Genomic DNA, 56,189 nt, shown 5'->3' with positions numbered 1-56,189 from the left:
CCATTGACGATAAAACGTTGGAAGTGAAGTTGAGCAAGCCAACGCCATATTTCTTGAGCATGACCAGCTTCGCACTTTTCTACCCACAGCGTCAAGACATTGTAGAAAAAAATGGTGACAAGTATGCACTTGAACCAACGAATATGGTCTACAATGGTCCGTTCGCATTGACCAAATGGAAACATAACAGCACTTTGACCCTTGAGAAAAATGATAAATATTGGGAAAAAGATGTTGTGAAATTAGATAAAATTGAATTCCAAATTGTAAAAGAGGCGTCAACCAACGTGAGCCTGTATGACACAGATAAAGTAGACATGGCTCCGATCTCCTCTGACTTCGTTGATAAGTACAAGGACAGTGACGAATTCTATCAGTTTGATGAGTTAGCTACCTTCTACTTGCAGTTCAACACGGATAACGAGTTCCTTTCTAATGTAAAAGTGCGTCAAGCGCTAAACATGGCTATTGATCGCACCTCTCTAACCGATGCGATGTTGAAGGATGGATCTCGTCCAGCAACGGCTTATGTACCACCTACCTTGGGTTCAGGAATTGAAGGAAAAGCATTCCGTGACGTATCCGGCGAAGACCTTCTTAGCTTTGATGCAGATAAAGCGAAAAAGCTTCTAGAAGAAGGATTAGATGAGTTGGGTATGGATAAAGCGCCGAAGCTTGAATTGCTTGGCTATGACAGTGAAACAGCTAAAAAAGTTCAAGAGTTTATGCAAGGACAATTGCAAGAAAACCTTGGATTAGAAACAGACATCAAATTTGTACCATTTAAAGAGAAGTTGGACCTAGAAAAGAATGGTGAATTTGAAATCTCCTATGCAGGTTGGGGACCAGACTACGATGATTCTATGACCTTCATGGATTTATTTATCACCGACGGTGGTTACAATAAAACCGGATGGTCTAATAAAGAGTTTGACAAGCTAATCAAGGAAGCAAAAGCAAACACGGATAACGAAAAACGTGCTGAGCAATTGGTGAAAGCAGAAAAACTCTTGCTTGAAGAAGCACCAATTTCCCCGCTGTTCTGGTCGACAGAAGCTTTCCTTATTAATCCATCTGTTAAGGATGCTGTCTTCCATGGTGTAGGTGCTCCGTGGGATTATAAGCACGCTTACATCGACGCTAAATAATATTCCTCTTGTCTAAGTTCACATGTAGTCTTAGTATTGGTATGGAAGGTATATATCCTGCAGGATATATACCTTCTGCATGTATAAAACCTTTTTGAAAAATTTTCTTTGATTGAAAGGAGTGTGAAAGGGCATATGCTTCGTTTTACTCTAAAAAGATTTTTATATATGATTGTTACCCTGTGGGTGATTGCAACATTTACCTTTTTTATGGTACAAGGCCTACCTGGATCTCCTCTAACAAAAGAAGATAAATTGCCACCAAAATTGAAAGAGCAAATATTGGAAGAATACGGATTGAATGATCCTCTCCCGGTCCAATATGCGAACTTCTTGGGTCGATTGTTACAAGGGGATTTGGGGAAATCTTATACGTACGATAACCGAGACATTACTGCTATGATAGCTGATGCTTTTCCAGCTTCCTTGCAAATCGGACTACAGGGCATTTTGCTTGGACTCATTATTGGAATTCCTTTAGGGGTGGTTGCTGCCATACGGAGAGGTTCGCCCGTGGATTCTTTCGCAACCATTATTGCGATATTGGGTGTTTCTGTTCCAAGCTTCGTCTTTGCAGCTCTGCTATCTTACTACGTAGGGGTTAAGTGGGGAATACTGCCGGTTGCTCGTTGGGAAGGGTTTGAGTATTCGATTCTGCCTTCCATCGCGCTTTCCGTTCTCGTAATTGCCCAGATGGCACGTTATATTCGTACGGAGATGTTAGAGGTATTAAGTCAAGATTATATGAAGACAGCGAAAGCAAAAGGACTTAGTCGTGCAAAGGTAGTTTTGGTTCATGGACTACGTAATGCATTGATCCCTGCTATTACGATTATGGGGCCACTTATTGTAGCCATTATTACGGGTTCCCTTACCGTGGAAAAAGTGTTTGCGATTCCTGGAATGGGTTGGATGTTTGTTGATTCCATCGTACAAAATGACTACACGATGATTATGGGTGTGACCATCTTTTTCAGTGCTTTATTGGTTATAAGTATATTTGTTGTAGACTTGTTATATGGCGTTGTTGATCCGCGGATCCGAATTTCAGGAGCAAAGGAGTGAGAATGAATGGATAGGCAAACAATTCCAGCTGAGATGTTTCAGCCCGTCGAACGAAGTAACACCATAGAAAAAGAGGGAATGACAAAAAAGAGCATCACATTTTGGGCGGATGTACGGAGGCGCTTCTTTGCACACAAAGGGGCGGTTATCGGAGCTATCCTCCTCATTATTATTGGCCTGATGTCTATTCTTGCTCCAGTAATGAGTGAATACAGTATTTCGCAACAGGATATTACCATCACAAACCAAGAAATAAGTGGCGAGCATTGGTTTGGGACAGACTACCTTGGTCGGGATTTATGGGTGCGTACCTGGAATGGAGCTAGTATATCTCTATTGATTGCCCTCATTGCTGCTACAATTGATCTACTCGTAGGCGTTAGTTATGGTGGGGTGTCCGCTTACTTTGGCGGTAAGGTAGATGACATTATGCAACGTATCCTTGAAGTTCTTATTGGGATTCCTAACTTAGTCATTATTATCCTGTTGTTGATTGTGTTGGAGCCGGGGATTATGGCGATATCGATCGCAATTGCTTTAACAGGCTGGATTGCGATGGCGCGTATTGTACGCGGACAAATCCTCCAAATTAAATCTCAGGAATTTGTTATGGCAGCGCGAACATTAGGAGCAAGCCACAATCGAATTATTAATAAACACATGATACCCAATGTTATGGGCCCGATTATTATTACGTTGATGTTCTCGGTTCCAAGTGCAATCTTCTTTGAGGCATTCCTTGGCTTTATTGGACTAGGTTTAAAACCGCCACTAGCTAGTTTAGGAGTATTAATTAATGACGGGTATTCTAACTTGCAAATATTCCCGATGCAACTCTTTATCCCATCAGTTATCTTGGCATTGATCATGTTGTGCTTCAACCTTGTGGGTGATGGCTTGCGTGACGCCTTAGATCCGAAATTACGGCAATAGGAGGGGAAGTAAAAGTGGATAATCTATTAGAAGTAAAAGACCTACACGTTTCCTTCGATACCTATGCCGGTGAGGTACAGGCGGTACGTGGGGTTAACTTTCGTGTGAAAAAAGGAGAAACACTTGCCATTGTAGGAGAATCTGGATCAGGGAAATCTGTGACTTCGCAAAGTATTATGCGTCTTATTCCACAACCTCCAGGCAGATTTAAAGAGGGAGAAGTTCTCTTTGAAGGCAAAGACTTAACCAAGGTGAGCGATAAAGAAATGGAAGGCATTCGTGGCTCGGAAATCGCGATGATCTTCCAAGATCCGATGACCTCTCTTAACCCGACCATGCGGGTAGGAACGCAAATTGTAGAGGGTCTCCGTAAACACCAAAAAATGAACAAAGCGGAAGCGAAGCAACGTGCGCTTGAGATGCTACGGATGGTAGGAATCCCAAGTCCGGAATCGCGTATTGAGCAATATCCGCACCAATATAGTGGGGGAATGAGACAACGGGCGATGATCGCGATTGCCTTGGCGTGTGCTCCGAAGCTATTGATTGCGGACGAACCGACGACTGCGCTTGATGTAACGATTCAAGCGCAAATATTGGATTTGATGAAAGACCTGCAAGAGCGTCTAGAAACGTCGATCATTTTGATCACGCATGATTTAGGAGTTGTTGCAGAGGTTGCTGATCGCGTAGCGGTGATGTACGCAGGCAAAGTGATTGAAACCGGAACGGTAGAGGAAATCTTTAAAAACCCCAAACATCCTTATACATGGGGCTTGATGGCGTCTATGCCACGTCTAGATCAAGACAAGAACGAAGACCTTGTTCCAATTGAAGGGGCACCTCCAAACTTACTTCATCCACCAACAGGGTGTCCATTTGCGGCACGTTGTCAACACGCTATGAAAATTTGTGAGGAAGAAATGCCCGACTATACGGAGCCAGGTGGATCGCAAAAAGTGGCTTGCTGGTTGGAACACCCTATGGCACCGAAAGTGACACCACCTGAAGTTGTCGCTGGGAAGGAGGGCCAATAATGTCGGATAAAAAAATATTAGAAGTAAGCGGTCTGCAGAAACACTTTCATATGGGTCGTGGAAAAGTGGTTAAAGCTGTAGATGGTGTATCTTTTGAAATCGAAAAAGGGGAGACCTTTGGTTTAGTGGGCGAGTCCGGTTGTGGTAAGTCTACCGTAGGCCGCACCCTCATTCGGTTATATAATCGCTCTGGTGGAGAAGTGAAGTTTAAAGGGAAAGATGTGCACAAGCTGAAAGGGAAGGAACTACGGAAGTTTAATCGCGGTATGCAAATGATCTTCCAAGATCCATATGCTTCCTTAAACCCAAGAATGACCGTTTTGGATATTATTGCAGAGGGCATTGATATCCATGGCTTGGCTAAAGGCGCGGAACGGAAGAAGAGAGTAGTTGAACTTCTGGAGACCGTTGGTCTCAATGGTGAACACGCGAATCGCTTTCCCCACGAATTTAGTGGAGGTCAACGCCAACGTATCGGTATTGCGAGAGCCTTGGCTGTAGAGCCAGAATTTATTATTGCGGACGAGCCTATTTCGGCTCTCGACGTGTCGATTCAAGCTCAAGTAGTTAACTTAATGAAGAAGTTGCAAAAAGAACAGGGACTCACGTTCCTCTTTATCGCCCATGACCTTTCCATGGTGAAATATATTAGCGATCGTATCGGGGTTATGTACTTGGGAAACCTGGTGGAGCTAGCAGATAGTGATGAGCTTTATGAGCATACGCTTCATCCTTACTCACAAGCACTGCTGTCCGCTGTTCCTACGGCTGATCCAAGCATAGAGCAGAAGAGAGAACGCATCATTCTTGAGGGAGATGTACCCAGCCCGATTGATCCACCGAGTGGCTGTCGTTTTCGCACACGTTGCCCGCATGCGATGGATATCTGTGCCAAGGAAGTGCCGGAGTGGCTCGAAGCACGTCCGAAGCATTGGGTAGCTTGTCACCTTTACCAAGAGGAATCCATGAAAAAAGAAGGAAAAGAAGTTTGGAAGGTTCCTCAGTAAAACTATATTTGTGATGTTTCCCACTGGATAAGAGAAGGATGATGAGATAAGACCCGCTTTGTACTTGATAGTAGGGTTTTATCTCATTTCCTTTTTATTCATATGATTGAATTGATGCTTTTATATTTAGGGGAGATTCGGTATAATAAAAGTGTTGAGAATATGTGAATGGAGGCTACCATTACATAATTTTAAATATTGTAAAAAAAGTAAAAAGAAAGCGCTTCAATTTCACAAAGGGGGAGATGAAGGATGCGTATATTTAGTAGACAAGCATTGCTACTCATCTTAATCATGGCCATGATCACTGCTTGTAGCAGTATGGGTGCGGGTCAGGAAAAAGGAGAAAAGACCCTGCAAGGAGAGCAAAAGCTCACCATGACAACTACGCAGGATATTACGACGTTAGATGTATCCTTAGCTACCGATGCTTCTTCATTTAATGCGTTGGATAACACCATGGAAGGACTTATGCGCATTAAGGATGGCAAAAGAGTAAACGCTTTAGCAGAGAATGTAGAAATAAGCGATGACAAGAAATCCTATACGTTTCATTTGCGAGAGGCAAATTGGAACGATGGAGAACCCATTACAGCAGAAGATTTTGAATATTCTTGGGAACGCACACTTGATCCAGAAACAGGAGGACAGTACTCTTATATCTTTGATTCCATTGTTGGAGCAAAAAAATATCGTTTAGGGGAAGGCAACAAAGAAGAGCTTGGAATAACGGCAGTAGACGAGAAAACATTGGAAGTGAAATTGACAGATCCTATCCCGTATTTTCTTGACTTGTTGGCATTTCCATCATTTTATCCGCAACGGCAAGATATTGTAGAAAAGTATGGAGAAGAGTATGGCAGTGCAGCAGACAAATTTGTTTTTAACGGTCCCTTTGTCCTATCAGAGTGGAAAAAGAATCAAAAATACGTAATGGCAAGAAGTGAAACGTACTGGGATCGTAACCAAGTGGCGTTGGAACAAGCAACGGTTAATATTGTGAAGAAAACAGTGGAGGGTGTGAAGGCATACACTTCGGACAAAACAGATATTACCACGCTGGATCAATCTTTCACAAAAGCCTTCAATCAGACCGATGAGTATACTCCTGTAACCAAAGCATCGACATCGTACCTTACTTTTAATACGAAAAATAAGTACTTAGCCAACGAGAATATTCGGCAAGCACTTAGTATGGCAATCGATCGTGAGACGATGACAGAAGATATATTGAAAAATGGTTCACAGCCAGCAGGTAGTCTGGTGCCACCTTCGGTAAAAGCGCTTGGTGAAACATTCCGTGACTATCCATTACAAACATTTGATCCGGAAGAGGCAAATAAGAGGTTGCAAGTAGGATTGAAGGAGCTAGGGATAGCAGAAATCCCTGCGAAGGATTTGGAGTTAATCGTTTCAGATGATGATACTTCTCGTAAAGAAGCACAGTTTTTACAAAGTCAATGGTCAAAGTATCTAGGAATAGAAGTAAAGACAGTGGCAACGCCGTCACAAGAACGCTATGACAGAGAAAAGGCTGGGACATTTGATATATCGAAAGCGGGTTGGATTGGGGATTATAATGATCCAATGACTTTCCTCGAACTCTTTCAAAGTGGAAATGACTTAAATCAAGGTTCTTGGCAAAATGAAAAATACGATCAGCTAGTAGAGAACGCAAAGGTTATGACCGATTATGACCAGCGAACCAAAGATCTACGTCAAGCTGAGGAAATTTTATTAGCTGAAGCGGGAATCGCTACGCTTGTCTATGATAACGATGTTTATGTCGAGAAGAGCTATGTAAAAGATGTTTATAGAAGTGCGTTTGGCTCTGATTTCTCACTGAAGTGGGCCTATATTGACCGTAGTGGTGAGAAAGAATAGAGGATGTACGTCCCGTTTTAGAATTACGACAGAGGAGAGCGGAGAGTGTTCTCCTGTATATCGCTATTAAAAAAGCCGTCTTGGATGATTCCAAGACGGCTTTTGGCTTCGTTACAATACCTGTTCCACTTCTTTTACGCCGGGTACCTCTTCCACGAGTGCTCGTTCAATCCCTGCTTTTAACGTGATGGTGGAGCTAGGGCAACTGCCACAAGCACCAAGAAGACGGACACGCACAATACCATCTTCTACTTCTACTAATTCGACGTCGCCTCCATCTTGTTGAATAAAGGGACGTAATTTATCCAAAACAACTTCCACTTGTTCTTCCATCTCGCGACACTCCTTTCTTCCTCATTATAATAGCTTGAGTTGAAAAAATCCATGAGCAGATGTGTCGCTAACTGTGTGCGAGATGGATTTCCAAGAGGTGATTGAAAGTGGTAAGATAGCAGTAGTAGGGTATTATACCGACAAAACCGATATGTTTTAATACATTAAGGTGAACAAAGGACTCCAATGGTGGTATAGTGGAGCAAAGAAGCTTTTTTTGCATGAGCATGGATTGAATTTAGGGGAAGCAGGGAAAGGAGGAAGTTGGTCCGATTGGTTGACCAACTACAATGAGCGCATGAAGCATGTATATCAGAACATCAAGGATCTTATCGGAAAGACACCCATTGTGCGTATAAACCATTTCGATCTGCCAGAAGGAGTGCAATTGTTTGCCAAGCTAGAGTACTTCAACCCTGGTGGAAGCGTAAAGGATCGTTTGGGTCTAGCGTTGATTGAAGCAGGAGAGCGTTCTGGTGAATTGAAACCAGGTGGGACAATCATCGAGCCGACGGCTGGTAATACCGGCATTGGCCTAGCGTTGGCTGCTGTTAACACGGGATACCGTGTCGTGTTTGTGGTCCCAGAGAAGTTTTCTCAAGAGAAACAAACCCTTATGCGAGCCTTGGGGGCCGAAGTGATCAACACACCGACCAAAGAGGGAATGAAAGGAGCCATTGCCAAGGCGAAAGAATTGGCAGAGGCGCAAGCAGACGCCTATCTACCTTTGCAGTTTGCTAATCCGGCTAATCCCGAAGCTCACTACCGGACAACCGGCCCGGAAATTTGGGAACAAATGGATGGTCAGGTGAATGTATTTGTGGCTGGAGCAGGGTCAGGTGGAACATTTATGGGAGTCGCTCGCTATCTGAAAGAGAAAAACCCGCAGGTGAAGACGGTGATTGTGGAACCAGAAGGTGGTTATTTGAGTGAAAACCCGGGGGCTGCTCACGATACAGAGGGAATTGGGATGGAGTTTTTACCTGGGTATATGGATGAAGGCTACTTTGATACCGTGCATATTGTTTCGGATGAAGCTGCTTTTCGCCACATGAAATCCTTATCTCAGCGAGAAGGGCTGCTGGTTGCGAGTTCGTCGGGGGCTGTTTTTGAAGCTGCATTAAAGGAAGCTGAGCAGGCGCCTCCTGGAACGAATATCGTTGTCATATTTCCGGATAGTAGTGAACGTTATTTAAGTCAAGGGGTATATGAGGAAAGGAGAGGAAAGTAAATGCGTCTAGATACAAAAATGATTCATGGTGGCGTGTTTGGTGATGAGCATACAGGGGCAGTTAGTGTCCCGATCTATCAAGTATCTACTTACAAGCAACATGGTGTAGGAGAGCTGGTTTCTGGTTATGAATACTCTCGTTCAGGCAATCCGACAAGAGCGGCCTTGGAAGCGCTTATTGCTGATTTAGAAAATGGCGAGCGCGGATTTGCCTTTGCTTCCGGCATGGCTGCCATTTCAACCATTCTTTCTTTATTGAGCAAGGGAGACCATGTTATTGTCGGGGATGATGTCTATGGCGGAACTTACCGCGTACTCCATCATGTTTTTACCCGTTTTGGCATTGAGATGAGCCTCGTCGATACCAGTAAGATAGCGGATGTGTCTCAGGCTGTTCAAAGCAATACGCGTGCGGTTTTCCTCGAAACCCCCACCAACCCGCTGTTAAAAGTGTCCGATATCGAAGCGATTGCAGGCATTTGCCAAGAGAAAGAGTTACTCTTGATTGTGGACAATACATTTATGACTCCTTATTGGCAAAATCCCCTCGACTTGGGTGCGGATATTGTGGTTCATAGTGCAACCAAATATTTAGGCGGACATAGTGATGTGGTTGCCGGATTGGTGGCTGTGAAAAACGAAGAGCTGGGAGAAAAGCTGTTCTTTGTACAAAACTCCATTGGCGGTGTGCTAGGACCACAAGACTCATGGCTGTTGATGCGTGGAATCAAAACGCTTGGTTTACGAATGAAGCAACATGAGGCAAATGCACGTAAATTGGCTGAGTGGTTGGAGTCCCGTTCTGATATTGGGAACGTCTATTATCCAGGCTTAAAGAGTCATCCAGGACATGAATTGGCGGCTAAGCAGGCGCGTGGCTTTGGCGGGATGATTTCCTTTGATGTCGGAAACGGTGAGCGTGCAGAGCAGTTATTAAAAGATGTTCGCTACTTTACTTTGGCAGAGAGCCTAGGTGCAGTGGAGAGTTTGATTTCCATCCCCAGCCGAATGACCCATGCCTCTATACCAGCTGATCGTCGGTTGGAGTTAGGAATTACAGATGGGCTTGTACGTATTTCGGTGGGAGTAGAAGATTTGGAAGATCTGCAAGAAGATCTACGCCAAGCATTGGAGAAATAAATCGAGAGAATGGTGAAGAGAAAGGGGGTAATCTCATTGAAATTAACCCAGGATGTGGAGCTATGGGTTTATGGAATGGATGAGCCATGTGCTAGCTGTATTCACTCTCCCTCTTCACGTGAAACGGCCTCTTGGCTAACCGCGGTGCTTCATCGAAAGTATGGAGAAAAAGTGCAGGTTCGTTATGTGGATCTTCATGATCCGCAAGGGGAAGAACAGAGGACTTTTGCTAAGCGGGTGGTGGAGGAAGATCTTTGGTATCCGGTAGTAGTGATTGCAGGAGAGATTGTAGGTGAAGGCAATACGAGGTTGCCCCCCATCTATAAGAAGCTGGAATCGCTCGGATTGGTGCCCGTAAGTAAATAAGAGTTGAAATCGGCTCACGCTTTTTGGTTATAATAGAGCAATCTTGGGTATGTAGATGGAGTGAAGGAACGTGCGTCCTCTTGTCGAATTTTGTGTGAACAACTTAACCCCAGCCATGTTGAAACTAAAAGACGAATTGGAGCAAGATCCAGAAATCGATGTAGTGGAATATGGTTGTTTGGGCCATTGTGGAGTGTGTGCGGAGCAGTGCTTTGCTTTTGTCGAAGGCAAGCCTGTGGAGGCGGATTCGCCTGCGGAACTCCGAGAGAAAATAATGAAGGAAATAGAAGAGGATGACGATCCCTACGATATTGATATTGACCTGGATCGTTTGCTATAGAGAGGAAGGCAAGAGGCAGGAGAGAGGAATGAGAGAAGCGATCTTATTCTGATATACCCTCTTGCCTTTTCCTCTCACTATGTTATTTTTATCTCACCCATGCGCCATTTTTTTGCACGAGCTCGCCGTCTAGATAAATCTCTCCCCCGGGGCGAAGGTCTTTTACCATGTCCCAGTGTATAGCAGATTGATTGGTTCCACCACATTCTTTATATGCGGCTCCAATGGCCAAGTGGATGGTCCCGCCAATTTTCTCGTCAAAGAGGATACTTTTACTCTGTTTGGTGATGCCGTGGTTGCAACCGATTCCCAATTCACCTAGATAGCGTGCACCTTCATCGGTGTTTAAAACTTCGCTTAGGTAATCGGCTCCTTTATCAGCATGTGCTTCAATTACTTTTCCTTCTTTGAAGGTGAGGCGTACACCAGTTACTTCACGCCCATTTAATACAACGGGCCAATCATAGGTGATGGTACCTTCAGTGCGGTTTTCGAGTGGGGCATAAAAAAACTCACCACTAGGGATGTTATTCTTGCCTGTGTCTAGCACGGCCTGACGACCTTCAATGCTAAGAGTGAGATCCGTGCCACTAGCCACAATTCGTACCTCACGAGCTTGATCAAAGCGATGGGCTGCTGTTTGCATAGTAGAAATCATCTCATTCCAATCGATATCGATCGCAGAATAGAAAAACTCTTCATACTCTGCAATGCTCATATCGGCATCTTGGGCGAGAGCGGGTGTGGGGAATGCCGTCTTTACCCATTTCGCCTGTCCATCCATATAACGTTCTGTAAGAGATTTTGCTGTTTGACGTTGTCGTTGTATTCTTTTTGGATCGATGGAGATGAGTTCGCGGCTGTTGGCGGGGGCCACCACGCCAATCATGCCATCAGCTGTCTCCCAAGCGTAGCGAAGAATGTCTGGAATTTGCTCAAGCTGCTGATCACTTGCCTCTTCAAAAAATATGCGACGCAAACTTTCTGATTCATAGAGAACAATAGGAAAGCCTCCGCGCCGTACGATCTGGCGACAGGTAGCTTGTATGAGTGGTTCCGCTAATGGAGGAGCGGGAATAAGGATTTGTTCACCTGCTTGTACATCAAGAGAGTGTTCAACGAGAACTTTAGCGATGTTTTCAATACGTGGGTCTGCGATTCGAATTCATTCCTTCCTTGAGATATAGGATTTGTGAAACTTTCTGTCTCTACTATACAGAAAGAGAGAAAAATAAAAAATGTTTCCCCGTGGATCTGTTTACTTATAATTGAATTTTATATAAAATACTGTGTATAATACATCTCATAGGGGATTTTTCATCTCTAAAAAGGGGTAAAGGATTAGAAGTTCATCTTTTCGATAGATCGTATAGAGAACCTGTTGTATTTGCGATGCGATAAGGGGGAGTTTGGGTGATTGAAAGAGAGGCATTGGAACGATTGATTGAAGAAGTTCGAAATCAAATGGAAGAAGCGAGTGAAAAATGGGGCTTTCATCACCCGGTTGTCTACCAACTAAGTTGTCGTTTGGATGAGTTGCACAATCAACTTTTACGTTTGGAACACGAACAGGGCTACCTGATTAGACGATATAATTCGAAAATTCGCGAGGGATACATGGCGATATATGGTTGAGAAGAGGTTATTCATCCGGTTGTCTCTTGCTCGGCTTCCTTGTATACTTTAATTAGACGTAGTGTCCATTGTTACTGTGTTGATATTTAGTTTGGAGGGAATCTTTATGATTACCTTGAGTAAGCAAGCTGTTTATAAGGTTAAAGAAATGTTGGAGCAAGAAAAGGAAGAGGAAGCAGTTGAGCAAACGTACTTGCGTGTCGGTGTGACAGCGGGTGGTTGCAGTGGCTTTTCCTATGGAATGGGTTTCGATGCAGAGAAGACAGAGAAAGATGAATTCCTCGAAGTAGAAGGCATTCCTATCTTAGTGGATAAGACCAGTTTGGATTTGATACGCGGTCTGGAGATCGACTACAAGGAGTCGATGATGGGGGGCGGATTTACCATTCATAATCCGAATGCGACTGTTACCTGTGGCTGTGGCTCTTCCTTCCGTACGGCTACGGCTGCTGGGAAACCTGGCGACTGCTAACGCTATTGCTTATTGCCAATGAGCGGCGGAGGAGAGCATGAGAGCATGATCCGTTAAGTATTGCTGCAACACAACTAATAAATATCTTCTTATAAATAGATCGTTAAGATCAAAAAAAAGAGCCTACACAGGCTCTTTTTTTTGATTTTGACCCTTGGAGACTGAAAAAAATGAATGAGGATTCACTCTGAGGACGAATAGGTCTCTTCGCTTAAAAGTTCATCACGAAGTTGTGTTGAATGGCTAGAGAGTGGGATCAAACTGCAAATCAGACATTCCTATAGATTAAAGGGTCGTTGTCGGATTAGTTCTGTGGGGAGGACGCGGTCAAACACTTTTGGTGTTCCTGAGAAAGTAGCTAGAACGAAACGAGCTGCCATTCTGTCCGATACACCAGGTATTTGAAAACGAAGATCTGCCGAAAAAACGGGAGGTGTCGTCTGCATGGGGAATAACTCAGCGGGAACTTGCATTTCACAAATCTCGAATTTTCCTGGTTCGATGGTCATATCTGCACGAAAAAGTCGTGTCTGTTCTCCTCCTATAAGGCTGAGCAGTCGGACTCGGGCAATGGCGGGATTCATCGTGGTGGGGCTAGTATTGAAAATTTTAAAAAAAGCAACCGGACCATCGGGAGGGACGTTAGTTAAATCAACGGCTGCCATTGGACCAGTAGAATATACAAGAGCCATTTATTCTTTCACCTCCTTATTCCTCTCTTATTATTCTATGAATCTTTCAGATTTTGGTATCGGCGAATTGGAGAAGTAAGTTCTTTTATTCTTACTGTGATGATAAACATCGTCTTTTTGCATGAATGTGGAGGAACTGGCTTGCATGGAATGAATTGATTGTTTTGTTCGTTCTTCGATAGGGAAAAATGTAAGCAAGTAAAGAAGGTGTATGAAGCTAATCTCATTTTAGGGGTGAAAATATGCGTACGCGTAAAGACAGTGAAAACCTTCAACAAAAGAAAGAACGTCCAGAAGAGCGGATGGTTGACGAAGGACTAGCTGGTGGTGAGGTTGCCTCCTTCACAGGATTAGGTACGGATGAAGCCTTCAATGAACGACAGAGACAACAACAACAAAATCAGTCCCAGTGTAGCGATCATGAATATGAGGGGCGAGATAAATATGCGTTTGATGTGGATCGCATGATGAATGAGGGTATGGGTGGAGGTATCGTCAGTTCCTACACAGGTATCGATGAATCCCATGAGTTAGAGTATGAAGAAAAGCCAGATGCAAAGCAGAAATGACTGCAAGGAATCATCGTGAACGAAAAGCTGTACATGGACAGGAGAGGCGCAGGGAATCCTTGGACCTATAGTGAAGGTTCCCTCGCCCATCCTTACACATAAAAAAAAGGTGTAGCACGGACGCGAAAGCTTTCAACTGGGGATAGTGGAACAGATGGTGGAAGGTTCCATAAATAAATACCCCCTTTTTATGAGGAATTTATAAAAAGAGGGTTTCAGTTTGTTTTATATGGGGTATATAATGGTTGGAAGTTTTAAAGGAGGAGAACAAGTGAATTATTACGATCGACTGAATGACTACTTTCCGGAACAGGAAATGAAAGACCGAGGACAAATGAGTGACCTGGTGAAGGACAAAGACACCTACTTTAAGGAAGAGACAGAGGATTATGTTCTGATGTACGGAGAATATCCCTCGTTTGTTTTTGTCGATTATATCCTGGTGGACCCAAGTGCACGCGGTAAAGGAGTCGGGTCGAAAGTCATTGAAAAACTGAAAAATAAAGGAAAAACAATCATCCTTGAAGTGGAACCGATTGACAAGCAGGATGATGATACAAAGAAACGCATCCAGTTTTATGAGCGAAATGGCTTTGTAAAAGCGGATCGTATTAAATATCAACGCGAAGATGATAACGGGAAACCGTTTGATATGATTATTTACTATTGGACTCCAGTCGAGCTGACCCAGGAAGAAGTAATGGAGAAAATGGCAAAGGCATGCGACGAGATCCATAATTTCCGTACAAAAAAATACTATGGTCGTGTGTTAGCAGACCCAGAAGAAGTGCTAGAAATGAAAGAGCCAGCAGTTCAGCCATAAAAGGAATTTTCTGATGAACACATCCTAGGGGAATCCTGGGATGTGTTTTTATTTATGAAGAATCTGTGATTGCATTCCCCTTTGTGATCTTATAGAATGAGTCGAAAGTCATTTTCTTTGTATGAAGGATGGGTTGTTCTAATGGATTTCTTACTAATCCCACTGTTTATCTTTGTAATTAATATTGCTTATGTGACCGTTTCTACCGTTCGTCTCATCTTAATGATGAAAGGCAATCGAAGAATTGCGTCTGCAGTAAGTTTTGCTGAGGTGCTTATTTATATATCTGGGTTGTCCGTGGTGTTGGAGCAGATGGACAGTTTTATTAATGTGGCTATCTACGGACTGGGTTTCGCCATTGGTGTGTATACCGGCTCCTTAGTGGAGGAAAAAATGGCGATGGGCTATGTGACTGTTCAAGTGATTACCAGGCAAGAAACATCTGATATGTCCAGTCAACTTCGTGATGCGGGTTTTGGTGTGACCTCTTGGTTAGGAGAAGGGCTGACGGGACAACGATTGGTGTTATCCGTTTTGACTAAACGAAACCGGCAACAGGAATTGGTTAACCAGATCCACTCCATCGATCCACACGCATTTATTGTATCGTATGAGCCGAAAACGTTTGTCGGCGGATTCTGGGTAAGGAGAACGCAATAGCTACAACTTAGTCAAGGCGAGAAAAGAAGGATGAAGCAGGTAAAAAAAGAGCGTTCCTGAAAAGGAATGCTCTTTTTTAGCGAAGAGAAGAATTTCTGCCCCTCAGCACTCATGGACCATCCATACATCTGAATAATGGCATTGGCGACAGAAGGTTGTATGGGGGCAAAGGTGGTTTTGTTGATCTGCTAGCCCGTCTGACAACTTGGAAGCCTCGATCGGTTCGTACGGGCTATAGTCGCCAAAAAGATCTATATAGCGACCGAGATCTTCTAGTGGCATGGCACATTGTGGACAAAAGGCATCCAGTGTCTCATAGCCATTACAGATCGGGCACTGCCATTCCATTTTATTCGTCTCGCCTTCCTAAGATATTGGGGATGATGAGATAAGCGATCAGGATGACAAATGCCAAAATCCCTGCCACCCAGCCGGAACCTACTTCCCCGCCGCGGGTATAAACACTACCGATGATGGCGAACGGGATAAAGAGGGAGATTGCCACCAGTCCAATGTAATAGATGCTTGCGAGCACACGTCGTCTGTACACTTTTTTAACCCGTGCTACACGTCAATCTCGTCTGCGTAGCCGTGGCTTCACCTCGCTTTTATGAGCGGAAGATATAGCCTTAGGTTTGCACAGACAAGCTCAGGTATACATTAAAATTTCATGTGGGAACTATGTCCCGGTTGTAAGCGAGCAGATGGATTGATGTATTGCATGGCATTGTTGACAGCGGTGGGTGCTTCACCGAAACCGACAGCAATCAGTTTTACTTTCCCTGGATAGGTAGTGATATCGCCGGCGGCATAGATACCGGGAATATTGGTTTCCATACGTGAATTGACGATAATGTTACCTTTTTCGATGTCCATTCCCCATTCCTTAATGGGTCCGAGAGTGGAAACAAAGCCAAAGCTGACAATGACGGCGTCCACCGATAAGGTTTCCAATTCTCCTGATTTCTTGTCGGAGATCGTGACCCGTTCGATGCGTTCGTTTCCGTCAATGGCTTCAATTTCACGTGGGGTGACGACACGTACTTTGGAAGTATGCATTTGTTCCACACTGTGTTCATGAGCACGGAATTTTGAACGACGATGGATGACAGTTACGCTTTTGGCGATGGGCTCAAGCATTAAAGCCCAATCGACCGCTGAGTCCCCGCCACCTGCGATGAGAACATCTTGACCTGCAAATTTGTTTAAGTCATTGACGAAGTAGTGAAGGTTGGTTTCTTCATACTTCTCTGCTCCCTCTAGCTGAAGCTTGCGCGGTTCGAATGCTCCGACTCCGGCGGTGATGATGACGGCTTTCCCATGATGCGTTGCCAGATTGGTGGTAACAGCAAAGGTTCCATCGGGCTTTTTCTCAACTTGGTGCACTTTTTCATCCACACAGATGGCTGGCTCAAACGTGCTAGCCTGTTCCATGAGATTATCTACCAATTCTTGCGCACGAACCTTGGGAAAACCGGCAACATCATAAATGTATTTCTCTGGGTATAAGGCGGAAAGTTGACCACCTAGTTGAGGCATACTTTCAATTACTTTGACGGATGCCTTACGCATTCCTGCATAAAAAGTAGCAAAAAGTCCAGTAGGCCCTCCGCCAATGACGATAATATCGTGTATTTCATGTTGTTCCATTGGTGCACCTCCAAATAGGTTTGATAGTCCTTATCATACGATGATGATCTGCTTCTATATAAGCGAATGTTCCCCTTTCCATTATACTGGTCTGGTCAAAGGATGAGAAGGGGCGCACACCAACGTGCCCCGTGAGGAGAATAGGAGGAGGGGAGGTGGGGACAATATGGATACCCTGACCCCTTGTCAAACGTTCGTGAAAAACTTATCATAGTGTGAGTGGGGTTTGTACGGGATATAGGATGGGTACGTCCTTATCAATGAATAGTTTATATTAACGATAGTATTATCGATGGAATGGGTGAGAAGTATGAATAAGCCAAAAATATTAATTCTAGGTGCTGGTTATGGGGGATTGATGACAGCCAAGGGGCTACAGAAGTCACTTTCCTATAATGAAGCAGAGGTGACACTGGTTAACCAAAACCCGTATCACTATGTAACGACCAAGTTGCATGAGCCCGCTGCGGGCACGTTGCATCATGATCATACGCGTGTGTCAATCACCAGTGTCTTGGATGAACGCAAAGTAAACTTTGTTCAGGATCGTGTGGAGTCAATCGATCGTGAAAAGAAAGAGGTACATCTAAAAGAGGCAAGCAAGCCTTTATCGTATGATTATCTCGTGATTGGCTTAGGCAGTGCGCCAGAGACGTTTGGAATCGAAGGATTGCTGGAAAATGCTTTCTTTATCCGCAACATTAATAGCGTACGTATGATCCGCGAACATATTGAGTATCAGTTTTCACAGTATCACATGCAAGATGAACGCGAGGATCTTATCACGATCGTTGTGGGTGGAGCAGGTTTTACGGGAATCGAGTTCGTTGGCGAATTGGTTGACCGTCTGCCAGAGCTTTGCTGTGACTATGACGTTCCGAAGGAAAAAGTGCGCCTAGTCAACGTTGAAGCTGCACCAACAGCACTACCTGGCTTTGATAAGGAACTGGTGGAGTATGCTACCAATTACTTAGAAGGCCGTGGGGTGGAATTTAAGATCGGGATTCCGATTGAATCTTGTTCAGCCGAGGGCGTTGTCCTCAAAGGTGGGGAAGAAATCAAATCTGCTACCGTGGTGTGGACCGGTGGTGTACGTGGGAACAAGGTTATTGAAGAGGCGGGAATCGAAACCATGCGTGGCCGCGTAAAAGTAGATGAATTCTTGCGCGCTCCCGAGCATGAAGATGTCTTTATCGTGGGTGATAGCTCGCTCATCATCAATGAAGAAATTGATCGTCCTTATCCGCCAACGGCTCAGATGGCAACGCAGCAAGGTGAATGGTTAGGGAAGAACTTGCCCCTTCTTCTACGTGGACAGGAACTTAGCACCCCTTATAAGTTTGATCTAAAGGGAACCCTGGCTTCGTTAGGAAGGAATGAAGCCATCGGGATGGTAGGAGACAAGAAGATGTGTGGCTCTACCCCGGCATTATTTAAACGGATGAATGACCTGCGATGGTTCTATAAACTGGGAGGCATCTCCTTGGTATTGAAAAAAGGGAAGCTGTAAAGGGCGACTGATGGGCACTCCTTTTTTCGGTTAGTCATTATTTATATATTTTTCGAGTCCGAGATCGTTCTGTGTATGGATCACATGCAGAACGATCTTTTTTTCATGCGCGTAAGTGGTTTATCACTACAATACGTTTTCGACACAAAATGTTAATAAAAAAATGATGGATTGAATAATCCTAAAAGATCAACAATGAAAGCGCTTTCTGAAAATAGAGGTGTTTTCTTTTCCACCAATCCCCTCTTTTCAAATGATTAAAACTAATGTAGTATAAACAGAAAATTAAAATCAATTCGAGGGAGCTGACTATGGTGGGTATTACGACAACGGAGAGAAGAATAGAGATTTGTTCCTTATGTGAAGGAGATGGGTATGTACAGTTACTGCTGGGCGGCTCAGAAACCTGTCATGCTTGTGGAGGAACAGGCATCCGTCAGCAACCTACCGACGAAAATGAATAAAGAAAGGAGCCCTCTGCTTCAGGGAGAGGGCTCCTTTGCCATTTTACAAGGTATTTAAAGCATCCATTACCTCTTTGTGATTGACGCAGGTAAACATGGGTGTATCGACAAGAGTGTAACGACTTGCTTCGGTTTCGCGTAATTCTTGTACGAGATGAAGGAAGTCCGTGATTTCATCTGTTTCAAAGGCGACGACAAACTCTTGGTCATCAATGCCAAAGGAGTAGGTCGTGTTTAATTTTACAGAAGGGTATTTGCCTCCTACTTGAATATGCTCGTCCATCATTCCTTGGCGAGCAGGGAAGGATAGTTGATACCAATCCCGTGTTTTGATGAATGGATAGACAAAGAGGTATTTTCCTTGTCCAGGAACAATGTAGGTACGTGGATTCTGATGAGAAGGATCGAGCTTATCTACGTACATACTTCGCTTACTAATGGATAGGTAGGAGTAGCTAAGCTCCAGGTATTTGCCCAGACCGGTGTGTAGCAAACGATGGGTCATCTCTTGAAAAGATTCCACGTTTTTAGCGATCCGCCAGAGGACAAGATCCACATCTGCTCGAATACCAATAGTGGAGTAGCTTAATACCATCATGTCATTGCGGGCATGAAATTCTTTCACTACCTCTGCAAATTCTTCTTTTCCTTTTTGTTGTTCCTCTTCGCTCAAGCGACGGAAAGCCGGATCCAACTTAAAGAATGAGAAGTTGATGTATTGAGTAGGTAATTTAGGTTTTTCTGCTGTAGATGTCTCTGGTTGTACACCAGGACGAGTTGATCGTGGTCGCATGAATGATTCCTCCTTTATTGCTTACACTTACGATTGTACCGAATTTAGAGGATTAGACGCAAATGGGGACGAGCAATTTTCGGGAAGCTGACACAGATGGTGGATGAGGCACGTTGACCCGGATACTGTTTTTTTGTAGACTAAACAGGAACTAAGGAAAGCATGCCCGTTGTAAAAAAGGAGGCATTGGTAAAATGATGAGTTGGCCTCAACTAATCATCTCGGTTCTGCTTTTTATGGCACTTGCCTTTGGAATCGGGTTTATCTTTAATATGATCTTAAAAACCACCTGGCTACCGATTATTATTTATGTTGCGTTAGTAGGATGGTTATTGTACGATCTCATGGCAAATGGCCGTGAAGCCCTCGGCGGAGATATTATTGTGCTGGTGAGTGGATTGATAGGGGCAATACTAAGTGGCTGGGTGATTAAAACGTTAAGAGATAAAGGGTTTCAGATGTTCTAGGTGTCCTCTTCCCGTAAGGGAGAGGACATTTTTTCTAGGAAAGCAGTGATGGTATTTTGAAATTAAGTTTTACCACGTGGAGACTTTCATAGTGACATTCGCTCGTATGGGTGATGGATAGGAGTCGATTCTACCTAGTTGGATTTAGGTCCAGTTGGTGTAATGGGAGAGCTTAATGGGTTGTCAGGGTCAGGCGCAAGGATGTTCTCTGGGTAGAGGAGATGAGCTAAGTATTGAATGCCTGTTAATAAACGGGGAGAAGGACGACAATACCAGCCCTCTTCTAATATATGGATACATTCAGGGTTTGCGAGAGGAGTGGATTGCCATGCCGGACGAGCTTGGATCCTCTCCTTTTTTATGCGCTTTATGGGAACCCCTGTCCACACGATTAAGACCTGATCGGGGTTCCGACGGGCTACTTCTTCCCAGTCGGTTTGGAAACTTTCTCCGGGAGAGTCTGCAAAAACATTGACCCCACCCACTAACTCACTTACTTCATTAAGCCAGTTCTTCGCCCCTGGTGTGAAAACGGGCTTTGGCCACCATTCCCAATACAAGCGAGGGATAGAAGTGAGAACGGGGATTTGTTGCTTGATTTTTGTCAATTGCTGTTCAAACTGTGAGGCAATTTGTCGTGCCCGCTGTTCATGATGAAGTAGCTTGCCTACATGAAGAATATCGGAGGGAATATCGTTGATTTTCTTCGGGTTAAGTATAACGTAATTGATTTTTTCTTTTTCTAACTTTTCGATATTTCTTTCCATCCCCGGCACGCTGAGTGAAGCAAGAACGAGATCGGGGTTTAGACTTTTCACTTTCTCTATATCAATATTTAGATCGGGTCCACAGTGTGGAAGGTGAGCGATAGAGTCAGGCCAGTCAGAATAATCATCAATACCGACAAGATAATGGGTTAGTCCGAGAGCGACGACAACTTCTGTATTACTGGGACAGATGGATAGGAGACGCATCCGTATTGCTCCTTTCTCAATCGAACTTACCAAAATGTATAAGTAATCAACGCAATAGCAAAGCCAAACCAAGCACCGGTAAAAACTTCAATTGGCTGATGACCCAATATTTCTTTTAAATTAATGCGGGTTTCATCAGGACTTTTGTCCTTCATATGGCGTAATTCTTCCATAAGGCTAGTGAAATCCTTGCGTAGCTGGTTTAACACTTGAGCATGCATACCTGCTTGGCGCCTAACACCGGTGGCATCATACATGACAATGACTGCAAACACGGAGGAAAGGGCAAAGAGAGGTGAGCCTAATCCTTCTTGCAGTCCGATTGCTGTAACCAGAGAAGTGACAGCAGAGGTATGCGCACTCGGCATTCCACCCGGGTTTACGAGCCAATTCCAATCCCATTCTCGATATATAACATAATGCCATGGGAGTTTAATGATTTGTGCTAACGCAATGGCAATGGCGGCTGTCCATAATGGATAGTTACTAAATAGCTCCCCAAACATGAGTTCATCCTTTCAAGCGGTTTGTAATCTATAATGGGCACTTACTCCCTTGATTTTAACACAATGATGTTACGAACTCGCTCTATTTTTCTCCACAGCGTAGGGTCTTCCTTTAGACTAGGATCGCGCAAAACTTCGATGGATAGTTGATTACAGTAGCTCTTGGCTTGTGCGACTTCGTTTTGTAATAGGCTGGTCATCATTAGTCCTGCTAATGCAGCGGAACGGGTACCTGTCGCTTGCACATTAATTTGCTGATAAAGCTGGAAAGCAGTAAAGAGACGTTGTGTCGCTTTATAGGCATGTAACTGACGATAGGGATCGTAGAGAATAATATCCGTCAGAAATTGTGGAGGACCATTCAATATCTGCCATCCTTCGGCGGATTCAAAGTCGGAGTTAATCAGGTTTAGCCCTTTTCCGTGAACCTGGTCCAGTCCAATGGATAACCAAGAAGAACGAGTAGGTAGGCGCTGAGTAGAATGCAAAGAGAAGGTGAGAACACCTTCTTTTTTCTTTTGTTTAGAATCGAGATCGATCTTCACTTTTTGCCATTTATCCTCGATCTGAGAAACGTCTTTTTTCCACACACATTGTTGATCGATCCATACACAGAAGATGGCTCTATTTCTTGGATAGGGATGAGCTTGTGATTGTGCTCGAAGGTAGAAGGAAAGTCCATACTCGTCGGATTCCTCTACGTGAAAGATCTGTTGTAGTCCTCCACTAGAATGGATAGGTGGCATTCGCATACTAGGGGTAAGTTGGATGCTTCCGTATCCTCTTCCTTGATACGCTCGATTGCTACTTCTCTCGAAAGAAAGGTTTTTCTTAAGGGCATAAGTTGCTATACCATTTAGTTTCCCTGCTTTTACATACTTCAATCCTATACGAAGTGCATGGTCAACGTAAGTTGGACTGGGAGCGGCCGGCGTAAGTGATAATTGACTGGTATAGACCATCATGATACAAGGGAGCGTGTATTTCGAAGTGATTTGGTGAACTTCTTCTAGCTGTTGTTCTAGTTGATGCAAGCGTTGCGTATTGCGATAAGGATCGTCACGAAACGCGAAGATGATTCCATCTAGGTAGGGATGGTATCTCTCTAAGAGTGAAGATGTGATGATACTGAAGTAAACTTGTGGCATAAAGAGTAAACGCGGGTTTTCACTTGTTAGTGCTTCTTTTAATTTCTTTATGTATCGCGGATGAAAGATGGCGAGATTGTGTTCGAAATCATCAATGATCAATCCGCGAAGTTGAGAGTAAGAAGTGGACAATTGACTGATGGCACGTGCCCACGCAAGATAATCGGTGCCATAGGGCTCGCTCTTACGCTTCTTGGCTTCTGTAGGAGGGACCAAATAAACCCAAACGGAAATTCCCGCCTCCTGTGCAGCAGGCAAAAATTCATTCTTAAGGTCTTCCCAATCCGTCGACTGATGCCAAATCAAGTAGTAGTAAGTATTAACGTGAAGCCGTTGCAGATGGGAGATGGTTGCCTCAGTATCAATATGATGAATGCCGTCGGCACGGGGCTCTTCCTCACGCAGGGCTTCAGCATAGTCAGCAATTACAGGCTTCATTATGGTTTGTTGTTCTCCGATGGCCCATGCCTTCTCTGGGGTGATATGGTGAAAGAAGATGAATACAACCAAGCAGAAGAGCACCACTCGTTTCATCGCTGATCCTCCTAGTTATAGAAAAAGTGGGTACGCATACTCTGTCCTTAGTGTGAAATAATGAAAGCGATTTATGTGTAGAAAGTGTAGAATGATTTTTTTGATATTCATTGACGGTAAGCCCAGTCGTTCGCTATAATAAGAGGTGAAGGGGAGTAGCTGGACATCAAAGTCGTCATTACGGGAATTTTTCCCCGGCTTTGATGGCAACGAAAGTTTGTTGTTAGCGAGACCTTTACCGAGATAGGTAGAGGTCTTTTGATGGATATACATGAGACCTTTACCGTTATCAGGTAAAGGTCTTTTTCCGTTTTATCGTATTTCTCATTAAAGGAGTCGATTTCGGTTGATTGAGTTGAGTAGCGATTTTTTTCAAGCCTTATTGACGATTATTATTATTGACTTAATGTTAGCAGGAGACAATGCGATCGTTATCGGATTGGCGGCACGTCGGTTACCGAAAAATCAACAAAAAAAAGCGATTGTATGGGGAACCGTAGGAGCGATTTTGATTCGTGTATTGGCCACGCTAGCGGTCGTATGGTTGCTGAATATCCCTGGACTATTGTTAGTAGGGGGACTCTTATTAATTTGGATTTCCTATAAATTGCTTATCGATGATGGTGGGCATGAGATTGAAGCTGGCGATAATTTATTCTCTGCTATTCGAACCATCGTGATTGCAGATGCCGTGATGGGTTTAGATAATGTACTCGCCATTGCTGGAGCAGCCCATGGAGACTATTTGCTTGTTGTTATCGGGCTCTTGATTAGTGTACCCATCATGATTTGGGGCAGTACAATGATCTTACGTTTAATTGAACGCTACCCCTCCATTATTTACTTCGGTGCGGCTGTATTAGCGTACACGGCTGCTGGCATGATTGTGGATGAGTCCTTTCTTGAGCACTACTTTGTTGAAAATACTTTGTTGAAATGGTTAGTGATTGTGGTTATTGTGGGAGGCGTGTTACTCGCCGGACGATGGAACAATAAGAAAAAAGCAAAGCAGAAGGAAGAAGAAGGAGGAGAAGAGGAGAAGGTGGCTTCACAGTGACGTGATGAAAATCGGAGACGAGAAACTTAAAATGAGACTGGAAAGTATCTGCTTCCCAGTCTCATTTTGAAATAAACAATGGACTGAACGATAGATTACAAATAAGTTGGGGGAAGAGAGATGGATATGCACGTCTCGACCATGCTATTTCAAATGTTGCTATTTGCACCTTTTCTGGGGGGAGGGATATTTATCATTATGGTTGCTTGGCGTTGGATAAAAGCACAGGAATCGATGGCACAATCATTAGAGCGAATTGCCCGTCACTTAGAGTCGCAGGGACAGAAGGGATTAGAGGGAGACAATAAAAGAGAGTAAAATGAACTCCTGATTAATTCGAAAAATGAGGGAGAAAACCTTAGGGAATAGTAGTTTCTACACAGAAATGGTTGGTTTCATCGGTACTCATTCACGGATTCATCAACCCGTCTGTTTCTAGATCTGTGATGATCTCAGAGACGGGGACAATTTGGATGCCTTCTTTTTGCAGTTCAGGGAGTGCTTCTCGGATAGCACGTGCCGTTGTTTTCCCTTGCTTTCCCACATGTCCGATCCCAATCGCCCACCCTTGTTCATTTGCTTTTTCTTTTAGTGTTTGGAGTTGTTTTTCAATATGGGCTAGGTTATTTTCGTTGTCCAGAAAGACGGTGCGCCGGATGTAGGGGACTGACAATTCTTTGGATATTTCCGGAATTTTGGTTTTCATCGTGGTACGACTATCGACCACGAACAGCCCTTCTTCTTTTGCGACTTCGAGAACACTTTTAACCACTCGGGGATCAGATGTGGCACGTGAGCCCATGTGATTATTTAACCCAACCACATAGGGAATATCTGTGAGGTTTTTATGTACTTGGGTTTTGATCTTTTCGTCATTCATTTGCGTAGTGATGGCACCGGGTCCCAGCAGATGTGGGTCGTGGGTCGCCTCCATAGGAAGGTGTAATATCACCTCAAATCCGTGGTGATGGGCACGAAGTGCTTCTTTCTTGCTATTAGGTAAAAAAGGGAGAATGGCAACAGTTAAGGGTGCCTCAATGGCAAAGATGTCGTCGGTGCCACGCATCCCGTTGCCCAGATCATCGATAATGAGGGCGACTTTGGGAGGGTTTCCTGTGGCTGATAGAGCAGTAAAAGAGGAAAGTGTGGGGGGATGGAAGAAAAAAAAGATGAGAGAGGGGAGGATAAAGAGGATGGAAAGGGAGCGCATACGCATAGCCATGGGCGAACCTCCTGTATGAAGAATCAACACTAATATGCGTGATGAAAAGAAATATTATACATTCTAGAGGGGAGAAGGGAGAGAGAACGGATTTGATGGCGACCTTTCGTTTTTTAGGGATGATGGCTCAATTTGTCATCCCATCCACTACGATCGATCATGGTATCCTCCGTACTGCGATGATCTATGCCTCTATAATGATTCCCCTGTCCGCTTTTTTGCAAAGCTAACACTGATTTATTAACCGTGAACGAAAAGAAAGCAATCGTGCACACGCTCTAATAAACCGTGTGCACGATTGCTTTTTTTACTATGCGTGCTTAATCCAATCGTTCAATAATGGAAGCGGTGGACATCCCGTGTCCGATGCAGATCGTGAGAAGACCGTAGCGCCCTTGTATGCGTTCCAATTCGTGGAGAAGGGTGGTCATCAGTTTTGCGCCGGTTGCGCCAAGTGGGTGGCCCAAGGCAATAGCTCCACCATTGACATTTACTTTGGATAAATCGGCATCAAGTGCTTTTTGCCAAGCGAGCACCACCGGTGCAAAAGCCTCGTTAATCTCAATTCGATCCATGTCAGCTAGGGTAAGGCCTGCCTTTTGCAAAACCTTCTTTGTCGAAGGAATCACCCCATCCAACATCATGGTTGGATCGGAGCCGACGACTGCCTGACTGATCACACGAGCGCGGGGACGGACCCCCAGTTCTACCGCTTTATCGCGACTCATAAACAGGACGGCTGCGGAGCCATCGCTGATTTGACTGGCGTTACCAGCAGTAATGATCCCGTCCTCTTTGAAAACAGTGCGTAGTGTCGCCAGTTTCTCTATGGAGGTGTCTGGGCGGGGTCCTTCATCTGCTGTTAGCCTCTGTTCTTCACCGTCACGATCATGCCCCATGAGGGGAGCGAGCTCCTTATCAAACCGTCCGGCTTGCTGTGCTGCTAGCGCGCGTTGGTGACTTTCGTAGGCATAAGCATCCACTTCTTGCCGGGTAATTCCCCATTTCTGTGCGATCATTTCGGCGGAGACGCCTTGGTGAACAAATTTGTACTGTTCGTGGAGAGAGGTCGGAATGGTACGCTCATTGCCATCTGAGCCGATAGGAACACGGGTCATGCTTTCTACACCTGCACCGATGGTTACGTCCATGTCTCCAGCCGCGATAGCCTGTACGGCAAAATGCGTCGCTTGTTGACCCGAGCCACACATTCGATTAATCGTGACAGCAGGTACATGGGTGGGGAAGCCCGCTGCTAGTGTGGCTAGGCGTCCAATATTTAATCCTTGTTCATCTAAGGGAGAGACACAACCCATAACAATGTCTTCAATATGAGTGGGATCCAAAGATAGGCGCTCAGTAAGGGTACGTAAGGAGTGAGCAGCTAGTTCGACAGGGTGAATGTTACGCAGTGCACCCTCCTTTTTCCCTACCGGTGTTCGTACTGCGCCGGCAATAATGACTTCGTTGTTCATGGCATTTCGCCTCGCTTTCTTGTAGTTTCAATATGAGGGGAGGGTCCTTCCTTGGACTAGACCCTTTTTATAGTGTGTTGAGTTCAACTCTTTTTTCTATGAAGAGCGTTTTAACGAAAGAGAGGAACCATGAAGAAGGGTTCCTCTCTATTTTACCTTATTTAGACGTCATAGAAGAGGGAGACAGTTTGCGACGTGTATCTTCTTCTGAAGGCACTTTCTTCTCATACGAATAATATAGATGAGCTTAACTTCCCAGATGCCTTCTCTTAATCGCGCGAGCCTGCTTTTTTACTTTTTATCGTATGTGTAAAACCCTTTGCCTGTTTTCTTCCCATAATGTCCGGCTTCCACTAACTTTTTAAGGGTTTGGCTGGGACGAAAGCGGTCGCCATATGCCTCTACTAGACCCTCAGTGGCATATAATAGAGTATCCAGTCCGATCAGATCCGCTAGTTCGAATGGGCCCATTGGGTGATTGAGTCCAAGGCGAATGGCCTTATCGATGTCTTCACAAGAAGCTATTCCCTCTTCATAGATACGAAAACTTTCTGCTAAGAGAGCGGAAAGAGCGCGTGAGGTGACAAAACCTTGCCCATCTTTGACGATAACCGTTTCCTTGCCAATTTGCTGTGAAAAGGCTTCAATCGTTTTTAAGGTGGCTTCATCCGTATCGACTGCGCGTACAATCTCAATTAAACGCATGACGGGAGCGGGATTAAACCAATGCATTCCTACGACTTGCTGTGGGCGCGAGGTTGCAGAAGCAATCGCAGTCACACTTAATTCCGATGTATTGGTGGCGAGGATACTGCGACGTGGGGTTAAGCGATCCAGTTCTGCGAATAGCTCCTTCTTTAATTGCAAGTTTTCCGGGATGGCTTCAATGGCTAATTCAACATCACGGCAGGCATTGGCGAGGTCCATGGTGAAGGAGAGGCGCTTTAATGCCTTACCAGCGTCTTCTTGGGTGAGGTGGCCCGCTTTTGCAAAACGGTAGAGGCTCTTTTCAATACCTACTTGAGCTCGCTCGATCGCTTCTTCCGAAATGTCATAGAGGATAACTTGTCCTCCACCTTGTACAATCGCTTGCGCGATCCCAGCTCCCATCAGTCCTCCACCGAGGACGGCAATCTGTTCGATTTTCACCCTATAAGCCTCCTTTTAGAGTCCGAGGTTTTTTGCGACGATCGTCTTCATGATTTCATTCGTGCCTGCATAGATGGCGGCGACAGGGATGTCACGGTAACGACGGGCGATGGGGTACTCTTCCATATAGCCGTAGCCACCATGAAGTTGTACACATTGTGTGGCTACGCGCTTTGCCATATCGGTTACCCATGATTTGGCCATGGAAACCTGCGTGACCACATCGTGACCCGCCATGTGTTTGACAATCAAGTCATCAAGATAGGTGCGGCCAAGGGAAACTTCAGTTGCAAGGTCAGCGATAGTAAATTGGATATGCTGCAGTTTACTAAGTGGCTTGCCAAACGCCTCCCGCGACTTCACATACTCGATGGTCATACGTAGCATTTCTTCTGCTGAGACTTGGGCAAGTAAGGCGGCGAGAAGTCGTTCTGGTTGAAGTTTATGCATAAGATAACGAAAACCTGCGCCTTCCTCCCCTAATAAGTTGGCTTTAGGTACGCGGCATTCTTCAAAAATGAGTTCTGCCGTGTCTTGGCTATGAAGCCCCACTTTATCCAGCTTACGCCCACGGGAGAAGCCTGGAGTATCTGCTTCGACGACCAACAAGCTAATTCCTTTATGTGCAGGAGTAGCATGAGGATCGGTTTTGCAGACGACGACGATCAGGTCACCGTGGATACCATTGGAGATAAATGTTTTTTGCCCATTAACGATGTAATGGTCTCCATCGTCCATAGCGGTTGTGCGAATGTTGGCTAGATCCGACCCTGTGCCTGGTTCCGTCATTGCGATAGCAGTAATAAGTTCGCCGGAGAGACAGCCGGGGAGCCAGCGTTGTTTTTGTTCTTCTGATCCATAAGAAGCGATGTAAGGAACGACTACATCGCTATGTAGGCTAAATCCCATCAGTCCGGTACCGATTTTCTCTAGTTCTTCTGCGATGATAACGGAATAGGCGAAGTCGGCTTCTAGACCGCCGTAGACTTCATCTAGCCATGGAGAGAGGTAGCCTTGCTCCCCCATCTTCCGCCAAAAAGACCGAGGAACGAGGCGGTCTTTCTCCCACTGTTCGAAGTAAGGACGAGCCTCTTTGTCTAAAAATTTGCGTAAGGATTCGCGTAATATCTGGTGCTCTTCTTTTATATAGGGAGGTTGCATGATCCCTTCTCCTTTCGATGATCCAGTTTGTACCTTTGAGGCAACACATCATCTATTTTATCAATTTTATGATTAGAGCGATAGGAGCCCTTCCAGTAGATCTACTGAAAGGGCTCCTACTCTAGCAGTGGTGGATTTAGAAAGGGTGTATGCTTTCTGATGCATTGTCCGTATTCATAAGAATATTTTGAGCGAAGGAAATCGGAGAGTTCCTTACTATTTTAGTAGAAGAGAAGCCCACTTTATAAAGGACGAAGTGGGATATGAGGGCTAAAGCTAAAGAATATGGACGCCGTTCGGGTCTGTACTTGATAAAGAATTTGTTTGTGAGATGGAGTCTCCTGAAAGATGGACTTCTTGAATGGTGACGGGATGGCCTGAGACTGAAAGGATAGAGTCTGCTGGTTGTCCAAGCAATGAGGAAAGTGCTTCTTCGACACCTTCTTTTTCGGACTGCAATATGAGCCTCTCAATCTTGATGCTCTGATCCGACGGATCATCGATGAGGCCCGGGTCGGTTTGAAGTTCTACGCGGAATCCATAGGGAGGGGTAATGAAAGTGCGCCGTTCTCCACGTTGGATAGGCCATCCTTTGATTTGTGCACGATTACAAATTTGTGCTTCTTCCTCGGCCGTAAGAAGGAAGCCGATGTGATCAAAGCGGACATGCTTCCCCTGACCAAACGTAATGTTTACCTTTCCTTTTCGCATCTCAATGATACGAAAGAGAATCTTTTGCTGGCGGAAATCTGACCAGGTGAGAGGAGGATCAAAGTTTTGAAATTCCCCCTCGTATTTCCCGATTCTCTGATGAACATGGAAACCAAGCTCCACATAATATCTCTCCGTCTCTTCAACATACGGTGTCCAAAAATGATAATGAAAGAGCATAGTGGAATCCTCCTAGAAAAATGATGATAGTAGTCATATATTCTCATAGTAGGTTTCTGTCTGAAAGGAGCTATAGAAGGAGGAGTGTCTCGGACCATGGTCTGACATGAATCTGAGGTTGCCTTTATCAGTCCAATTCTCCAGGATAGGACTGGTAATATTGGCTTTGACCTGTACAGATTACGGGGAAGTCATTTTAGAAAGAGGATTGGATTTTATATCTATTTAGTGAAACCAGAGAAGATGGAGCTGGATTCAATCCATGTTCTCTGGTTTTTTTTATTTTATGGAAGAGAGTAAGGATTAATATATTTATAAATAATATTCAGAAAAAATACTTTACTTATTTCTTTAAATCATATTAAGATAGATAGTGAGAGGAGGATTTGAAAGAATGAGAAGAAAACTAAGAGAAATGGAAGAGATTCGAACCACTTTTATCGGTACTTTCGTCCGTACAGGAATAAAGCGAGGGCTTAGGGGGGATCTTAAGACGATTCTTCTCAAAGATATTACTTGTAAAGAGGGAGGAAAGGTCGTAACCGATCACCTATGGTTCAACTATACTAAGGGGTTTCAAGCGCTAGGGGAACTGTTCGAAGGCGATGTAGTTCAATTTGATGCTCGTTGCAAGAAGTATGTAAAGGGATACAAAGGGAGTCGTTTCGACGTATACAAACCACTCACCATCGATTACAAACTATCTCATCCTTCGAAAATCTGTCGAGTCGAAGAAGTTGAGAAGGAGCGTTGATATCTACATGAAGCAAGTAATAAGAACGATCTGTATCTACAAAAAAGCAGTCAGAGTGTTAAAATAAAGAAATTTCAATCAAAAATAACCACCTCTAATCTCAATCTCTCTTTCACTATATTGCTCTTTCATTGTGAAACAAATGCTTTTTAAGCTCTCCCGGGGTATACTTTGGAGGGAGGTGCATGAGAGTGAAAGAAGGCGTTTCTGACGAAAGGTGGAAGGCGATTATCAATAACGATGTCACCTTCGATGGCTTGTTTTATTATGCAGTCCGAACCACGGGCATTTTTTGTCGGCCTTCTTGTAAATCAAGGCCGCCGAAGAAAGAAAATGTTCGCATCTTTCAAGATCCAAAACAAGCGATCTCCGCCCATTTTCGCCCGTGTAAACGATGCAATCCTGTGAGCGATCACCTTCCCGAACAGGAGTGGGTGGATCAGATCACTCATTATATTGATTGTCATTACGACGAGAGAATTACCCTTGACACATTAGCGCAGGCAACACACAGAAGTCCCTATCATTTGCAACGCACGTTCAAACGACTAAAAGGGATGACTCCTGTCGATTATATTCAGCAGAAAAGAATCTCCAAAGCGATCGAACTGTTGCTTCATACAGATAAAACAATGATTGAGATTGCACTTAGTGTGGGCTTTCCGAATGTCTCCTATTTCGCCACCTTGTTTAGAAAGAAGACGGGATACACGCCCAAAAATTATCGTCAACTCTCCCCTTGATTCCCCGATATTTCAGCTGAGAACGGAAACGCGTATCGGTGTTATAGCTGTGGAATATAAATATGTTAAGGTTTCGAAATGACATTTGGGTGTTATATTTCTCCGAGGATTTACATAGAGAATACTTTTACACATGTAAAACGAATAGAGGGTAGCAGAAATGGATTCGTTCAATTCTGCTACCCTCTATTCATGCCTATATCGCTTCCTTTGACTCTCTACTCTATTGCCTCCGCCCTGGAACGAAAATGATCTAAATCAGAGGAACCCCTTCAGGTTGTTCTTTTCTGCCCACACCTTCATTGGGTGATGGAATAGAATGACGATGAGGAAATCCAATGGACCGGAATTCAAAGGAGGAAGTGTGAAATGAATAAACACGTCCCCAGTTCGCTTGTGTTTGTCTCTAGAGAGGCAAAAGCGAATGTGTATCGCTATATTGCAGAGGGAAGGGGTTGTCAATTTTACTTTTCCCACGATCGTGTGGAATTTAACTTTGTAGCAGGTACAGGGAATATCCATTTGACTCTGCGATTTGTTGACGCGAACCCAGACATAGAGATGCAGTTGGACCAAGATCATCAGATTACTTATAAAGAGGTCTGGAACGGGATTGACCTTATATTCTCAGGAAATGAGGAGCAATTAAAGTATGACATCGTTGTTTATCCTGGAGCGTGCATGGAGGATATTTGCTTGCGATATGAAGGTGGAGACACAGTAAGCATCGATGAAAATGGCGACTTATTTGTCCATACGTCACAAGGAATTCTTCGTGAAGGAAAACCGATTAGCTTTCAATGGACAGAGGAAGGAAAACAAACCGTCCCGACCCAGTTCCACATCCAAGAGGATCAATCCATCGGATTTGCAGTGGATAGGGCAACTTATGATTCAGCAAAAGTGCTGGTTATTGATCCCATCGTCTTCTACTCCACTTACTTAGGGGGAAGTAGTCGCGATATAGGAAACGGAATAGCGGTGGACTCTGCGCGGAATGTCTATGTAACGGGGCAGACACAATCTACTAATTTTCCCATTACAACGGGTGCGTTTCAGACGATGTATTTGGAGAATCGAGATGTATTTATCAGTAAGTTGAATGAGACGGGTAGCTCCCTTGTCTATTCCACGTATCTTGGTGGGAGTAGACTAGATGTTGGATTTGGAATTACTGTGGACTCCTCGCACAGTGCTTACGTAACAGGGCAGACACAATCTGCTAACTTCCCTGTCACATCTGGAGCGTTTCAATCGATGCGGCGTGGATCTCTAAATGCTTTCGTAACTAAACTGAATGCGACAGGGTCCTCGCTGATATATTCGACGTATCTTGGCGGACCGGGAGGCGACAGTTGTGGATTCAGTATTGCACTAGACGGAAGTTTGAACGCGTATGTAACTGGACAGACAAATTCAAGAAACTTTCCGATAACATCTGGTGCCTTCCAAACCATATCTAGGGGAGATAATGATGTCTTTGTAACAAAGTTTAACACCCTAGGTACCTCGTTGGTTTATTCGACCTTCTTGAGCGGGAATTCCGAAGATGAAGGAGAGGGCATCGTGGTGGATGGCTCGGGGAGTGCCTATGTGACAGGGAACACTCTTTCTACTAATTTTCCTGTTACTTCGGGAGCCTTTCAAACCGTACTTGCCGGCAGTGATACATTTATTACGAAAATGAATGTTTCCGGGTCATCGCTCGTGTATTCGACCTTGTTGGGGGGGAGTGGGAGTGATCAGGGAACAGGCATTGATCTCGATGGAGCGAATAACGCCTATGTCGTAGGGAGAACCAATTCTACGGATTTCCCAGTAACCAATAATGCCTTTCAGACAGTGTTTCAAGGATCTTTGGATGCTTTCGTTACCAAACTAAATGCAGGAGGAAGCGCTCTGATTTACTCCACTTTTTTAGGTGGTAGTGGAGTGAGTAGTGGAAATGGTGTTGCAGTCGATGCCTTCGGAGCGGCTTGGGTGACGGGGCGAACGTTTGCAACGAATTTTCCTATTACTTCTGATGCGTTTCAAGATAGCTTGGCTGGTAGTAATGATGCCTTCGTCACACAGGTGAGCTATTCCGGTCAGGGGTTGTCGTTTTCTTCTTATCTGGGAGGGAGGGATAGTGATGCTGGAAATGATATCGTTGTTGACTCCTTCGGATCGACTTACTTTACGGGCTTTACCTCATCCACCAACTTCCCTGTTACTTTCAATGCTTTCCAATCAATATTCGGAGGTTTTTCAGATGCCTTTGTCACGAAAGTAGGACAACTCACTGCTGTTGGCGCAACAGGTCCAACAGGTGCAACGGGTCCAGCTGGATCTACCGGAGCGCAAGGTCCACGAGGGCCAAGAGGAAGGCGTGGTCCGAGGGGACCGAGAGGACCTCGTGGCGCAGGTGGAGGAGAATTTGGCGTCGTGTAGTTTTGTAGGCAAGCTGTAGAAGAATGGGCATAGGCATCGCGAGGCAAATCCGTAAACTTTACCTGGAAGCATATGAACCCCTTAACTTTTCGTCTCCATTTGAAGAACAGCGTTTGGGTGACGTCTCTTACGCGCTGTCAGGAAATGAGCATATCCTTAACCGAAGCGCGTTACTACAACACTTGCCTACACCTCCTTTCAGTGGAAGGAATATCGTGATTATGAGGTAATCCAATGGACCGGAAATCTAAGGAGGAAGTACGAAATGAATAAAAATGTTTCCCGTTCGCTTGTGTTTGTGTCCAGAGACGAGTGTGACGAAGAGTATACTTTTTTTGCAGACGGGGAGGGATGTAGCTTTCACTTTTTTCGTGATCGAGTGGAGTTTGGATTTACAGTGGGTGAAGGGAAGGCGAATCTTGCTCTCCGGTTTATAAATGCTCATCCGGATGTAGAGATGCAGTTGGACCAAGATCATCAGATTACTTATAAAGAGGTCTGGAATGGGGTTGACCTTATTTTCTCAGGAAACGAGGAGCAATTAAAGTATGATGTTATGGTTTATCCTGGAGCGTGTATGGAGGACATTCGCTTGCGATATGAAGGAGGAGACACAGTAAACATCGATGAAAATGGCGACTTATTTGTCCATACGTTACAAGGTGTTCTCCGCGAAGGCAATCCGGTTAGCTATCAGGAAACATCGCAAGGAAAACAAACCGTCCCGACCCAGTTCCACATTCAAGAGGATCAATCCATCGGATTTGCAGTAGATAGGGAAAGCTATGATCCGACAAAAGTGCTGGTCATTGATCCCATTGTCTTCTACTCCACCTATTTAGGGGGATCGAATATTGACCTAGGGGCAGGAATTGCAGTGGATTCTGCGCGGAATGCCTATATATCTGGGCTTACATTTTCTACGGATTTTCCAATAACCACGGGTGCCTTCCAGACGATCTTGTTAGGTGTCGATGTGTTTGTCAGCAAGTTGAATCAAACGGGAGGTTCTCTCCTATATTCAACATTTATAGGAGGAAATGAAGGTGATTTTGGGAGTCGAATGGCGGTAGATACCGCGAATCAGGCTTATGTCACGGGAGATACCTCCTCCACAAATTATCCCGTGACATCGGGCGCCTTCCAGACGATGTTACAGGTAGGGGGCCAAGATGCCTTTGTAACAAAGTTAAATGCCACAGGGAGCTCGCTTGTTTATTCGACCTACTTGGGTGGCACTGGTGGTGGTACCCAAGGGTTTGGCATAGCCATAGATAGTAGTTTCAATGCGTATGTAACAGGATTTACAACTGCAACCAACTTTCCAACAACAGCAGATGCCTTTCAAACCACCTTTAGCGGAGGACTCCAAGACGCCTTCGTGACCAAGTTCAATGCGTTGGGGACGACACTGGTGTACTCCACTTTTTTAGGTGGAAGGAGGGTTGAACTAGGAACTGATATTGTGGTGGATAGCCTGGGGAGTGCGTATGTAACAGGACGTACAGAATCTAGTGATTTTCCTGTTACTTCTGGAGCCTTTCAAACCCTATTTGCTGGTGTAACAGATGCCTTTATTACAAAACTGAATGCCCCAGGGTCTGCGCTCCTCTACTCCACCTATTTGGGTGGGAGAAGTGGAGACATGGGTAGTGCCATTGACCTAGATGGGGCGAATAATGCCTATGTTGCAGGGGGGACGAGTTCGACTGATTTCCCCACAACGAATCATGCTTTTCAAACCCTGTTTGCTGGTGTAACAGATGCCTTTGTAACCAAACTCAATGCATCGGGGAGCGCACCGATTTATTCCACCTATTTAGGTGGGAGGGATGTGGATGGTGGGATTGGCATTGCCGTTGATGCTTTTGGTGTGGCATGGGTGACGGGGTTTACTATTTCGACGAATTTTCCCATTACCTCGGATGCTTTTCAAGACAGTCTAGCTTCTACCGATGGGGATGCTTTCATTACGGAGGTTAGTTTTTCCGGTCAAGGGCTGTCTTTCTCTTCCTATTTGGGTGGGAGCCGTTTTGATATTGGAGGTGGTGTGGCAGTCGATTCTTTAGGAAGTGCTTATTTTACAGGAATTACTAGATCGAGTGATTTTCCTGTAACTTTTGCAGCATTTCAGTCACTATTTGGAGGAAATCAGGATGCCTTCATTACCAAAGTAGGGCAACTCACTGCTGTTGGCGCAACCGGTCCAACGGGTGCAACAGGCCCAGCTGGAGCTACTGGAGCGCAAGGTCCACGAGGACCGAGAGGACGGCGTGGACCAAGGGGACCGAGAGGTCCACGTGGTACGGGCGGAGGAGAACTTGGCGGTTAGCATCGTATCTACCTTCGTCAGGAAAAAATAATTTCCGCAACCCACTTGTACTTTACTCCCACAAACGGCTATACGTTATAGAAGGAGTTTTTCAGTGCTACATGGAGTTGTACACGGGGTTTCTGATTCGTGAAGACAAGGAGTATATGACATGAGATGACGCAAGGAAGGCACTCGATGTCAGGATGTAGATCTCTAAACGAGGCAAAGGGGCCTCGTTTTTTGTTACACTAAAGAATGACGATCCGAAGACCAATGGTTTAACTATACATATAAATCTTTCAAAAGATAAAGGAGACGATATAGATGACTGCGAACCGCTTACAAAATGAAAAATCCCCTTACCTCCTACAACATGCGACCAACCCCGTCGATTGGTACCCATGGAGCGAAGAAGCTTTCGCTACAGCAAAGCGAGAAGAGAAACCGATCTTCCTCTCCATCGGCTACTCTACTTGTCACTGGTGTCACGTGATGGAACGTGAATCGTTTGAGGATGACGATGTAGCTGAGCAACTGAATCGGGATTATATTGCGATCAAAGTGGACCGCGAGGAGCGTCCTGACATTGACCAGATCTATATGACGGTCTGCCAGGCCCTTACGGGTCACGGAGGATGGCCCCTAACGGTGGTGATGACACCGGACAAAAAGCCGTTCTTCGCCGGTACGTACTTCCCAAAGAAGAGCCAGCAGGGGATGCCGGGCCTGATGGATCTTCTGACACGTATTAGCGATGTGTGGAACAACGAGCGGGAGAAGGCACTGGAATCGGGTGAGAAAGTTACAGCCGCCATTCGTGCGCATGCCAAAGAGGAGCAAACGGGGGAACTCTCACTTGACTTGGCGCACTCCGCCTACGAACAATTGGCGCAGCAGTACGACTCCGCTTACGGTGGATTTGGACAGGAACCGAAATTCCCTCGCCCCCATGATTTTCTCTTCCTCCTCCGTTATTGGAAGCAACATGGGGCGGCGGATGCGCTGGCCATGGTGGAAAAAACATTGACGGCCATGCATCAAGGTGGAATATATGACCACCTTGGCTATGGCTTTGCTCGCTATTCGGTGGATCGTGAGTGGCTGGTTCCGCATTTTGAAAAGATGCTTTATGACAATGCGCTTCTCGCTATTGCTTACTTGGAAGCTTACCAAGCGACAGGGAAGTCAAACTATGCTCAGGTGGCTGAGGAGATTTTCACCTATGTGCTAAGGGATATGACCTCGGAGGAAGGTGGTTTCTACTCGGCGGAGGATGCAGACTCTGAAGGGGTGGAAGGGAAATTTTACGTGTGGACGCCTGATGAGGTCCATTCTATCCTGGGAGAAAGAGATGGCGACCTTTTCTGCGAGATTTATGATGTTACGCCCGATGGGAATTTTGAAGATGGCACCAGTATCCTCAATCGTATTCAAGACCCACTACACGCGATTGCCGCTCGTGAAGGGATTAGCGAAGAGGAAGTAGAGGAACGCCTCAAGCAAGCACGGGAGAAGCTCTTTCAAGCAAGAGAAGAACGGATCCATCCGCACAAGGACGATAAAATTCTTACCTCTTGGAACGGGCTGATGATTGCCGCACTAGCGAAAGGGGCACAAGTGTTAGGAGAGGAACGCTACGCAAAAGCGGCCAAGCGTGCGGTTCATTTTATCGAGGGGCATCTCCGCCGAGAAGATGGACGACTGTTGGCGCGGTATCGAGATGGTGAAGCGGCTTTTCCAGCCTACCTCGATGATTATGCCTTCTATACTTGGGGTTTATTAGAGCTATATGGTGCAACCGGAGAAGTGAAGCACTTCGAACACGCGCTTACCGAAACAAGGCACATGTTGAACCTCTTTGGGGATGAAGAGCAAGGAGGATTGTTCTTCTACGGTCATGATGCGGAGGCACTATTGACGCGACCCAAAGAAATTTATGATGGTGCTGTTCCTTCCGGAAACTCGATTGCTGGTCTTAACCTGGTACGCTTGGCTCGTATGAGTGGCGATGCTACACTCATGCAGGAAGCAGAGAAGCAATTAACTGCTTTTGCCACGGGTGTCGACCAGAGTCCGATGGCGTATACAGCCTATCTACTTGGATTGCAATTGCATATGGGCAATACGCAAGAGATCGTCTTAGCGGGCCAATGGGGGGAGACCGGGATGGAGGAGATGAAACGCGTGATACAGTCTCGTTATCTTCCTCATGCGGTTACGCTGTTTCGGACCGACGAAACGGAAGAGTGTCTTGCCCAGATCGCCCCTTTCACCAAAGAACAGCAGGCAATAGAAGGGCAAGCGACGGCGTATATCTGTGAAAACTATACGTGTCAAGCGCCTGTGACAACGTTAGAGGAACTAAAGGAGAAACTAAGCTAGTCAAGGACCTCATGCCTAAGGAGAGAAAGGAAAATGGAAGACTATCAGGTCATTGCAACCAAATTCCGTGAAATCAAGAGCACGCTTACCTCGTACTTTGTGCGTGTGCTTCCCGACTATCAACTGACACCTGTGATGATGTATACATTGGAGTTGATCCAACGTGATCCTCATGTGCGTGCAGTCGATATTGCTCAGGAGTTTGGCATATCACGCGCGGCTGTTACGCAACTACTGGATAAATTAGAGGAGAAAAAGCTAGTAGTAAGAAAACCTCATCCTACCAGCAGGCGCAGCTTACAAATTGAAATGACAGAGACAGGCTTGGAATTGGTCGAAAAGATATTTGCAGCTTATCAACAGGAAGTGGAGAAATTGTTTGTTGATTATAGCAAAGAGGAACTGGAACAACTGCGAGTATTGTTGGATAAACTCCCTTTTCAACCGAGAGTAGAGGGAGATTGAAGGTTAAAATCCCCCAAAAAGAGAAGAATAATCGATAGCAGATGCTAATAAAAGGAGGGCGACGCTCTCCTTTTTTTGTGATGAAAAGAGGAGGAAGAACCTTGACACTTAGATTCATATATTGTACTGTTTAAATTATAAACAATAAAATATATGAACATGTTCTCGGTCAAGCTGAACCCTTAATCGATTGGCTAGTCAAAGAGGGAGGATTCTCCACTCAAACACGATCGTGGCTATCCACTAGAAGGAAGTTGACTGGGATGGCAGGATATTTACAAAAATCATGAACAGAGGAGAGAATCAACGATGTCTAAAGTAGCCATTATTACTGGAGCGAGTAGTGGAATTGGGCAAGCTACTGCCCTTGAATTAGCAAAATCAGGTACTTCCCTTATGCTAGCGGCTAGACGAGAGGAACGGTTGCAAGAATTGCAACAAGAGGTTGAGGCCCAAGGAGGCAAGGCTTCTTATCAAGTGACGGATGTCACCTCGTCGGAGGCCATGGAGTCCTTAGCCAAAAAAACAATGGATACGTTTGGTCGTATCGACATCTTGGTCAATAATGCAGGAATTATGCCCCTTTCCCTCTTAAGCACGCGGAAAGTGAGTGAATGGGAGCAAATGATTGATGTAAACATCAAAGGTGTTCTCTATGGCATCGCTGCCGTTCTTCCTTATATGGAAAAGCAAAAATCTGGGCACATTATTAATGTTTCCTCCATCGCGGGACATAAAGTAGGCCCAGGAAGTGCGGTGTATAGTGGAACCAAGTATGCCGTGCGTGCGATATCGGAGGGATTACGTCAAGAAATGAAATTTGGGCAAAACATTCGTACGACCATTATCTCCCCAGGAGCAGTTGCGACGGAATTGCTTAGTACAGTAACAGATGAAACCATATTGAACATGATGAAAGACCGATACAGCGATGTAAAAACATTGGAAGCACAAGACATTGGTAGAGCGATTGCCTATGCCGTCTCGCAACCGGAACATGTGGATGTAAATGAGATCCTTGTTCGTCCCACGGATCAGCAGACGTAATAATACGCGTATGTTTTGTAACGAAGAGCGGGTTGGCTGAAACCAGTTGAACCCGTACACCCCAGCTTTGAAGGAGAAGTTAATAAATGGATAATCAAGTCGCGCTGATCACGGGATCTGGTAGAGGGATTGGGCGTGAAGTTGCTTGCATGATGGCAGAAAGCGGGGCAAAAGTTGTCGTTTCTGATGTGGATGTCGATCCAGCGAATGAAGTGGTGAGTAGCATCAAAGAGAAAGGGGGGCAAGCGGTTGCCATTAGTGGAGATATTACGTCTCCTGACTTTGTAAAAGAACTGATCTCTAAAACGATCGAAGCGTTTGGGAAGTTAGATATATTAGTAAATAATGCTGGTTATCGGTGGGGGAATTCGATTGATGAGATGAGCGATGAACAATTTCAGGCTATGTTAGACGTTCATCTCGTTGCCCCTTTTCGTTTGATTCGCGAAGCAGCCCCTTATCTTCGAGACATTCAAGATGAGCAGAAGGGAGTCGGACTCTACCGCAAAATAGTGAATGTCAGTTCGATTACGGCCATGATGGGTAACCCGGGGCATGTTAATTATGCTTCGGCAAAAGCAGGTTTACATGGTTTAACGAAAACAGTAGGACGTGAATGGGCACCATATCGTGTCAACTGCAATGCGGTAGCAATGGGAATGATTGAAACTAGACTAACGCAATCCCTCGAAAAGGGTGAGGTGTCTCAGGGGGTTCCTGTTGGGATCCCCGAGGAAGAAATAAAAAGAGCTGCCGTTGTGATTCCCCAAAAAAGGGGAGGAACTACGCTGGAAGCAGCTCAGGCTGTTTATTATTTAGCTTCTCAACAGTCCAATTATATAAATGGACATGTGTTAAATGTAAGTGGAGGATTTTATGTGTAAAAAGGAAGAAAAACAGAAGCAGTGAACAGTAACAAAAGAGGTGTTTTTATGGGTCAAGTGATGTGCATTACGGGTGCGTCTTCGGGAATTGGCTTGGAGACAGCGTTGTTGTTTGCCAAGAGAGGTTGGAGTGTATACGCGGGGACAAGAAATTTGGAACGCGATCAAGCGCAATACAGTGAACAGGAAAATCTTCATTTTGTCTACATGGATGTGACGGAAACCGCATCCCTGCAAGCGGTGGTGGACTCCATTCAGAAGGAACATGGAAGGCTGGATGTCCTCTTCTGTAATGCAGGTTTTGGTGGCATTCGTACATTGGGTCAAATTCCAATGGACGAAGTTCAGCGCATGTTTGACACCAATGTTTATGGAGTGATGCGCAGTATCCAAACGGCGCTCCCGTTATTGAAAGAAGCAGAGGCTGGCCATGTCATTGCCACTTCCAGTGTAGGTGGATTAGTGGGGCAACCGCTAAACGAGATTTACTGCTCGACTAAGTTTGCGGTTGAAGGGCTATTGGAAAGCTTAGCTACTTATTACAAGCCTCACTTCAATATTGATGTTACGCTATTGGAGCCGGGTGCCGTAGCCTCTAGTTTTGGGGATACCGTTCTCGGTGATGTGGAGAAAACGGGTGGCATCCTTGAAGACGAATACAAACCGGTAGTGGATCGGTTTTTGCAGTTTTTCAGAGAGCGAAATGCAGAACCTCAAACATCGGAAGAGGTAGCAGAAGTGATGTGGGAGTTGGTGCAACAAGAGAAGAAGCCTGTCCGCATTCGTACTTCTGAAGCAGCAGATCAGTTTGTGCAACATAAAGTGGCAGCAGATCCTGATGGCACCCAAGGAGTATCGGCAACGAGAAAGTTTCAATTGGGATGGTAAGAGAGGAAGTTGAGTGAACCCACCTCAAGAATGATTGGAAGATGGGTGAGCGGTTTCTCCTTGAGAGAAAACTCTCCGAATCCACCGGCTATTAGAGAAGTTTACTTTTAAGGAAGTGGGATGTAATCCCGTTCAATAGATAAACAGGGTCCTACGCTTACCTACTCGGGGAAGCGTGAGGACCCTGTTTTTTTATTCGTCGCCCGACTTTTCTTTTTGCAGGGCAAATTCTCTCTTATACTTATGAGCATTGAAGCGAACCAAATAACCAGATGAGTGGAAGATACGATACGCTTTTTCTAAATAGCCTTGTTCATCCAGCCACTTTAGCCCTTTCGCGATGGCTTCGTCATCGGTTGTTGCTTCAAGTGGTTCGTCGTGTAGCGTGCTTGCATCTTGATCGTATACCGTTATGTGATACATCGTGATTTCCCTCCTCCTTTTCTATTATAGCAAATGATGAGGGAAATCTTCCCGAAATCTTCTCCTCGTGGGCCAAAGGAATTATGTCTGACTTACCACCTTTGTTTCTGCCGCTTCGACCTCGTTGTACTTAACGGTCTGGTAGGAGAGAGGAAAATCCATTTGGATATCGTTTAGCGCTTCTTTGCAACGCTTCCGCAGCTCACGTTCGACGGACCATTGGCACATGTTTTTTGTTCGACAGATGATGCGGATGATGGACTCGTTGGCATTTAGTCCTTGTAATCCCAAGACATCGGGTCCTTCTAGAATTTCAGGGATTTCCTGTTTCGCTTCGTTACACGTTTCTTGTAGGGTAAACATCGCTTTATCAATGTTGGCGTAGCGAGGGATGGAGAGATCGATCAACGCCCGCATGTTGCCACGGGAATGGTTGGTTAGTGATTCAATCTGACGATAGGGGACATAATGAATATCACCACTGAAACCACGAATCTTTAATACTCTTCGTTTCTTCGCTTCGACTATACCGGAATGGGAACCAATGGTTACGTACTCACCTGTTTGAACCTGATCCTCATAAGAAACAAAAAATCCTGTTATGACATCGGCTATTAAGCTACGTGACCCTAAACCGATAGCAAGGGCAAAGGTGATTCCTATTATGGTAACAACGGTAAGGAGAGCAGAGGTTTCTACGCCGAATGCAGAGAGGAGGGCAACAACGATGACAAATAAAAATGCATAGCGTACGAGGCGTCTAGTGAATGTGAGGAGAGAGGCCAATTGTGTAGATGCAGCTTTTTGCTGGTCGAAATTACGTTTGATCAGACGTTTGGCGATGGATTGGGTGAGAGAATACAGGAGCACCACTCCGAGGACATAAAGAGCTGGAATAATAAATGGTACTACATCTGCCCACCAAGAAGGTTGTAGAGATTCTAGAAAATCCATACATTGTCATCTCCTTTCGTAGAGGAGGGTAAAGGAACCTTGTTACCCATTATACGCACGTGTCTTGAAATGTTCCTTATTAAAAAGGAGTCACATAAAAATATTGATGGATTGATTTTTGGTCAAAAAGCGTTTAATATATGGAATGGGTTTATTATTGTTCGTTATTGAATGATTTAGGAGGGGTATAATGGCCGGTTTATTTGGTTTGAAGGATAAAAAGACGAACATTAGCACCGAATTGCTTGCAGGAATGACTACCTTTTTAACGATGGTTTATATCGTGGTGGTCAATCCAGCCATATTACAAGAGGCTGGAATGGATTTTGGAGCCGTCTTTGTAGCAACGGTTCTGGCATCCGTCATTGCTACATTGATTATGGGCCTGTTTGCAAATTATCCGATCGCGATCGCTCCAGGGATGGGGCTGAATGCTTACTTTGCCTACAGTGTTGTGGGACAGAGTGGGATTAGCTGGGAGGTAGCACTGGGAGCGGTATTGGTAGCGGGCTTGTTGTTTGTGCTCCTTAGTTTGACGTCCTTTCGTGAGCAGTTAATTAAAGCGATACCAGACAGCTTGAAATATGGAATTACAGCGGGCATTGGCCTATTTATCGCATTTATCGGGTTGAAATCTGCCGGGATCATTGTAGGGGATGAAGTGAATTTGGTTGGTTTAGGCGATTTTCATGATCCGATGACGGTATTAAGTTTGCTGGGTTTATTCTGTACGCTTGTTCTCTTTACGTTTCGGGTACCGGGTGCTCTGTTTATTGGGATGGTGATCACGGCGATAGTGGGTGGCTTTATGGGCTTATTTGTTGCTCCGGAGCAATGGGTCTCTGCACCACCTAGTTTGGCACCAACATGGGGAGCGGCTATCACCTCACTTCCGGAGGTGTTTTCACAAGGATTGTATGCCGTTGTGTTTGCCTTTCTTTTGGTTACTTTATTCGATACGACCGGCACGATGATCGGAGTGGCAGAACAGGCAGGCTTAATACGAAAGGATGGATCATTCCCTCGAATGCGTTCAGCACTCTTAGCTGATTCGGTTGGGATGACCGCAGGAGCTGTGTTGGGGACAAGTCCAACCAGCGCGTATATTGAATCGTCGACAGGAGTTGCAACGGGAGGCAGGACGGGACTAACAAGTGTAGTAGTAAGTGGGTTGCTTTTAGCGACACTCTTCTTTGCCCCAGTTGTAGGAGCCGTCGCCAGTGTTCCAGCGATTACGGCGCCTGCCTTGATTATCGTGGGTTGTTTTATGATGAACGGATTAGCCAAAGTGAATTGGGGTCAGTTTGATGAAGCTTTTCCTTCTTTTATTGTCATGTTGAGTATGCCATTAACATTTAGTATTGCAACGGGCATTGCCTTTGGATTTATCACGTACCCACTTTTAAAAGTGGTGCAGGGACGCTATCGAGAAGTGCATCCGCTACTGTATCTCTTCATGGTCCTGTTTCTCTTGCAATTGATTTTTTTGCCGGAGTAGAAGAGATGGCGGGTTAAAAATATATTTAGTGGTTCCATTAATGAAAAGGGAAAAGAAAATAAAATACTTACCCATGAAAGCGACCGAAGAGGGTGTTGGGTAAGTATTGAGGTAACTTTGTGAATGTTTACTGAAGGGATGATGAAAAAGATCTTCCCTTCTTTTTTGTATACGTATGGTGAGAATGAAGTGCTCGAGCTAGATACTTTCTTTCTCTATGAATGGAAGCAGTATCAGGAAGGTTTTTTATGATGGATCATAATGACCAGTTATTTTACTGTGATACAAAGGCATCGGAGAGTGGTATAATCGATGACGGAAAATGATTTGAGAGTAGGATAGAAGAGAGAAGGTTGATGGTAGATGGTGAATCAATGGTCCCAGCGCCGCTTTATTATTTTGATCCTGATAGTGGCAGCGTCAGGATATACGGAAGGACTTTTGCTCCCATTGCAGGCAACAATATTAGAAAAGCAAGGGGTGAGCTCCAGTCTTAATGGGCTGAACACCATGTCTTTATACTTGGGGATTCTAGCGGTGATTCCCTTTTGTAGTTGGGGTGTACGGCGGTTTGGTTATCGTAGATTAATTGTTGCTGGGGCAGGGATAATGACCATCAGCACCCTCTTGTTTCCTCTATGGACGAATATTGGGGCATGGGTGTTTCTTCGTTTTCTTGTGGGTGTAGGGGATAGTTTGTTGCACTTTGCCACTCAGTTATGGGTTTCCTTGTCTAGTCCAGCGGAGAAAAGAGGAAAAGTCATTGCGCAATACGGTCTAGCGTTTGGCGTTGGATTTGGTCTGGGTCCGATTGGAATGAATCTCATTGTTTGGGGTGAATGGGTTCCGTTTGTTGTAACTGCTGTTCTTCTCTTAGGGGTTCTCATGCTTTCCATGACGCTGGATGAACCTGTTTCAGCCAAGCGTGAGGAGACGAAGACGGAAGAAGATCAACAGAAGCAGGGCAACAAAAACTTTGTATGGATTTATCGTCTAGGATTCATTGGTTTGACTTCTACATTGATCTACGGCTTTTTAGAAGCGTCCATCGCGGGAATATATCCGATATATGGATTGAGAATGGGGCTTTCGCAAGCGGGTATATCCATCATGATCGCAGCCTTTATTTTTGGTAGTTTCCTTTTTCAATTACCGCTAGGTCTTTTGTCTGATCGATATGGTCGTAGACACATCCTATTGATTGTATCGGTGGTCGGCATGTTGGGGATGTCTTTGATCCCTGTCGCCCATGACTTTCCGTTGGTGTTGTTCTTTCTCTTTCTAGGAATTGGCGGCTTCGTGGGTTCGCTGTACTCCCTAGGACTATCGTACCTAGCAGATACGATACCACCAGCTCAGTTACCAGAAGCCAATGCAATTGCTTCAGCGCAATTTGGTATTGGAAGCATGATTGGTCCTCTTATAGGAGGACTTTTGATTCAATACATGGGTGGGGGAAGCTTGTTTTATTTTCTTTCCATCGTATTTGGCTTGTTCTTCCTTCTCATACTTGCTTTTCGACCGCAGTCTTCTGCTTCCTGGGAAGAAGATTTATCCGTTCCGGCTACCCAAAGGGCTGATTGAGGAAGGTGAATATGGCGCTAGATGATCAACAAGGCTCTCTTTCATCGGTTATTCTTTGAACCAATGAAGGAGAGCCTTGTTCGTGTATCATGGAAAGGGGAGATTGGATGTTTTTATAAGCTGGAAAAGCGGGCACACTTTTTTCCCACATGATGTTTTTCATCGATCGATGGATACTATACTCTTGAGAAAAAACCTATGGACAGCTTGAAGCAGATAAAGAACTCTCCTACTTAAAGTGGTTCTCTGCTTGCTCTAGAATATCTTTCCCTAAGCGCTCACTGCGACCGTTGGAGTTTTCTATCTCTTTGATGACGTCGACGGGGAAGATTTTTTCGAGATCTTTTCCATAATTGGCGCCATCTTGTGGAAGGTAGTGTTGGGCGACTTGATAGGTTCCATCGCTTAATTTCTCAATAACAAGAGCGAGCGGGACACTGGCACCAGATCCTTCCATGAGTTTGCCTTCCACCTCTGTATATTCCATGGTTTGTACCCATAGGTAGACAGATAGTTGCTTTTCTTTTATTTCTGATCCAAGCACATCGTACGCGGTAAAGACGGTACCCCCTTCACTCTGGATACCAATATGATGAACGATATAGTCGTTAAGGTCGACGTGCTTCAGGATCTCTTCAGGTTTTTCTGTGGTGATAGGTTCCTTAGAAGGAGCATTGCCTGCTGGGGAGGATGGTTCTGTTGCTTCTTGACTAGCACCACAGCCGGTGAGAATGATCAGTATAAGTGCAGTTATGACGAAGTATGAGATGGATCGATTCATCAAATGAGTAAACCTCCTTCTATGCTATCTTTATTTTACCGAATGCTGCGACGAAGTAACAGGGGAAAAGCAAAATAGTTGCATAAACCTGCAAAAAACACCGAAATTCCTGGTTGTTCATAAGATAATTAATGAGTATAGCAATGGAAACTCTTTTTTGAAGTATTTGTTGGATTGAAAGTCGGATGGTCATTCAGTAAACTGAGAAGTAAATCGTGGGAAAGAGATAATAAGAGGGGAATTAATAGCGAATGAGTGAGCATAAATGGGTCATGAGGAATTATAATCCTCATGTAGATGAAGAAACAATCGCTGATTTTCATATCGCGTTATTAATGGAACATCATCAGCTGTGGGCACAGATTATGGGAGAACCCTATGCGCAGAACGATTGGAAAAAGAAGATGGAAGAGAATCGAGAAAGGGAAAAATGGGCTCAAGAGCTACGGATGAAAGGGTGGGATTCGCATTGTCGTATGTGGGTCTTCACTCACCCTGAAACAGAAGAGATCATCGGTTTTCTCTTTGTTGAGATACGAAAAGACCATCTTACTTTTGAGCAGAGTGGCGTAATCAACGAGATTCATGTCCACCCCGACTATCGGGGGCAGGGGCTTTCGCGTGAGATATTACAATGTGGAGAAAATTGGTTTCGTGAGAATGGAGTTACCCATAGCCAAGTGTTTGTAACGAGCAATAATTTGGCGGCAGTAAAGTTGTATCGCTCATTTGGTTATGAGGTGGCTGATTACCGCATGATGAAGAAGGAGAAGGGACCGACAAAGTAGCCGTATTTAGTCGGATGAGGGTTATACCTTATTAAGATGGTTTCGCTCATCTCCTTCAATTGATTTCCCTGGAAGATGGATCAAATCTGCTTGATCTCCCGAGGGATAAGCCAATGTAAAGATGAAAAATCCCAGTCAGTTTCATGACTGGGATTTTTGTTAGATCGATTCGCTCACTATCAAGTGAAGATCACGATCTTGTGTATCTTTCTTCCATTAACCTCTCTTGCCACCTTGCTTTGCGACACGTTTCCGTTCGTTTTTCGCCAAGATCCGTTTGCGAATACGGAAAGACTCAGGAGTTACTTCCAAGAGTTCATCTTCGGCGAGATACTCCAACGCGTCGTCCAAAGATAAGTCTTTGGGAGGCTCAAGACGGAGCGAGTCATCCGAACCAGAAGCACGGAAGTTGGTCAGCTGTTTCTTCTTACAAACATTGACTTCCAGATCCGATTCTCGAATATGTTGGCCGACGACCATGCCTTCATACACTTCGGTACCAGAAGGAATAAAGAGCGTCCCTCTTTCTTGGGCGGCATGGAGACCATAGGAGTTGGCTTCACCGGGTTCCCAAGCGACAAGTGACCCGTGGCTACGGGTTTGAATGTCACCGGTGTAAGGGATGTAACCGGCGAATAAGGTGTTAACCAATCCTTCCCCGCGGGTAGCTGTCAGGAATTGTTGCCGGAAGCCAATCAGACCACGGGTGGGTACGTGGAAGGTGTAATGGATGAGTCCATTATCCCGTAGCTGCATATCTTGCATTTGCCCTTTTCGTTGTCCTAAGAGCTCGACAACAGCACCTTGATAAGCTTCACTTACTTCTACTTCAACCGATTCGTACGGCTCATGCCATTTGTCTTCGATTTTTTTCAAAATGACTTCGGGCTTGCTCACCTCGAATTCAAAGCCTTCTCGGCGCATGTTTTCGATGAGAATTCCCAGATGAAGCTCTCCTCGACCAGAGACATGGAAGCTATCTGGGGAGTCAGTGTCTTCTACTTTTAAGGCAACATCGCGCTCTGATTCGATATAAAGGCGCTCCCGTAACTTACGTGAAGTAACAAACTTGCCTTCGCGTCCAGCGAAGGGGCTGGTGTTAACGCCAAAGGTAACCCGCAAGGTTGGCTCTTCAACTTTGATGCGTGGCAAGGGACGTGGATCTTCCGCATCGGCGATGGTGTCACCGATTCCCACATTACCTAAACCGGTGAGGGCGATGATGTCTCCACTAGTCGCTACGTCCACTTCTACCCGTTGCAACCCTTCATGGGTGAAGACTTGAGCGGCTTTGACGGGCAAATGGCTTCCATCCTCTGTGATATGAATGAGGGATTGATTTTTGGTAATTTGTCCACTGTTTAAGCGACCAATCACGATTTTTCCTTTGTAATCATCGAATCCCATTAGAGTGGCCTGTAATTGTGTCGGCTCGTCGGGGGCTACTTCAGGGTGGGGCAAATAGCTAACGATTTCCTTGAAGAGCGGTTCCAGACTTTCCGTGAGTTCATCGGGCTCTAGGCCAGCTGTTCCGGCAATCGCACTGGTATAGATGACCGGGAATTCAGCTTGTTCTTCGGTTGCACCAAGATCAACAAATAAGTCGAAGGTGGTATTGATGACATAGTCGGGACGTGCATTGGCACGGTCAATTTTATTAACGACGACGATCACTTTATGTCCGCGGGATAACGCTTGACGGAGCACAAATTTGGTTTGTGGCATGGGTCCTTCGACGGAGTCGACGAGTAGCAAGACGCCATCTACCATGTTCATGACACGCTCTACTTCTCCACCGAAATCTGCGTGACCCGGTGTGTCAATAATGTTGATTTTCTTCCCTTGATAAGTAATGGCGGTATTCTTCGATAAAATCGTGATCCCGCGTTCCCGCTCCAGGTCATTGGAATCCATGACACGTTCGTCTACTTGCTGGTTATCGCGGAAAATACGACTTTGTTTCAGCATAGCGTCGACGAGGGTCGTTTTTCCATGGTCGACGTGTGCGATGATAGCAATGTTGCGAATATCTGTTGGTTTGATCATATACATGTAGGCACGCCGGTTTACGCGCGCCCACCTCCCTTGTATTAAAATCGCTCAGCACAAGGCTGAGAGGTTGATTGCCGTCCGAAAATCTTGATACATATCCAAGAGAAAATTATATCATAGCAATGGGTTCCTGGCTAGGCTGGGCCTGGGCGAGCCATGGAAGAAAAAAAGAATGAACCTTCTGTTCGAGAGGATTTCCATCCCTTACAATAGAATAGAAGAGAAATCTCTTTTTGAAATATGTTTTTCTTCATTTTTTGAAAGAAATAAGGATGTGAGTCTGTGCTGAAAAAACGAAAATGGTGGGTCATTAGTGGATTGGTGTTTTTCGTGCTGGGTATCAGTATCTTTTCCTATGCGTGGGTTCTTGTATCCACTTATGAGGATCAAGCCATGCCGAAGGAAAAAAAAGAAGTGGCCATCGTGCTCGGTGCGGCCCTGTGGGAGGGAAAGCCTAGCCCTGCTTTACAAGAGCGGTTACTGATGGCGGCTGAGCTTTACCAAGGGGGGCAAGCCGATCGGTTACTTCTCTCAGGTGGACTAGGAGATGATGGGATTTCTGAGGCGGAAGGGATGAAAAACTACCTTGTGGATATAGGGGTGGACGAAGCGGATCTGATCCTAGAGGAAGAAGCCACAAGTACCGAAGAAAATTTAAAGAATGCGAAAAGGCTGATGGAGAAGGAGCAACTACAGTCTGCCTACTTGGTTACACATGATTATCATATGTACCGCGCGCTAAAATACGCGGACAACGCTCAGATTGATGCAAAAGCGGCTTCGGTTCATTCTCAGGTTTTGTGGATGGCTTATCACAAAACGAGGGAATCACTTGCCCTCATCAAAGGGGCGATCTTTGACTGGTAGAGAGGTTCCTTTGGTTAGACAAGGAGACAACATTGCATTAGGATGTCGAAGCTTTAATCACCCATAAGAAAAAGTGAATGAGACGAGTGAGAGGTACATAAAATGGGAAGGATTCGATATCTCATGGTAAGGGGGCACCCGTCAAGATGAGTCCGGTCCTGTCAGAACAAGAAGAGCGCACTTGGGGCATGCTATGCCATCTAAGTGCGCTCATCGGTTATTTGATCCTCCCGCTGGGTAATATCCTCGGTCCGCTGATTGTATGGTTGGTGAAGAAAGATCAATCCCCGTTTGTTGACAATCAAGGGAAAGAGTCGCTTAATTTTCAACTATCGATTACTATTTATCTCATTGTGGCCTCGGTGCTGATGCTGATCTTAATTGGGTTTATTCTCGTGCCGGTTGTCTATTTATTTGGCTTGATCTACCTAATTATCGCTTCGATTCAAACGATCGATGGGAAAAACTATCGCTATCCCTTAACGATTCGCTTCTTTTAGTTAACTTAAGGAGAATGACGGTCTAAGAACCAAGAGTGAGGTGGGGGAGGTTGCCCCTCCTCTTTTTTATATAGACTTTTATAAAAGTGACGACCTGTGGAATCGCAGTGGACTACTCTTTCTTTATCGTGAGCGGTCCAACCTCCATGGAAGTAAAAACAAGCGCTTCTTCAAAAGGGGATTTCTGATCGACGAAGCGATACTGAGGAGTGATTTCACCACTTTTCATATCGATGGGGGCTACAATCAAGGAATCACCATAATGATCAATCACCACATGTGGAGTAGGTTCTAGAGTGACGAGGTACTCCTGTTGACTTTGTGCGATAATCAGCCCACTGGAATAAGAAATAGCAACGACAATGAAGGAAAACAAAGCGAGTGCTGCTTTCACGCGATACGTATAAACAAGATGAAATAAGAGCCACGCTGTAAAGACATAAAAGAGATAAAGGCCGAGAAAAAAAGGAAGGCTCGACCACGATAGCGTAAAGTTCATCTTGGTCGCCAAGAGGAGTGCGATAGATGTAATCAAGAAGACCGGGAAGAGGTGTCTTCCGTATTTTTGCATGAAGGGGCTGTTGACAGCAAAAAAGAGAATAAGGAGACAGACCACCAAGATGGAAATCGATAAAATGATGGTGTTGATCCCAATATCAATATAAAGAGAGGGAATGCCGAAATAACCTTTGTAAGCGAGGTCGCTCAGGTAGGCGGAAAAATAGCCAAGTCCAGTAAGACCCGCTAATACAAGCCCATCCGAAAGCAGTTTGGTCAGGTTGTGAAGAAAAGGGGGAGCAGGTGGAGAGGGATGGGTTGTCGAGTGTGAGTGGCTTTTAGATCCGAGTAGCTTTGTTGTAAACATCGGTGATCCTCCAATTTCTTGCCTGATTGGTTCAGGAAAGATATTCATTCATTTCCATTCTACTAAAAAGAAGAGCACATCCCCAAGGGAGAGATTGTGCTTCTGGTTGTATTGACAATACAGAGGAATGAGTATATTCTAAAAACAAGCAAGCGCTTGTTTTTTTCGGAGGAAGCGGAGACACAAGATGACTATGAAAAGAAAGAGCCGACGCGATCAGATTATTGAGGTGGCAGGCCGTCTGTTTCACAGGCAAGGGTATGCTGGAACCACGATACGGGATATCGCAGAGGAAGCAGGAGTGTTGTCGGGAAGTTTGTATGCACATATTCGTTCGAAAGAAGACCTATTATTTGAAATTACGGATCGAGGGGCAGACGCATTTTTGATGGCACTAACACCTATCGTTTACGGAAGTGGCTCGGCTGAAGAAAAGTTGCGTCAGTCATTGGTGGCTCATGCTCACGTGATTGCGGATCACTTGGAGGCAGCCACTGTTTATTTTCATGAATGGAAAGCGCTTTCATTAAAACGGCGCGAACAAATTCAACGGAAACGAGATGAATATGAATCGCTCTGGTCTCGTATGATCGTGGAAGGGATGGAGAGCGGGGAGTTTCGTCAGTTAGATGAGAAGTATGTCCGTCTCTTGTTGTTGTCTATTGCAAACTGGCTCTATGCATGGTATCGACCCGATGGTGATTCTCCTCCAGAGGAGATTGCGGATCGATACGTGGAGATTTTGCTACAAGGACTTTCCCCAACCAAAGGGAGGTGAGTGGGAGAATGACGATCAGGGAGGAAGAAATAAGTGAACAGGAGCTAGCCGAGCGCACGGCTCGATTTCGCAAGCGGATTGATGAGGGAGATCTTATTGAAGCAGGGGATTGGATGCCGGATGAGTATCGGAAGCTACTGCTCAAATTGATTCATATGCATGGCGTTAGTGAGATTATGGGGGTGTATCCAGAGAAGGAGTGGGTACCGAAAGCACCCACATTACGGCGGAAGTTGGCACTGATGGCGAAGGTGCAAGATGAGATGGGTCATGGTCAGTTGTTATTACGAGTGGCAGAAGATTTGGCGGCCCCACTCGGGAAAACGAGAGAGCAGATGGTAGCAGATATCTACCTCGGGAAAGTAAAATTTCATAATGTCTTTCACATGAAGACGTACACCTGGGCGGATGCAGGGGTGATTGGCTGGCTAGTGGATGGAGCTGCTATTATCAATCAAGTCTCTCTGTTGGAAACCTCTTATGCTCCCTATGCGCGTATCCTTAAACGGATCTGTGCAGAAGAGAGTTTTCACATGCAACATGGAGAAAGTGTTATTCTGGCGCTTGCTGGGGGAAGCCAAGCACAGCGTAGCATGTTACAGGAAGCAGTCGATAGATGGTGGGAACCGCTCTTGTTCTTCTTTGGTCCACGGGAAGTAACGAAAGCAGCGCAACGCATGCTGGATTATCGCATTCGGCTACAAACAAATGAGGAATTACGGCAACAGTTTTTGGATAAGTATATTCCGAGAATGCGTTCTCTCGGATTAACCGTACCTGATCCCACCTTACGCTATGATGAGGAGAGCAAGCAGTGGATTTATCAGGACCCTGATTGGCAATATCATCAAGAGATGGTGGTGAAGAATCAAGGTCCGATGTCACAAGAGCGTATTGCCTTACGAAAAGAAGCACACGCCGGTCAGCAGTGGGTACGCGAGGCACTGCTTCGTTCAGAAAGTAAACGGACGTTGGTGTGAGGGGAGAGAGACGAATGGATGCTACATCACAGGATTCCTACCCAATTTATGAGGTTTTTATTCAGAAAACACACAAAGATGCGCATTTTCATGTTGGGAGTGTGAAAGCCCCTTCAACGGATTTGGCAGTGCAAGTAGCGAGGGAGAATTTTCTTAGGCGAGAGGAAGCCATCGATTTGTGGGTTGTGCCGCGAACAGCCATCGCGTATCGGCCTCCTGAGAAGGATTTTCTGACACGGACATTTGATCGTAGCTACCGTGAAGTACGCGGGTATGCAGAGAATGGACGGTTGTGGCGGAAATACCGTGAGCATCCCCTGCCTGTTATCGAAAAGGAGGAACGAGAGGAGCAACGGAAAGGGAGAGAGGGGGGAGCGATGTGAGAATGGAAAGAGCAATAGAAGCACGGAAAAACCCTTCTTATTGCCAAGCAGTAACCACGCTGTTGTTTCAATTGGCCGACGATAAGTTATGCCTCGGACATCGCGACTCCGAATGGCTAGGGCTGGCGCCGGATATTGAAGGGGATGTGGCGTTTGCTTCCATCTCACAAGATGAGGTGGGGCATGCTACCTGTTACTATGAGTTGTTGCATGAATTGGGGGAGCCTTTGCCCGATGAATTGGTCTTTAAGCGGAAACCCTCTAACTGGCGCAATGCCGTCTTGTTGGAAAGAGTGAATGGAGACTGGGCACATACGGTGGTTCGTCACCTCTTTTTCAGCATATTTGATGATATTTGTTTGGACGTATTGCAAGCCAGTAGTTATCGTCCGTTGGCACAAGCGACGCAAAAAATGAAGCGTGAAGAATATTATCATCTCCTTCATTTCACTCTATTGTTTACGCGGCTCGCCCAGGCGGGAGGAGAAGCGAAGAAACGGCTGACGGAAGCCATTACGGTTTTGTGGCCGGAAGTGACGGGAATGCTTTCACTCGGAACAAAGGATCAGGAGATGATCCAATGGGGGATTATCCCGATTGATTCAGAAGAGATAGAGCTTAAGTGGATAGAGCGACTTCAACCCTTGTTTGAAGAAGCCGAACTAGCATGGCCCGGTCCTCTCCCTAAGGGTGGTTGTAAAGGCCGAGAAGGCGAACATACAGAAGAATTAACCTCCCTCATCGCTACGATGACCGAGGTGTATCAGCAAGATCCCGTCGCCGAGTGGTAAGGAGGTGAGGAGAGAAGAAAAGGAGGGATCGCCATCTCAGAAGCAGAAGCTTTTATGTGGAAGGCACTGGAGGATGTGAAAGATCCAGAAATTCCGACGGTGAGTGTGGTGGAGTTGGGCATAGTGGAGCGTGTAGAAGTAGATGGTCCACTTGTTCATGTTTATCTGATTCCAACTTTTGTGGGATGTCCAGCGTTGGAGATGATCCGTGCACAGGTGAAAGAGCGGCTATTGATGGAGCAGCAGGTAGAGGAAGTGAATGTGACGTTTTTGCGGGAACCTGTGTGGACGACGGAGCGTCTGACAGCTACAGGAAAAGAAAAATTGAAAGATTTCGGTATTTCTTCGCCCCAAACGAAACTGGAAACAGGCGTCGTTCCACCCCCACCTCCCTGTCCTTATTGTGGAGAGGAGAAGGGAGAGGTGGAAAACTTGTTTGGTCCTACAGCGTGTCGCTCCCTTTATTATTGTACGCACTGTAAGCAACCATTCGAGGCGATGAAGCCAGTCTAGGATGAGAGGCAGGATAAAGAAGTAGGGATAAAGGGGATTTTCATCTTTTCACTTTATAATACAAAGGAGAATGAATTATGCATAAATTGGTAGCGATCTACAAACAACCGGAGGATGTCTCGTCGTTTGATCAACACTATTTTGAAAAGCATGCTCCTCTGGCGAAGGAGATGCCAGGCTTAAAGAAGA

61 protein-coding genes (2 of these 61 cut by a window edge) are annotated in these 56,189 nt (G+C 45.2%); 41 read left to right on the top strand and 20 right to left on the bottom strand.

The genetic code is table 11. From position 1 onward, the window contains the following. From AC6RGY_RS14460 to AC6RGY_RS14435, 6 genes are all read left to right on the top strand, one after another. Window positions 1–1,148, top strand: the 3' portion of a protein-coding gene (locus tag AC6RGY_RS14460) for a peptide ABC transporter substrate-binding protein (protein ID WP_499864120.1). 469 nt of this gene lie to the left of the window's left edge; 1,148 of the gene's 1,617 nt are visible here — the last part of the coding sequence; its start codon lies beyond the left edge, outside the window; it ends in the stop codon at window positions 1,146–1,148. Window positions 1,149–1,283: 135 nt separating this feature from the next. Further along, window positions 1,284–2,213 (top strand): ABC transporter permease, encoded by a 930-nt coding sequence (locus AC6RGY_RS14455; RefSeq protein WP_499864118.1) that lies wholly within the window; start codon window positions 1,284–1,286, stop codon window positions 2,211–2,213. Window positions 2,214–2,219: 6 nt separating this feature from the next. Next, the gene (locus AC6RGY_RS14450) at window positions 2,220–3,146 is read left to right on the top strand and encodes an ABC transporter permease (RefSeq protein WP_499864116.1); all 927 of its coding nucleotides are present in this window, start codon (window positions 2,220–2,222) and stop codon (window positions 3,144–3,146) included. Between the two features lie 14 nt (window positions 3,147–3,160). Continuing rightward, window positions 3,161–4,183 carry an ABC transporter ATP-binding protein gene (locus tag AC6RGY_RS14445; RefSeq protein WP_499864113.1) on the top strand — a complete coding sequence of 341 codons (1,023 nt, stop codon included), beginning with the start codon at window positions 3,161–3,163 and terminating at the stop codon, window positions 4,181–4,183. Then, window positions 4,183–5,190 (top strand): ABC transporter ATP-binding protein, encoded by a 1,008-nt coding sequence (locus tag AC6RGY_RS14440; RefSeq protein ID WP_499864111.1) that lies wholly within the window; start codon window positions 4,183–4,185, stop codon window positions 5,188–5,190. The genes AC6RGY_RS14445 and AC6RGY_RS14440 overlap by 1 nt, the downstream gene beginning before the upstream one ends. 252 nt (window positions 5,191–5,442) lie before the next feature. Beyond that, window positions 5,443–7,074, top strand: a complete 1,632-nt coding sequence (locus AC6RGY_RS14435) for a peptide ABC transporter substrate-binding protein (RefSeq protein WP_499864109.1) — start codon at window positions 5,443–5,445, stop codon at window positions 7,072–7,074. Between the two features lie 111 nt (window positions 7,075–7,185). Here AC6RGY_RS14435 and AC6RGY_RS14430 read toward each other — a convergent pair whose 3' ends face one another. Further along, on the bottom strand, window positions 7,186–7,407 hold the full coding sequence (locus AC6RGY_RS14430; protein ID WP_499864107.1) for a NifU family protein: 222 nt from the start codon (window positions 7,405–7,407) through the stop codon (window positions 7,186–7,188). A gap of 298 nt (window positions 7,408–7,705) precedes the next feature. On the opposite strand from AC6RGY_RS14430, the gene AC6RGY_RS14425 reads away from it, so the two are divergent. The 4 genes from AC6RGY_RS14425 to AC6RGY_RS14410 all read left to right on the top strand — a co-directional run bounded on the left by AC6RGY_RS14425 (window position 7,706) and on the right by AC6RGY_RS14410 (window position 10,484). Further along, complete coding sequence (locus AC6RGY_RS14425) at window positions 7,706–8,638, top strand: PLP-dependent cysteine synthase family protein (protein WP_499864323.1); 933 nt, start codon at window positions 7,706–7,708, stop codon at window positions 8,636–8,638. Next, entirely contained in the window at window positions 8,639–9,778 is a 1,140-nt protein-coding gene (locus tag AC6RGY_RS14420; protein ID WP_499864106.1) for a bifunctional cystathionine gamma-lyase/homocysteine desulfhydrase, read from the top strand. A gap of 36 nt (window positions 9,779–9,814) precedes the next feature. Then, a complete protein-coding gene (locus AC6RGY_RS14415) occupies window positions 9,815–10,144 on the top strand; it encodes a DUF1462 family protein (protein WP_499864104.1) in 330 nt (109 codons plus the stop codon). Between the two features lie 70 nt (window positions 10,145–10,214). Next, window positions 10,215–10,484 carry a DUF1450 domain-containing protein gene (locus tag AC6RGY_RS14410; RefSeq protein WP_499864102.1) on the top strand — a complete coding sequence of 90 codons (270 nt, stop codon included), beginning with the start codon at window positions 10,215–10,217 and terminating at the stop codon, window positions 10,482–10,484. A gap of 88 nt (window positions 10,485–10,572) precedes the next feature. On the opposite strand, the gene AC6RGY_RS14405 is transcribed toward AC6RGY_RS14410, so the two are convergent. Further along, a complete protein-coding gene (locus AC6RGY_RS14405; RefSeq protein ID WP_499864321.1) occupies window positions 10,573–11,628 on the bottom strand; it encodes an aminopeptidase in 1,056 nt (351 codons plus the stop codon). Between the two features lie 269 nt (window positions 11,629–11,897). On the opposite strand from AC6RGY_RS14405, the gene AC6RGY_RS14400 reads away from it, so the two are divergent. Continuing rightward, complete coding sequence (locus AC6RGY_RS14400) at window positions 11,898–12,119, top strand: Spo0E family sporulation regulatory protein-aspartic acid phosphatase (RefSeq protein ID WP_499864101.1); 222 nt, start codon at window positions 11,898–11,900, stop codon at window positions 12,117–12,119. 106 nt (window positions 12,120–12,225) lie between these two features. Beyond that, on the top strand, window positions 12,226–12,591 hold the full coding sequence (locus AC6RGY_RS14395) for a HesB/IscA family protein (RefSeq protein WP_499864098.1): 366 nt from the start codon (window positions 12,226–12,228) through the stop codon (window positions 12,589–12,591). A 278-nt stretch (window positions 12,592–12,869) separates the two neighbouring features. Here AC6RGY_RS14395 and AC6RGY_RS14390 read toward each other — a convergent pair whose 3' ends face one another. Continuing rightward, a complete protein-coding gene (locus tag AC6RGY_RS14390) occupies window positions 12,870–13,283 on the bottom strand; it encodes a hypothetical protein (protein ID WP_499864096.1) in 414 nt (137 codons plus the stop codon). A 242-nt stretch (window positions 13,284–13,525) separates the two neighbouring features. Here AC6RGY_RS14390 and AC6RGY_RS14385 point away from each other — a divergent pair, with 242 nt between their 5' ends. The 3 genes from AC6RGY_RS14385 (at window position 13,526) to AC6RGY_RS14375 (ending at window position 15,335) form a co-directional block, all read left to right on the top strand. After that, complete coding sequence (locus AC6RGY_RS14385) at window positions 13,526–13,852, top strand: hypothetical protein (RefSeq protein ID WP_499864095.1); 327 nt, start codon at window positions 13,526–13,528, stop codon at window positions 13,850–13,852. A gap of 271 nt (window positions 13,853–14,123) precedes the next feature. After that, window positions 14,124–14,675 carry a GNAT family N-acetyltransferase gene (locus AC6RGY_RS14380; protein ID WP_499864093.1) on the top strand — a complete coding sequence of 184 codons (552 nt, stop codon included), beginning with the start codon at window positions 14,124–14,126 and terminating at the stop codon, window positions 14,673–14,675. Window positions 14,676–14,816: 141 nt separating this feature from the next. Further along, window positions 14,817–15,335, top strand: a complete 519-nt coding sequence (locus AC6RGY_RS14375; protein ID WP_499864092.1) for a DUF2179 domain-containing protein — start codon at window positions 14,817–14,819, stop codon at window positions 15,333–15,335. 102 nt (window positions 15,336–15,437) lie between these two features. On the opposite strand, the gene AC6RGY_RS14370 is transcribed toward AC6RGY_RS14375, so the two are convergent. The 3 genes from AC6RGY_RS14370 to AC6RGY_RS14360 all read right to left on the bottom strand — a co-directional run bounded on the left by AC6RGY_RS14370 (window position 15,438) and on the right by AC6RGY_RS14360 (window position 16,985). Further along, complete coding sequence (locus AC6RGY_RS14370; protein WP_499864090.1) at window positions 15,438–15,683, bottom strand: hypothetical protein; 246 nt, start codon at window positions 15,681–15,683, stop codon at window positions 15,438–15,440. A 1-nt stretch (window position 15,684) separates the two neighbouring features. Then, complete coding sequence (locus AC6RGY_RS14365) at window positions 15,685–15,885, bottom strand: hypothetical protein (protein WP_499864088.1); 201 nt, start codon at window positions 15,883–15,885, stop codon at window positions 15,685–15,687. A gap of 110 nt (window positions 15,886–15,995) precedes the next feature. Further along, window positions 15,996–16,985: an NAD(P)/FAD-dependent oxidoreductase gene (locus AC6RGY_RS14360; protein WP_499864085.1), complete on the bottom strand. Its 990-nt coding sequence runs from the start codon at window positions 16,983–16,985 to the stop codon at window positions 15,996–15,998. Between the two features lie 310 nt (window positions 16,986–17,295). Between AC6RGY_RS14360 and AC6RGY_RS14355 the strand changes: the two genes are divergently transcribed. Further along, on the top strand, window positions 17,296–18,495 hold the full coding sequence (locus AC6RGY_RS14355; protein WP_499864083.1) for an NAD(P)/FAD-dependent oxidoreductase: 1,200 nt from the start codon (window positions 17,296–17,298) through the stop codon (window positions 18,493–18,495). Between the two features lie 311 nt (window positions 18,496–18,806). Continuing rightward, entirely contained in the window at window positions 18,807–18,959 is a 153-nt protein-coding gene (locus AC6RGY_RS14350; RefSeq protein WP_499864081.1) for a YuiA family protein, read from the top strand. Between the two features lie 43 nt (window positions 18,960–19,002). Here the strand turns inward: AC6RGY_RS14350 and AC6RGY_RS14345 are convergent, their stop codons facing one another. Further along, window positions 19,003–19,752, bottom strand: coding sequence for a chlorite dismutase family protein (locus AC6RGY_RS14345; RefSeq protein ID WP_499864078.1), 750 nt, complete (start codon window positions 19,750–19,752; stop codon window positions 19,003–19,005). 194 nt (window positions 19,753–19,946) lie between these two features. On the opposite strand from AC6RGY_RS14345, the gene AC6RGY_RS14340 reads away from it, so the two are divergent. Further along, window positions 19,947–20,219, top strand: a complete 273-nt coding sequence (locus AC6RGY_RS14340; RefSeq protein WP_499864076.1) for a YuiB family protein — start codon at window positions 19,947–19,949, stop codon at window positions 20,217–20,219. Between the two features lie 134 nt (window positions 20,220–20,353). Here the strand turns inward: AC6RGY_RS14340 and AC6RGY_RS14335 are convergent, their stop codons facing one another. From AC6RGY_RS14335 to AC6RGY_RS14325, 3 genes are read right to left on the bottom strand one after another with little or no spacing between them, the layout of a single operon-like run. Beyond that, a complete protein-coding gene (locus AC6RGY_RS14335; protein ID WP_499864073.1) occupies window positions 20,354–21,193 on the bottom strand; it encodes an ABC transporter substrate-binding protein in 840 nt (279 codons plus the stop codon). A gap of 26 nt (window positions 21,194–21,219) precedes the next feature. After that, window positions 21,220–21,699, bottom strand: a complete 480-nt coding sequence (locus AC6RGY_RS14330) for a divergent PAP2 family protein (protein ID WP_499864068.1) — start codon at window positions 21,697–21,699, stop codon at window positions 21,220–21,222. Between the two features lie 41 nt (window positions 21,700–21,740). Beyond that, a complete protein-coding gene (locus tag AC6RGY_RS14325) occupies window positions 21,741–23,381 on the bottom strand; it encodes a hypothetical protein (protein ID WP_499864066.1) in 1,641 nt (546 codons plus the stop codon). A 349-nt stretch (window positions 23,382–23,730) separates the two neighbouring features. On the opposite strand from AC6RGY_RS14325, the gene AC6RGY_RS14320 reads away from it, so the two are divergent. Continuing rightward, on the top strand, window positions 23,731–24,438 hold the full coding sequence (locus AC6RGY_RS14320; protein ID WP_499864319.1) for a TerC family protein: 708 nt from the start codon (window positions 23,731–23,733) through the stop codon (window positions 24,436–24,438). 120 nt (window positions 24,439–24,558) lie between these two features. Next, window positions 24,559–24,756, top strand: coding sequence for a DUF8066 domain-containing protein (locus AC6RGY_RS14315; protein WP_499864063.1), 198 nt, complete (start codon window positions 24,559–24,561; stop codon window positions 24,754–24,756). Between the two features lie 91 nt (window positions 24,757–24,847). Here AC6RGY_RS14315 and AC6RGY_RS14310 read toward each other — a convergent pair whose 3' ends face one another. Continuing rightward, window positions 24,848–25,660: a divergent polysaccharide deacetylase family protein gene (locus tag AC6RGY_RS14310; RefSeq protein WP_499864061.1), complete on the bottom strand. Its 813-nt coding sequence runs from the start codon at window positions 25,658–25,660 to the stop codon at window positions 24,848–24,850. Window positions 25,661–25,755: 95 nt separating this feature from the next. Here AC6RGY_RS14310 and AC6RGY_RS14305 point away from each other — a divergent pair, with 95 nt between their 5' ends. Then, window positions 25,756–25,890 (top strand): hypothetical protein, encoded by a 135-nt coding sequence (locus AC6RGY_RS14305; RefSeq protein ID WP_499864059.1) that lies wholly within the window; start codon window positions 25,756–25,758, stop codon window positions 25,888–25,890. 90 nt (window positions 25,891–25,980) lie between these two features. Here the strand turns inward: AC6RGY_RS14305 and AC6RGY_RS14300 are convergent, their stop codons facing one another. The 4 genes from AC6RGY_RS14300 to AC6RGY_RS14285 form a co-directional block, all read right to left on the bottom strand. Next, window positions 25,981–27,135 (bottom strand): thiolase family protein, encoded by a 1,155-nt coding sequence (locus AC6RGY_RS14300; protein WP_499864057.1) that lies wholly within the window; start codon window positions 27,133–27,135, stop codon window positions 25,981–25,983. A gap of 291 nt (window positions 27,136–27,426) precedes the next feature. Then, window positions 27,427–28,278, bottom strand: a complete 852-nt coding sequence (locus tag AC6RGY_RS14295; RefSeq protein WP_499864317.1) for a 3-hydroxyacyl-CoA dehydrogenase family protein — start codon at window positions 28,276–28,278, stop codon at window positions 27,427–27,429. A gap of 21 nt (window positions 28,279–28,299) precedes the next feature. Further along, window positions 28,300–29,445, bottom strand: a complete 1,146-nt coding sequence (locus AC6RGY_RS14290) for an acyl-CoA dehydrogenase family protein (RefSeq protein WP_499864055.1) — start codon at window positions 29,443–29,445, stop codon at window positions 28,300–28,302. Window positions 29,446–29,721: 276 nt separating this feature from the next. After that, the gene (locus AC6RGY_RS14285) at window positions 29,722–30,336 is read right to left on the bottom strand and encodes a VOC family protein (RefSeq protein WP_499864052.1); all 615 of its coding nucleotides are present in this window, start codon (window positions 30,334–30,336) and stop codon (window positions 29,722–29,724) included. Between the two features lie 394 nt (window positions 30,337–30,730). Between AC6RGY_RS14285 and AC6RGY_RS14280 the strand changes: the two genes are divergently transcribed. From AC6RGY_RS14280 to AC6RGY_RS14240, 9 genes are all read left to right on the top strand, one after another. After that, window positions 30,731–31,090 (top strand): hypothetical protein, encoded by a 360-nt coding sequence (locus tag AC6RGY_RS14280; RefSeq protein ID WP_499864050.1) that lies wholly within the window; start codon window positions 30,731–30,733, stop codon window positions 31,088–31,090. A 185-nt stretch (window positions 31,091–31,275) separates the two neighbouring features. After that, complete coding sequence (locus AC6RGY_RS14275; protein WP_499864047.1) at window positions 31,276–31,833, top strand: bifunctional transcriptional activator/DNA repair enzyme AdaA; 558 nt, start codon at window positions 31,276–31,278, stop codon at window positions 31,831–31,833. 369 nt (window positions 31,834–32,202) lie between these two features. Beyond that, window positions 32,203–34,263, top strand: coding sequence for an SBBP repeat-containing protein (locus AC6RGY_RS14270; RefSeq protein ID WP_499864045.1), 2,061 nt, complete (start codon window positions 32,203–32,205; stop codon window positions 34,261–34,263). 265 nt (window positions 34,264–34,528) lie between these two features. Further along, entirely contained in the window at window positions 34,529–36,595 is a 2,067-nt protein-coding gene (locus tag AC6RGY_RS14265) for an SBBP repeat-containing protein (protein WP_499864043.1), read from the top strand. 306 nt (window positions 36,596–36,901) lie between these two features. Beyond that, window positions 36,902–38,959, top strand: coding sequence for a thioredoxin domain-containing protein (locus AC6RGY_RS14260; RefSeq protein ID WP_499864041.1), 2,058 nt, complete (start codon window positions 36,902–36,904; stop codon window positions 38,957–38,959). A 33-nt stretch (window positions 38,960–38,992) separates the two neighbouring features. Next, a complete protein-coding gene (locus AC6RGY_RS14255; protein ID WP_499864039.1) occupies window positions 38,993–39,424 on the top strand; it encodes a MarR family winged helix-turn-helix transcriptional regulator in 432 nt (143 codons plus the stop codon). Window positions 39,425–39,733: 309 nt separating this feature from the next. Beyond that, window positions 39,734–40,471 carry an SDR family oxidoreductase gene (locus AC6RGY_RS14250; protein WP_499864037.1) on the top strand — a complete coding sequence of 246 codons (738 nt, stop codon included), beginning with the start codon at window positions 39,734–39,736 and terminating at the stop codon, window positions 40,469–40,471. Window positions 40,472–40,557: 86 nt separating this feature from the next. Further along, the gene (locus AC6RGY_RS14245; RefSeq protein ID WP_499864036.1) at window positions 40,558–41,355 is read left to right on the top strand and encodes an SDR family NAD(P)-dependent oxidoreductase; all 798 of its coding nucleotides are present in this window, start codon (window positions 40,558–40,560) and stop codon (window positions 41,353–41,355) included. Between the two features lie 48 nt (window positions 41,356–41,403). Further along, the gene (locus tag AC6RGY_RS14240; RefSeq protein ID WP_499864035.1) at window positions 41,404–42,243 is read left to right on the top strand and encodes an SDR family oxidoreductase; all 840 of its coding nucleotides are present in this window, start codon (window positions 41,404–41,406) and stop codon (window positions 42,241–42,243) included. 192 nt (window positions 42,244–42,435) lie between these two features. On the opposite strand, the gene AC6RGY_RS14235 is transcribed toward AC6RGY_RS14240, so the two are convergent. Together AC6RGY_RS14235 and AC6RGY_RS14230 are read right to left on the bottom strand one after the other, a co-directional pair. After that, window positions 42,436–42,666, bottom strand: coding sequence for a YhzD family protein (locus tag AC6RGY_RS14235; RefSeq protein ID WP_499864033.1), 231 nt, complete (start codon window positions 42,664–42,666; stop codon window positions 42,436–42,438). A gap of 81 nt (window positions 42,667–42,747) precedes the next feature. After that, window positions 42,748–43,620 (bottom strand): mechanosensitive ion channel family protein, encoded by an 873-nt coding sequence (locus tag AC6RGY_RS14230; protein ID WP_499864031.1) that lies wholly within the window; start codon window positions 43,618–43,620, stop codon window positions 42,748–42,750. A 190-nt stretch (window positions 43,621–43,810) separates the two neighbouring features. On the opposite strand from AC6RGY_RS14230, the gene AC6RGY_RS14225 reads away from it, so the two are divergent. Both AC6RGY_RS14225 and AC6RGY_RS14220 read left to right on the top strand, forming a co-directional pair. Next, the gene (locus tag AC6RGY_RS14225) at window positions 43,811–45,118 is read left to right on the top strand and encodes an NCS2 family permease (protein ID WP_499864029.1); all 1,308 of its coding nucleotides are present in this window, start codon (window positions 43,811–43,813) and stop codon (window positions 45,116–45,118) included. 363 nt (window positions 45,119–45,481) lie between these two features. Then, window positions 45,482–46,702 (top strand): MFS transporter, encoded by a 1,221-nt coding sequence (locus tag AC6RGY_RS14220; RefSeq protein ID WP_499864027.1) that lies wholly within the window; start codon window positions 45,482–45,484, stop codon window positions 46,700–46,702. A 229-nt stretch (window positions 46,703–46,931) separates the two neighbouring features. Here AC6RGY_RS14220 and AC6RGY_RS14215 read toward each other — a convergent pair whose 3' ends face one another. Then, complete coding sequence (locus AC6RGY_RS14215; RefSeq protein ID WP_499864025.1) at window positions 46,932–47,483, bottom strand: hypothetical protein; 552 nt, start codon at window positions 47,481–47,483, stop codon at window positions 46,932–46,934. 251 nt (window positions 47,484–47,734) lie between these two features. Here AC6RGY_RS14215 and AC6RGY_RS14210 point away from each other — a divergent pair, with 251 nt between their 5' ends. Next, window positions 47,735–48,271: a GNAT family N-acetyltransferase gene (locus tag AC6RGY_RS14210; RefSeq protein ID WP_499864023.1), complete on the top strand. Its 537-nt coding sequence runs from the start codon at window positions 47,735–47,737 to the stop codon at window positions 48,269–48,271. Between the two features lie 216 nt (window positions 48,272–48,487). Here AC6RGY_RS14210 and typA read toward each other — a convergent pair whose 3' ends face one another. Beyond that, on the bottom strand, window positions 48,488–50,323 hold the full coding sequence (gene typA, locus AC6RGY_RS14205; protein WP_499864021.1) for a translational GTPase TypA: 1,836 nt from the start codon (window positions 50,321–50,323) through the stop codon (window positions 48,488–48,490). 282 nt (window positions 50,324–50,605) lie between these two features. On the opposite strand from typA, the gene AC6RGY_RS14200 reads away from it, so the two are divergent. Next, complete coding sequence (locus tag AC6RGY_RS14200) at window positions 50,606–51,190, top strand: YdcF family protein (RefSeq protein ID WP_499864019.1); 585 nt, start codon at window positions 50,606–50,608, stop codon at window positions 51,188–51,190. A gap of 146 nt (window positions 51,191–51,336) precedes the next feature. Further along, complete coding sequence (locus AC6RGY_RS14195) at window positions 51,337–51,690, top strand: DUF4870 domain-containing protein (protein WP_499864016.1); 354 nt, start codon at window positions 51,337–51,339, stop codon at window positions 51,688–51,690. Between the two features lie 112 nt (window positions 51,691–51,802). Here the strand turns inward: AC6RGY_RS14195 and AC6RGY_RS14190 are convergent, their stop codons facing one another. After that, window positions 51,803–52,555 carry a hypothetical protein gene (locus AC6RGY_RS14190; RefSeq protein WP_499864014.1) on the bottom strand — a complete coding sequence of 251 codons (753 nt, stop codon included), beginning with the start codon at window positions 52,553–52,555 and terminating at the stop codon, window positions 51,803–51,805. A gap of 187 nt (window positions 52,556–52,742) precedes the next feature. On the opposite strand from AC6RGY_RS14190, the gene AC6RGY_RS14185 reads away from it, so the two are divergent. From AC6RGY_RS14185 to AC6RGY_RS14160, 6 genes are all read left to right on the top strand, one after another. Beyond that, complete coding sequence (locus AC6RGY_RS14185) at window positions 52,743–53,333, top strand: TetR-type transcription factor C-terminal domain-containing protein (protein ID WP_499864011.1); 591 nt, start codon at window positions 52,743–52,745, stop codon at window positions 53,331–53,333. An 8-nt stretch (window positions 53,334–53,341) separates the two neighbouring features. Beyond that, window positions 53,342–54,313, top strand: coding sequence for a 1,2-phenylacetyl-CoA epoxidase subunit PaaA (gene paaA, locus AC6RGY_RS14180; protein ID WP_499864009.1), 972 nt, complete (start codon window positions 53,342–53,344; stop codon window positions 54,311–54,313). A 14-nt stretch (window positions 54,314–54,327) separates the two neighbouring features. Further along, the gene (locus AC6RGY_RS14175; protein ID WP_499864006.1) at window positions 54,328–54,696 is read left to right on the top strand and encodes a phenylacetic acid degradation protein; all 369 of its coding nucleotides are present in this window, start codon (window positions 54,328–54,330) and stop codon (window positions 54,694–54,696) included. 2 nt (window positions 54,697–54,698) lie between these two features. Further along, window positions 54,699–55,487, top strand: a complete 789-nt coding sequence (gene paaC, locus AC6RGY_RS14170) for a 1,2-phenylacetyl-CoA epoxidase subunit PaaC (protein ID WP_499864315.1) — start codon at window positions 54,699–54,701, stop codon at window positions 55,485–55,487. A gap of 54 nt (window positions 55,488–55,541) precedes the next feature. Beyond that, window positions 55,542–56,000, top strand: coding sequence for a 1,2-phenylacetyl-CoA epoxidase subunit PaaD (paaD, locus tag AC6RGY_RS14165; protein ID WP_499864003.1), 459 nt, complete (start codon window positions 55,542–55,544; stop codon window positions 55,998–56,000). 77 nt (window positions 56,001–56,077) lie between these two features. Then, window positions 56,078–56,189, top strand: the start of a protein-coding gene (locus AC6RGY_RS14160; RefSeq protein ID WP_499864002.1) for an EthD family reductase. The gene runs 209 nt beyond the window's last position; the window shows 112 of its 321 coding nt (coding positions 1–112); it begins with the start codon at window positions 56,078–56,080; the stop codon falls past the right edge of the window.

The sequence above is a fragment of the Mechercharimyces mesophilus genome, assembly GCF_059818345.1.
This window is presented reverse-complemented; position numbering and strand designations above follow the sequence as displayed.

Excerpts from the sequence above, each read along its gene's own strand:
- AC6RGY_RS14455 (WP_499864118.1), top strand. The coding sequence starts at position 1,284 with ATGCTTCGTTTTACTCTAAAAAGATTTTTATATATGATTGTTACCCTG.
- AC6RGY_RS14450 (WP_499864116.1), top strand. The coding sequence starts at position 2,220 with ATGGATAGGCAAACAATTCCAGCTGAGATGTTTCAGCCCGTCGAACGA.
- AC6RGY_RS14440 (WP_499864111.1), top strand. The coding sequence starts at position 4,183 with ATGTCGGATAAAAAAATATTAGAAGTAAGCGGTCTGCAGAAACACTTT.
- AC6RGY_RS14435 (WP_499864109.1), top strand. The coding sequence starts at position 5,443 with ATGCGTATATTTAGTAGACAAGCATTGCTACTCATCTTAATCATGGCC.
- AC6RGY_RS14430 (WP_499864107.1), bottom strand. The coding sequence starts at position 7,407 with ATGGAAGAACAAGTGGAAGTTGTTTTGGATAAATTACGTCCCTTTATT.
- AC6RGY_RS14425 (WP_499864323.1), top strand. The coding sequence starts at position 7,706 with ATGAAGCATGTATATCAGAACATCAAGGATCTTATCGGAAAGACACCC.
- AC6RGY_RS14420 (WP_499864106.1), top strand. The coding sequence starts at position 8,639 with ATGCGTCTAGATACAAAAATGATTCATGGTGGCGTGTTTGGTGATGAG.
- AC6RGY_RS14395 (WP_499864098.1), top strand. The coding sequence starts at position 12,226 with ATGATTACCTTGAGTAAGCAAGCTGTTTATAAGGTTAAAGAAATGTTG.
- AC6RGY_RS14390 (WP_499864096.1), bottom strand. The coding sequence starts at position 13,283 with ATGGCTCTTGTATATTCTACTGGTCCAATGGCAGCCGTTGATTTAACT.
- AC6RGY_RS14385 (WP_499864095.1), top strand. The coding sequence starts at position 13,526 with ATGCGTACGCGTAAAGACAGTGAAAACCTTCAACAAAAGAAAGAACGT.
- AC6RGY_RS14375 (WP_499864092.1), top strand. The coding sequence starts at position 14,817 with ATGGATTTCTTACTAATCCCACTGTTTATCTTTGTAATTAATATTGCT.
- AC6RGY_RS14370 (WP_499864090.1), bottom strand. The coding sequence starts at position 15,683 with ATGGAATGGCAGTGCCCGATCTGTAATGGCTATGAGACACTGGATGCC.
- AC6RGY_RS14360 (WP_499864085.1), bottom strand. The coding sequence starts at position 16,985 with ATGGAACAACATGAAATACACGATATTATCGTCATTGGCGGAGGGCCT.
- AC6RGY_RS14355 (WP_499864083.1), top strand. The coding sequence starts at position 17,296 with ATGAATAAGCCAAAAATATTAATTCTAGGTGCTGGTTATGGGGGATTG.
- AC6RGY_RS14350 (WP_499864081.1), top strand. The coding sequence starts at position 18,807 with ATGGTGGGTATTACGACAACGGAGAGAAGAATAGAGATTTGTTCCTTA.
- AC6RGY_RS14345 (WP_499864078.1), bottom strand. The coding sequence starts at position 19,752 with ATGCGACCACGATCAACTCGTCCTGGTGTACAACCAGAGACATCTACA.
- AC6RGY_RS14340 (WP_499864076.1), top strand. The coding sequence starts at position 19,947 with ATGATGAGTTGGCCTCAACTAATCATCTCGGTTCTGCTTTTTATGGCA.
- AC6RGY_RS14335 (WP_499864073.1), bottom strand. The coding sequence starts at position 21,193 with ATGCGTCTCCTATCCATCTGTCCCAGTAATACAGAAGTTGTCGTCGCT.
- AC6RGY_RS14330 (WP_499864068.1), bottom strand. The coding sequence starts at position 21,699 with ATGTTTGGGGAGCTATTTAGTAACTATCCATTATGGACAGCCGCCATT.
- AC6RGY_RS14325 (WP_499864066.1), bottom strand. The coding sequence starts at position 23,381 with ATGAAACGAGTGGTGCTCTTCTGCTTGGTTGTATTCATCTTCTTTCAC.
- AC6RGY_RS14315 (WP_499864063.1), top strand. The coding sequence starts at position 24,559 with ATGGATATGCACGTCTCGACCATGCTATTTCAAATGTTGCTATTTGCA.
- AC6RGY_RS14310 (WP_499864061.1), bottom strand. The coding sequence starts at position 25,660 with ATGGCTATGCGTATGCGCTCCCTTTCCATCCTCTTTATCCTCCCCTCT.
- AC6RGY_RS14305 (WP_499864059.1), top strand. The coding sequence starts at position 25,756 with ATGGCGACCTTTCGTTTTTTAGGGATGATGGCTCAATTTGTCATCCCA.
- AC6RGY_RS14300 (WP_499864057.1), bottom strand. The coding sequence starts at position 27,135 with ATGAACAACGAAGTCATTATTGCCGGCGCAGTACGAACACCGGTAGGG.
- AC6RGY_RS14290 (WP_499864055.1), bottom strand. The coding sequence starts at position 29,445 with ATGCAACCTCCCTATATAAAAGAAGAGCACCAGATATTACGCGAATCC.
- AC6RGY_RS14285 (WP_499864052.1), bottom strand. The coding sequence starts at position 30,336 with ATGCTCTTTCATTATCATTTTTGGACACCGTATGTTGAAGAGACGGAG.
- AC6RGY_RS14280 (WP_499864050.1), top strand. The coding sequence starts at position 30,731 with ATGAGAAGAAAACTAAGAGAAATGGAAGAGATTCGAACCACTTTTATC.
- AC6RGY_RS14275 (WP_499864047.1), top strand. The coding sequence starts at position 31,276 with ATGAGAGTGAAAGAAGGCGTTTCTGACGAAAGGTGGAAGGCGATTATC.
- AC6RGY_RS14270 (WP_499864045.1), top strand. The coding sequence starts at position 32,203 with ATGAATAAACACGTCCCCAGTTCGCTTGTGTTTGTCTCTAGAGAGGCA.
- AC6RGY_RS14265 (WP_499864043.1), top strand. The coding sequence starts at position 34,529 with ATGAATAAAAATGTTTCCCGTTCGCTTGTGTTTGTGTCCAGAGACGAG.
- AC6RGY_RS14260 (WP_499864041.1), top strand. The coding sequence starts at position 36,902 with ATGACTGCGAACCGCTTACAAAATGAAAAATCCCCTTACCTCCTACAA.
- AC6RGY_RS14255 (WP_499864039.1), top strand. The coding sequence starts at position 38,993 with ATGGAAGACTATCAGGTCATTGCAACCAAATTCCGTGAAATCAAGAGC.
- AC6RGY_RS14250 (WP_499864037.1), top strand. The coding sequence starts at position 39,734 with ATGTCTAAAGTAGCCATTATTACTGGAGCGAGTAGTGGAATTGGGCAA.
- AC6RGY_RS14245 (WP_499864036.1), top strand. The coding sequence starts at position 40,558 with ATGGATAATCAAGTCGCGCTGATCACGGGATCTGGTAGAGGGATTGGG.
- AC6RGY_RS14240 (WP_499864035.1), top strand. The coding sequence starts at position 41,404 with ATGGGTCAAGTGATGTGCATTACGGGTGCGTCTTCGGGAATTGGCTTG.
- AC6RGY_RS14235 (WP_499864033.1), bottom strand. The coding sequence starts at position 42,666 with ATGTATCACATAACGGTATACGATCAAGATGCAAGCACGCTACACGAC.
- AC6RGY_RS14230 (WP_499864031.1), bottom strand. The coding sequence starts at position 43,620 with ATGGATTTTCTAGAATCTCTACAACCTTCTTGGTGGGCAGATGTAGTA.
- AC6RGY_RS14225 (WP_499864029.1), top strand. The coding sequence starts at position 43,811 with ATGGCCGGTTTATTTGGTTTGAAGGATAAAAAGACGAACATTAGCACC.
- AC6RGY_RS14220 (WP_499864027.1), top strand. The coding sequence starts at position 45,482 with ATGGTGAATCAATGGTCCCAGCGCCGCTTTATTATTTTGATCCTGATA.
- AC6RGY_RS14215 (WP_499864025.1), bottom strand. The coding sequence starts at position 47,483 with ATGAATCGATCCATCTCATACTTCGTCATAACTGCACTTATACTGATC.
- AC6RGY_RS14210 (WP_499864023.1), top strand. The coding sequence starts at position 47,735 with ATGAGTGAGCATAAATGGGTCATGAGGAATTATAATCCTCATGTAGAT.
- typA (WP_499864021.1), bottom strand. The coding sequence starts at position 50,323 with ATGTATATGATCAAACCAACAGATATTCGCAACATTGCTATCATCGCA.
- AC6RGY_RS14195 (WP_499864016.1), top strand. The coding sequence starts at position 51,337 with ATGAGTCCGGTCCTGTCAGAACAAGAAGAGCGCACTTGGGGCATGCTA.
- AC6RGY_RS14190 (WP_499864014.1), bottom strand. The coding sequence starts at position 52,555 with ATGTTTACAACAAAGCTACTCGGATCTAAAAGCCACTCACACTCGACA.
- AC6RGY_RS14185 (WP_499864011.1), top strand. The coding sequence starts at position 52,743 with ATGACTATGAAAAGAAAGAGCCGACGCGATCAGATTATTGAGGTGGCA.
- paaA (WP_499864009.1), top strand. The coding sequence starts at position 53,342 with ATGACGATCAGGGAGGAAGAAATAAGTGAACAGGAGCTAGCCGAGCGC.
- AC6RGY_RS14175 (WP_499864006.1), top strand. The coding sequence starts at position 54,328 with ATGGATGCTACATCACAGGATTCCTACCCAATTTATGAGGTTTTTATT.
- paaC (WP_499864315.1), top strand. The coding sequence starts at position 54,699 with ATGGAAAGAGCAATAGAAGCACGGAAAAACCCTTCTTATTGCCAAGCA.
- paaD (WP_499864003.1), top strand. The coding sequence starts at position 55,542 with ATGTGGAAGGCACTGGAGGATGTGAAAGATCCAGAAATTCCGACGGTG.